The organism is Phascolarctobacterium sp. ET69, from assembly GCF_023336935.1.
In the GTDB taxonomy this organism is placed as follows: Bacteria; Bacillota; Negativicutes; order Acidaminococcales; family Acidaminococcaceae; genus Fusicatenibacter_A; species Fusicatenibacter_A intestinipullorum.
The window spans coordinates 1-57,157 of record NZ_JAMBLR010000001.1 but is presented as its reverse complement, the minus strand read 5'-3'; the positions used below and the strand labels follow the sequence as shown (position 1 = coordinate 57,157).

Genomic DNA, 57,157 nt, shown 5'->3' with positions numbered 1-57,157 from the left:
AATTTTGCCGCTCTGTTTGCTGCCTTTGTATGCTTCAGCTTTGTCGCTGCCAATGTAACCGTTTTTGGAAACTACTTCCTGGCCTTCTTTGGACATGATGAAGGAAATGAAGTCCTGAGCAACAGCGCTTACACCGTCTTTAGTTACAATGTTGAACGGACGGGCAACTTTGTAAGTGCCGGATTTAATGTTTGCTGCGCTTGCTTCTGCGCCGTCAATTTTCAGTGCTTTAACGGTATCGTTTAAAGAACCGAGGGAGATATAGCCGATAGCGTCTTTGTTGCCTGCAACGGTGGTCATCATAACAGCGGTGCTGTTGGTGATGGAAGCATCCTGAGTGGTCATATCAACTTTTTTGCCGTCGTCACCTTTCTTTTCAATGCCGAAAAGTTCGATGAATGCGCCGCGGGTGCCGCTGCCGTCTTCACGGGAAATTACAACAATTTTGCCGCCTGCTGCCGGAGCTGCTTCTTCTTTTTTCTCGCCGCCGCAGCCGGTGAATACAGCTGCACTCATAACTGCCAACATAACGCCTGCAATAAGTTTTTTGTTCATTTTCATAATTACATAAGCCTCCAGATTTTTAATTTGCTTTTGATTTGCTTTATTTAATTGCTATGGTTAAATAATACTGACCAAACATTAAATCTGTTAGAGGAGAAATGTTAAATCTATGTAAAACGGTTCTGTTTTTTTGCAATTTTTTATAAAAAACATTACATTTTTATTCCGTTATATAAAAACGGCCGGTTATATTTTAACCGGCAGCACAAATTTCTTAACATAAATAAATTTATATGCTAAACTGTAAACAAGTAAAGGAAACGGAGTGATAATTATGTCATCAGCAGATACTAAAGCCCATAAAACCGGCCCGGCGCGTCTTTTAACCGATGAAGACGTTTCAGCCCTGGAGGCTTTTGACGAAGGCTATGAAGCCTATTTTGGCAAAATGATTGATTATCTTGATAAATTTGTGGAACGCGGCGTAAAAGAAGGCCGTTTTACAGAGCAGCAGGCAGCGGAAGACCTGGAGCTTTCCCTGTGGTACGGCTTTGCCTACAATAATCTTGATATTTACCCTGCCTATTACCGCTCACTTGAGATAATGAAGCCCGCAGAAAAAAATGCCAAAGGCTGCGGCGCATGGTACTACCGCTATTCTATTGCGCTTACGTACTGCGGCAAACCTGCTGAAGCCATGGAATATGCCGAAAAAGCAGTAACGGAAGAACCGACATATCCGTGGGGCTGGTTACAGGCAGCAAAGCTGCGTTATCACTTCGGCTCTACGGAAGGCGCATTGCAGGCCATTGAAGAAGGCTTAAAGCTTGTGCCTGACGACTACGAATTTTTAACGCTGCGTAAGGAAATCGGCCTCGGTTATACTTTGGAACAGCTTGAATACCACTGGATTGGGCCGGAACAGGACAAAAAGCTTCAAGCCGGGCTTGATAAGGACGCCGATGAAAAACAACGCTCCATTGCCGGCATCATTAAAAACGAAGAACAATTCAACAAAATTAAAATGCTGTTTTCCCCGCAGGACTGGGAAGCCAACTCTCCCTTCTGCCATGGGCTGATAGAACTGAACAACATTAAATTCCGCGTTATGTTTCGCATGAACGAAGCGGCAATGTCCAAATTAAATTTTGACTGGCTTGCTGCCCAAAAGGATATTATAGCCATGCACTATTTACAGCGCCCCTGCGGCAGCGGCATTTGCCAGCTTGTGCTTGTTGTGTTCAACCTTGATTACAGCATTACCCTTGTTTACTACGACCCTGCCAAAGACAGGCATTATGAAATAAGCACTCCTAAAGAAGGAGCTCTCGATTCGCCGGTAATGCTGAATATGGAATTTCCGGACGAAGAAATAGACAACAACAGTTTGAATTAACAAAAGTTCAGGTTAATAAAAGTTTGGATTAATCATTAACAAAAAAATCCTGCCTGCATACTTTAACGGTATACAGACAGGATTTTTAATTTTATTTTTTCTTTTTGCCAAGGTAAGCGGCTTTGATTTCAGGATTTTCCAAAAGTTCGGCGCCGGTGCCGCTCATGGTAATTTTACCTGTTTCAAGCACGTAAGCACGGTGGGCAACTTTCAGCGCCATGTTGGCGTTCTGTTCAATCAAAAGTATCGTCATGCCTTTGGAATTGATGTACTGAATAATGTTGAAAATATCTTTAATAATCAGCGGCGCAAGGCCAAGCGAAGGTTCGTCCATCATCAAAAGTTCCGGACGCGACAACAGCGCCCTGCCAACCGCCAGCATCTGCTGCTCACCGCCGGAAAGCGTACCGGCCATCTGCCAGCTGCGTTCCTGCAAACGCGGAAACATTTCATAAACCCAGTCGATATCTTTTTGAATACCTTCTTTATCGCTTCTCATATAAGCGCCAATCTGCAAATTCTCCAGCACTGTAAGGTTAGGGAATATGCGGCGCCCTTCCGGCACCAGCGTTAAACCTTTTTTTACAATCTGCTGCGAATTAAGCCCGGTAATATTATCGCCGTTATAAACTATCTGCCCGCTTTTAGGCTTTACAAGGCCGACAATGCTGCGCAGCAGCGTGCTTTTGCCTGCACCGTTTGCACCGATAAGGGTAACAATCTGCCCCTTTGGCACTTCAAGCGAAATTCCCTTTAAGGCTTCAATGCCTCCGTAGGATACGACAAGATTTTCTACTTTAAGCATCTTCATCCACCCCCAGGTAAGCATCAATAACCCTCTGGTTATTTTGAATTTCTTCAGGCGTGCCTTCGGCAATGGTCATACCGAATTCCAGCACATAAATGCGGTCGGAAATTTCCATAACCAAATCCATATGATGTTCAATCATAAATACCGTTAAATTGTATTCTTTATGAATCTGGCGGATAAATTCCGTAAGTTCTTCTGTTTCTTTCGGGTTCATACCTGCCGCAGGTTCATCAAGCAGTAACAGGCGCGGCCTAGTTGCCAGTGCGCGCACAATTTCCAGGCGGCGCTGCTGGCCGTAAGGCAGGCTCGAAGCCTTTTCGTTGCGCAAATCCCACAAGCCTACTTCCTGCAAAAGCTTTTCGGTATTGCGGTGCATTTGTTTGGCTTCTTTCATGTACCACGGCAAATGCAGTGTTGCCGAAAGAAAATCCGATTTTAAATGCAGATGGTTTGCAATCAAAACATTTTCATAAACCGTTAAATCTTTAAAAAGCCTTATATTCTGGAAAGTACGGGCAATGCCAAGTTTGGCAATTTCACTCGGGCGCTGGCCGGTAATATCAATATCCTGCCCCTGCGCATCGGTGTAAATAACTTTGCCTTCGGTCGGCGTATAAACGCCGGTAATCATGTTAAAGGCAGTTGTTTTGCCGGCACCGTTAGGGCCAATCAAGGCAATAATTTCATGGTCATTAATTTCTATGTTCAGTTTATAAACAGCGGTTACGCCGCCAAACTGCATGGTAATATCATTGGTTTTTAAAATCATTGCGCAGCCCCTTTCCGCTTAATAAAGCCAAGAGGATTTTTTACAAAATTAATGGCTTTCTGCCAGGAAAATTCCCGCGTGCCCATAATGCCGTGGCGCCAGAACAGTACGCATACCATTAAGAGTACGGAGAAAATAACCATACGGAAGCCCGGGCGGAACAGCGGAATATCCATGCCGAACAGCATCAGCGGCTCATCGAAGAAACGCAGGTATTCCAGCCCTGCCGTTACGATAATGGCGCCAATTGCGCTGCCGGTAATGCTGCCCATGCCGCCAAGCACGATAATCAGCAAAAAGTTATAAGTAAGCGTAAAGAGGAAGTTTTTCGGGTCAACCGTGCCTAAAAGCGCACCGTACAAACCGCCGCCGATACCTGCAAAAAACGCGCTTACCATAAAGGCAAGGTTTTTATGCCAGAACAGGTTAATGCCCATTGCTTCGGCAGCAATTTCGTCCTCACGGATGGCTTTAAACGCCCTGCCGTAAGAAGAATTAACCAAAAGAGTAATAAATACAAAGCTGATAAGTGTTACAAGGAAGATATAGCGCACATCATTCAGCGGCGGAATATCCTTAATGCCAAGCGCGCCGTTGGTAATGCTCTGCGCGTTGGTAATCCAGATACGGATTATTTCAGAAAAGCCGAGCGTTGTTACGGCAAGGTAGTCGCCGCGCAAACGCAGCACCGGCGTACCAATCATAAACGCAAACAGCGCGGCAAGCACGCCGCCCAAAAGCAGCGCTGCCCACAGCGGCAGCTCTATATCCGCAATAAGCGGATTCATCGGCACGGCGTAAAAAACATTTTCCCTGTATTCAACAGGTACGGTAAAAATACCTACCGTGTAAGCGCCTATGGCCATAAAACCAGCCTGCCCCAACGAAAACTGCCCTACGAAGCCGTTGGTTAAGTTCATGGAAAGGCCGATAATGGCATAAACAAGGCACAAATTAACTATTCTGCGGATATAAGAGTCCATTTCCTCCTGTACGAAAAACGCAAGCCCGAAAAGGACAATTATGCCGGCTATGGTTAACAAAGCATCTCTTTTTTTCGTCATAATTACACCTTCTCCGTTGTTTTTTCGCCCAAAAGGCCAGTAGGTTTATAAAACAGAATAACAATAAGCACAATAAAAGCAAAAGCATCGCGGTAGCCGCTTAAATCCGGGAAGAAAGCAACGATTAAAATTTCGCCAAGGCCCAGAATAAAGCCGCCGAGCACCGCACCCTTAATATTGCCTATGCCGCCGATAACAGCCGCAATAAAGCATTTTAAGCCCGGCATAACGCCCATCATCGGCGTAATGCCCGGATAACGGATGCCGTACATAATGGCGCCGATTGCTGCCAGCGCCGAACCTATAATAAAGGTAACGGAAATAACATTATCAATATTAATGCCCATTACTCTGGCAATTTCGTAATCTTTGGAAACCGCACGCATGGCCATGCCGGTTTTGGTATGGTTTACAATGTGCAGCAGCACTACAAGGCTGAGAATAGTTACAACAGGAATTACAAGGCAGATTGCCTGAATTTCTATGCCGCCGACGCTGATGTTCTGCGACAGGAGCGGCACATCAGGGAAACGCATCGGGCGTCCGCTGAAAAGATAGTTGGCAAGGTTTTCCAGCAAAAACGATGCGCCGATAGCGGAAATTAAAATAGAATTTTTAGGCGCTTCACGGAGCGGGCGGTAAGCACTGCGCTCTATTAACACACCAAGCAGCGCCGTCATAATAATTGTTATGATAAAAGTAAAATACCACGGAATATGAAAAGCCGTAATTCCGAAAAAAGCAAAATAACATGCCATCATTACAATGTCGCCATGGGCAAAGTTAATCATCAGCAAAATGCCGTATACCATTGTATAGCCTATTGCTATCAATGCGTACAGGCTGCCGAGCGATATTCCGTTAACCATGTGCTGCACAAAGCTCAGCGCCGACATGTTGGCAATAGCGTCAAAAAACTCCATAAGGGCACCTCATAACCAAAAAACTGCTCCCTTCCCTCAAAGGAAGGGAGCACCTTTTACTTAAATTTTAAATCACTTAGCTTCTACGTAATCTTTAAAGGTAAATTTGCCGTCTTTAACGGTTTTAATAACAACGCCTTTAATCGGGTCGCCGTTTTCATCAAGCGTAGTCATGCCGGTTACACATTCAAGGTCTTTGGTTGCGGCAATCGCATCGCGGATTTTAACAGTATCGGTTGCAGTACCTGCTTTTTCAATGCCGCTTACGGCAATCAGGTAAGCATCATAAGCCATTGCGGTTAAAGCAGAAGGTTCGCCGTTGTATTCTTTAGTGTAAGCATCAAGGAATTTCTTAGCTTCTTCGGTGCTTGCTTTTTCGCGGTCAAACGCGGTGGAAAGTGCTACGCCTTCAACATCTTTGCCGCCTACATCAATAAATTCCTGAGTTTCCCAGGTATCGCCGCCCATGAACTGTGCGTCAATGCCAAGCTGGCGTGCCTGTTTAACCAAAAGCGCAGATTCTGTGAAGTTGCCGGGTGCAAATACTGCGTCCGGGTTCAAAGCTTTAATGTTGGTTAAAATAGCGGTAAAGTCTTTATCGCCGGTCTGGTAGTTGGCAACATCAACAATGCTGTTTTCGTCGCCGGTCAGTTTAACAAACTCTTCGCGGAAGAATTTTGCAAGGCCTACAGAGTAGTCATTGGAAACTTCCTGTACAATGGCAACTTTCTTAAAGCCGTTCTGGTGTGCATATTCTGCCATTACCTTGCCCTGGAACGGGTCGATAAAGCATGCACGGAAGTAATAATCGTTGTTTGCGGTTACCTGCGGATTGGTGCAGCTTGTGCCAACAGCAGGAACTTTGTTTTCTTTAACTATATTGCCGGCAGCCATAGAAAGGGAAGAACCGTAAGAACCAACCAGCACGCTTACTTTATCCTTTTCAATAAGGCGTGCCGCAACGGAAGCAGCTTCTGCTTTGTCGGATTTGTTGTCGGCTACAACCAGTTCAACTTTTTTGCCCAAAACTTCGGGATGCAGTTGATTTGCTAGTTTAATGCCACGCAGTTCCAGTTCGCCGCCGGCGGCATTATCGCCTGTCAGCGGTAAAAATACGCCAACCTTCACTACATTCTGGTCGGCAGCTTTTTCTTCGCCGCCGCAGCCGGTAAACAGGCCCATAGCCAAAGCCGAAACAGCCATAACGGATAATAATTTCTTGAATTTCACTTTGCATCTACCCCTTCTTTACTGCTTTTACAGTTTTGTAACTAACTTGTGTAAAATTATAACACCAAAGTGCACTTGTGACAAGATTGTAAAGTCGCCGTAAATTTTAACAGTATTTTGTTTTTATTTTGACATTTTTTGTAAATTTGTTGCGGCAGTGCCGTGGATATTTTCTAATTTCTTTTATTTTTGTTTTTATAAGATGTACTTTAAAGAAAAGTCCTTTTGGACACGTCCACTGTTAAAAGACATACAATGAAAGAATTTTCTAAAAAATTTTTATGTATACACGAATACAATTCAAATTAAGTATAATTTTTTACAGTTTCGGGTAAAAACATAACTATATATGTTATACTTTAAGAAAAGCAGCAGCAAAAATAGCACAAATATGCCCAAATTATCGAAAGAACGCACTGCCGGAAAACCGGAAAGAAACTCAATGCAAAGGATGCAGAAACCATGAAAGTAATTGATTTAACGCATACCATTACAGAAAATATGCCGGTATTTCCCGGTACTGAACAACCAAAACTAACTACAATTAATACTTATGATAAAAGTGGTTTTAGGGAAACGCTTTTGCAAATTACAACTCACACCGGCACGCATATAGACCCGCCTGCACATGTTTATGCCGGTAAAACAACACTTGATGATTTGCCGCCTGAATCGTTTATAGGCAAGGCCCTGGTTATAGACTGCCGCAGCATAAAACCCGGCAGCCACATTACCTTGCAACACATAACGGCTTACGGCGCTAAAGCAAAAGCCGCAGATTTTTTGCTGTTCAACCTTGGCTGGGATAAATATTGGGGTACTGAAAACTATTTTGGACAGTATCCCTGCCTGAATGATGAAGCCATTAACTTTATTTTGGAAGGCAACTACAAAGGCATTGGCTTTGATGTAATGGGCATTGACCCTATTAATGACGAAAACTTAACTCTGCATAAAAAATTGTTTAAAAACATACAGATTGTAAATATTGAAAACCTTAAAAATTTAGATTTATGCGGCAGCGATTTATTTTGGTTCAGCTGTTTTCCTCTGAAAATAGCAAACAGCGACGGTTCGCCTGTCCGCGCCGTCGCCTGGTTTGAGGAATAAAATTTTAATTATACATAATTTGCCTGATATTAATTGCATAAGTAAAGGTGGGCATGTACGCAAAAAGCGCAAACTGATAAATCAGTTTGCGCTTTTAATTTTTATTGCAGTGAATTAGCGTAATTTACCGCGCTGACGGCATTGGGCGCATAGCAATCCGCACCGATGCTGTCGGCATAATCCTGCGTGAGCACTGCACCGCCAACGATAATTTTAAAATCGCCCGCCGCGCGCAGCGCTTTAATGGTTTCTTCCATAGCACCTACGGTTGTCGTCATCAGCGCCGAAAGGCCAACCACGCTTACTTTATTCTGCACCGCAGTTTCTGCAATTTTTTCAGGCGGCACGTCCTTGCCAAGGTCAATAACCAGATAGCCGTAATTTTCAAACAGTACTTTTACAATATTTTTGCCAATGTCGTGAATATCGCCTTTAACGGTGGCCAGAATTACTTTTATGCCGTTGCTCTGGCTGCCGCCTTCTGCCGCCATTTTATCACGGATAACGTTAAAGGCCGCTTTAGCTGCTTCCGCACTCATTAAAAGCTGCGGCAAAAATATTCTGCGTTCTTCAAAGCCTTTGCCAACATAATCAAGCGCAGGTATCATTTCGGCATTAATAATATCAAGCGGCTGCTTTCCGGCAAGCTGTTCTTTAACTGCTTTTTCGCTCTGTTCACGCAGGCCTTTAACAATGGCTTCGTACAATGTATATTCCGCAGTCTGCACCGGCTGCTGCTTTGCCTGGGCTGCACCGGCAAACATGGCTACATATTCCTTGCAGCCTTCGTCTAAACCGCTGAGCGCGCCAAAAGCATAGTAAGCGTTCATCATGGCTTCGCTTTGCGGATTGATAATGGCACAGCTTAACCCTGCCTGCATTGCCAGTACAAAAAATGCGCTGTTTACGGCATCACGCGCCGGCAGGCCAAAGGAAATATTCGATACGCCCATAACGGTTTTTATGCCGCGCTTTTTCAGTTCACTCAGCACCTGCAAATCAATATTGGCATTATCGCTACCGGTGCTAATTGTAAGCGCCAGCGGGTCTACAATAATATTGCGCTTTTCAATGCCATATTCCGCCGCACGCGCAATAATTTTTTCGGCAATGGCAATACGCCCCTCCGCAGTCTGCGGTATGCCGCTGTCGTCCAGAGTAAGCGCGACAACTGCTGCGCCGTATTTTTTTACAAGCGGCAAAACTTTTTCAAGGCTTTCTTCTTTGCCGCATACGGAATTCAGCAGCGGTTTGCCGTTATAAAGGCGCAGGCTGCGCGCCATAGCTTCGTAGTTGGATGTATCAATCTGCAACGGCACGCTGGTTATTGCCTGCAAGCGCTGCACTGCTTCCGCACTTACCGTTGCTTCGTCAATACCGGGCACGCCCACGTTAACATCCAATATTCCGGCACCGCGGTCAATCTGTTCCAACCCCAGGCGGCAAATATAATCATAATCGCCGTTTAAAATGGCCTGTTTTAAACGCGGTTTGCCGGTTGGGTTAATGCGCTCGCCAATTATTACCGGCTTTTGCCCGATAACAACTGCGCTGCCGTAAGCGGCAACCGCCGTTAAATCGCAGCTGCGCTGCCGGGGAACTACATTACGGCATTTATTTACCAGCGCAGCGATATGCGCAGGCGTTGTGCCGCAGCAGCCGCCCATGATTGCAAGGCTGCCGTCCTGTGCCATTGCGTACATCAGCTGCGCAAATTCTTCCGCATCAACATCAAAAACTGTTTTGCCGTTTACTTCTTTGGGCAGCCCGGCATTAGGGTTCAACACAGCAGGCAGCGGCATTGCCGCAAGCAGCTGCGGCAAAAGTTTCTGCATCTGCGCAGGGCCAAGCCCGCAGTTAAAGCCGACAGCGTCAGCGCCAAGTCCCTCCAGCATAACAGCAGCTGCTGTAATATCGCCGCCTGTTAAAAGCTTGCCGCCTTCGTCAAGCGTCATTGTTGCAACTACCGGCAGGCTGCTGTTTTCTTTTGCTGCCAAAAGCGCGGCTTTCAGCTCGTAGGTATCGCTCATGGTTTCAATTAAAATTAAATCAGCCCCGGCTTTTACGCCTGCCTGTACAATTTCCGCATAAATGCTTACGGCTTCTTCAAAAGGCAAATCGCCATAAGGCGCAAGCAGTTTGCCTGTTGGCCCCATATCAAGCGCTACAAAGCTGCCCGGCTTTTTGGCGCAGGCTTTTTTTGCTATTGCCACTGCCTGCTCAATTACATCTGCAGTTTTAATTTCCGTACCCGCAAATTTAAGGCGGTTTGCGCCAAAAGTATTTGTTTTTATAATATCCGCACCGGCGTTTAAATAAGCGGTGTGGATTTTTTCAACTTCACCGGCATGGCTGAAGTTCCACAGCTCCGGCAGCTCGCCCGGTTTAAGCCCGGCAGCCTGAAGCATGGTACCCATAGCGCCGTCAAAAAATAAAGTTTTTTTGCCAAGTAAATCTTTAAAAAGCATATTGTTCCTCACAGTTTTTTATATATACAATTTGCATTGTTTTCGCAGTTTTTGCAGTTTGAAGCTTTATTTTCACATTCATTGGTAATGCCGATAATTGCCGTTACCGATTTTACCGGAGCCAGCATGCCGCCTGCCGTCACTGTCAGCCCAATGCGTTTTTGCGCATCAAGCATTCTTAAAAGACGAGGCTGGTCTGTCAGCGCCCAGTCGGCATAACCGGGTGAAAAACGCGGCTTAAAATGCAGCCCGCCGTATTCTGCGCTTATTTTTGCTTCCGTTTCGTCGCAGTAAGTTTCAATAAGCGCCGTACACACGGCCTGTCCGGCAGCGCCTTCGGCTATATTGGCCACAGCCATACGGCGCAGCATTATATCTGCTTTGGCACCAAGTGTTGCTGCCAAAAGCACGGCTCTGGTGCAGCCATTAATGTGCGCGGCAAGTTTGGCGCTTTTAAAATACTCTCCGCCAAGCAGTACGCCGCCTTCATCAACATTACAGTCCAATACACGGTACACGCTCCGCGCCTGCACCTCGTTGCGCAGTTTTAAATAGGCAGTATCGGCAAGAACAGCCGCTTCCCTGTCATCTTTGCGCGCGCCCATGTAGCGTACCGCTTCGTTCCTGTCATATCTCATTTAATTATCTCCGACAGATTTTTCATAATGCCGCCGATAACCTCCGGCTTGTTCATGGTATAAACGTGAATGTTCTTGAACCCGTTGGCTATGAGGTCAATAATCTGCCCCAGGGCATAAGCAATACCGGCCTGCATTAACGCCTGCGGGTCATCGGCAAAACGCTCGACGATAGCACGGTAATGCGGCGGCAGTTTGGTACCGCTCAGTTCGCAGATGCGGTTAATCTGTTTGGCGTTTGTTACAGGCATAATACCGGCAACTACCGGCACATCAATGCCGTTGCGCAAAAGCCTGTACATATAATTGTACATAATGTTGTTGTCAAAGCACATCTGCGCTACCAAAAACTCGCAGCCTGCATCAATTTTCTTTTTGGTATTTTCTATATCTTTATCAAGCGAACCGGCTTCCGGGTGCCCCTCCGGATAACATGCGCCGCCAATGCAGAAATCGCCGGACGCGGAAATTTTACGCATTAAATCACTGGCATGCATAAATTCGCGCGGTTTGTCGGTAACGGCGTCTCCACGCAGTGCCAGCACGTTTTGGATGCCGTTATCACGGAATTTGCCAAGCATACCTTCAATGCCGTCGCCGGTTGCATCAATGCAGGTTAAATGCGCCAGCGCGGGAATATTATGTTCTTCCACAGCTTTGGCGATGGCTACCGTCTGCCCGGCAGAAGTACCGCCTGCACCGTAAGTCACACTCATAAAATGCGGTTTTATTTCCGCAATTTTATCAACTATTTTTAAAGCGTTTTGCAGTTCCGAACCGGCCTTGGGCGGAAAAAGCTCGCATGAAATACACGGTTTATCATCTTTTAAAAGTTCTGTTATTTTCATACTCGTCCCCCTCATTTTTTCAGCGTAATATTTATTTTACTACATTTATATGTTTTTTTCTATATCGGTGCAAATTTATTTGTTAAAAGCGCAGCCGCCATAAAAGTAAAATTTTTAAATTGGCGCTCGACATAGGTTCACTAATTTCGCTCTTTATTCAGTCGCGAAATTTGCGTAGCTTCGCTGGCACAATTATTGCCTTCGCTAAAGCTCGGCACTAATTGGCGACTCAGCTAAAAAAAGCACCCCATACTTTTGTATGAGGTGCTTTTAATTTGCTGTTCGGTTCTGTTATCTGCGTTCGCGGATACGAGCTGCTTTACCGGTGAGGTTACGCAGATAGTAAAGTTTTGCACGGCGTACAATACCGCGGCGTGCTACTTCGATTTTTTCGATTCTGGGGCTGTGCAGAGGGAAAGTTCTTTCTACGCCAACGCCATAGGATACACGGCGTACAGTAAAGGTTTCGCGTACACCGCCGCCGCTGCGGGCAATTACAACGCCTTCAAACATCTGAACGCGTTCACGGCTGCCTTCAACTACCTTTACATAAACTTTTACAGTGTCGCCTGCACGAAAATCAGGGATGTCGGAACGAAGCTGTTCTTGTTCCAAAACTTCAATAATGTTCATAATATCCTCCTCAATCATAGACGTTCATGTGCGAACACTTCACAGCGGACCGTCCGTTTTACACAAATGCTATTATATCATAGCCTGCTTTAAGTTGCAAACATTTTTACAATTATTTTTCCCACCATGCTTCGCCTGCCAGCCTGTCCAAAATAATTGCAACAGCGCTGCGCACGCACAGGTGGTTATAGTTGCTCGGGCCGTAAACCGGCTCCAGAATGTAATCAAATGCCGCCATGGTTTCTTTTTCCATGCCAAAGCCCGTTCCAAAAAGTACCAGCACCGGCCGCTCCCCTTCATGAAGCATCTGCCGTGCGGCTTTATAGGTAATGGTATTGGGGTAAATACGGGCATCTGTGGTAATGGTTACAGGCTCTTTGCCGGTAAGCTTTTTAATTTCCGCAACGGCGGACGCAATATCCGGCAGGTACTGCACTCTGTCAAGCGCTTCGCTGCGGTCCGGATTATACACACGCCCAAAGCCGTGCTGCCAGTAACCGGTTATTTTTTTGATTATTTCTTCCTGCACCTTCAGCGGATGGATTAAAAAATATTTTTTTACATCATAAGTGCGTGCTGTGCGGGCAATGTCATGAATATCAAAATTTGTAACGGCAGTGGCGATAACCTTCATGTGCTTGTTATAAATCGGGTAATGAACAAGCCCTAAATATAAATCAGCCATTATTTTCACCAGCCAGTTCCGCTTTAATTTCCGCCATTAACTTGGCGTCGGCCTTGTCAAATTTTTCCGGCAGCAAATCGGGCCTGTGCAGATACGTTGCTTTAAGCGACTGTTTGCGCCGCCATTTGGCAATCAGCGCATGATTGCCGCCGCGCAGAACCTCAGGCACGGTCAGCCCTTCAAATTCAACAGGGCGCGTATACTGCGGATATTCCAAAAGCCCGGTTGAGAATGAATCTTCCTCGGCACTGGCCATTTTGCCAAGCACTCCGGGAATAAACCTTGCAACAGCGTCAAGCACCATTAAGGCCGGCAGCTCGCCGCCCGTCACCACATAATCGCCGACGGAAAGCTTCTCATCTACCCAGTTAAAAATGCGCTCGTCAAAGCCTTCGTAATGGCCGCACACAAAAATCAGGTCCTGCCCGGCATGGGCGTAATCTTCAACAATGCTCTGCTTCAGCGTTCTGCCGCCCGGGCACAGAGCAATTACGCGCGCGTCCGGCAGTTCTTCCTTCGCTTTGCGGATAGCGGCTACAAAAGGTTCCGGCTTGAGCACCATACCGGCGCCGCCGCCAAAGGGCGAATCGTCCACCGTGCGGTGCTTATCATGCGTAAAATCGCGCGGGTTTATGCAGCTGACGCTTAAAAGCCCGGCAGACATGCCGCGCCCTACAATGCTGTAACTGCAAACCTGCTCTATCAGTTCCGGGAAAAGGGTTACAAATAAAAATTTCATTTTTCATCAACCCATTCGGGAAGTTCTACTGTAATACGGCGCTCGTCGAGGTTAATTTCCTTAACGTGCTTTTTAAGCGCCGGTATCAAAAGCTCTTTGCCGTCCGTGCCAGTAACGACATAAACATCGTTGCTGCCAGTGCTGATAACGTCCTTCAGCACGCCGACAGCGTTTCCGCTTTCGTCAGCTACATCGCAGCCCAACAGGTCAGCCACATAAAATTCGCCTTCTTCAAGTTCCGGCAAATCCTCCGTGTTAATATACACCTTCTGGCCGCGCAGCATTTCGGCTTCGTTCATATTATTAACCTCACGGCACTTTATAAGCGCCATTCTTTTATGAAAACGGGCATTTGTCAAATGCAGCGTGCGCCCATCCTCCAAAAGCAGATAATCCAATTCAAGAAACTGTTCCGGATGCTCCGTTTGAGGCAATATACGAATATCGCCCCGCACACCGTGCGGAGCGACGATTGTTCCAATACAAACCTGTTTATCCATTAGTCGCGGAAGGCAATGATTTTGCCGTCTTCGGTAAGGATTTCCGCTCTTGCAAGAGCGTCAAGGTCAGTACCTATTCCTATTTCAACGGTACGTTCCAAAGTACCATGGCCTATTTCTGCGCCGATTTCCAATGCTTCAGCACGTTTCAGTCTTGCTTCGGCTTCAGCCTTGGCTGCCTGGCGTTTGCTTCTTTCAGCATCAATCTGGCTGCGCAGCGCCGGCAGCACGCTTAAATCACCGGCGGCCTGTGCAAGGGCCTTTTTAGCCTGGAATTCAAAATGCTCAAGTTCCAGATCCATCTTTTTTATAGTATCTTGGACATCGCCAATAATTTTCATTTTTAAATCTTCGGTTACTTTTGCTTTAACAGCAACAGGTACCCTGACAAACATTTTATCCATTATCAGCCCATCCTTTAGACGATCTCTACAATCACTTTTACATTCTCGCGGGTAGCTACTGCTTTCATAACAGTGCGGATTGCCTTGGCAATGCGTCCCTGTTTGCCAATAACCTTGCCCATATCTTCAGGAGCAACATGGAGGCGGAGAACCGTGGTTGTACCTGTGGTTTCCTCCTCCACTACTACTGCAGACGGATTGCTGACCAAAGACTTGGCCATAACTTCTACCAATTCTTTCATGTCAATCACGCCTCATTTCATTTTGCTTTAGATTCAGCATATTTTTTCATGATACCGCCTTTGCTGAAAAGGTTTTTAACAGTATCAGTCGGCTGTGCGCCTTTAGCCATCCAGGAGAGAGCTTTTTCCTCATCAATTTTAACGGTAGCCGGTTCAGTGGTGGAATCGTAGTAACCGATGCTTTCAATGATACGGCCGTCACGCGGAGAACGGGAATCTGCAACTACAACACGGTAGAAAGGAGCTTTTTTAGCGCCCATGCGTTTTAAACGGATTTTAACTGCCATTTTATTTTCACCTCCTCCAATTGGATTTTATAATTTATTAGTGCATAAAAGGAAGCTTGAAGCCGCCTTTTGAAGCAAACTTTGCCATACCGCGCATCTGTTTCATCATCTTTTTGCTTTCTTCAAACTTTTTCAGCAAACGGTTAACATCCTGCACGCGCATGCCGCTGCCTGCGGCTATGCGTTTGCGCCTGCTGCCGTTGATGATTTCGGGATTGCGCCTTTCCTTAATGGTCATGGACTGAATAATGGCTTCGATGTGGGCAAATTCCTTTTCGTTCACATCTGTTTCTTTCAGCTTTTGTGCTATGCCGCCCATACCGGGAATCATGCCGAGAATATTTTCCAGCGGGCCGAGCTTTTTAATCTGCTGCATCTGTTCAAGGAACTGCTCGAGCGTAAACTCGTTTTTGCGCAGTTTCTTTTCCATCTCCAGCGCTTTGGCCATATCGGTGGTGGACTGCACCTTTTCAATAAAGGTTAAAATATCGCCCATGCCAAGGATACGCGAAGCCATGCGGTCCGGATAGAAAGGTTCCAGGGCGTCAAGTTTTTCGCCCATACCTACAAACTTAACGGGGCGTCCGGTAACGGCTTTTACGGAGAGCACCGCGCCGCCTCTGGCGTCACCATCAAGTTTGGTAACAATCAAACCGTCAATGCCCAAATCGTTATTGAAACTTTCGGCAACGGTTACGGCATCCTGGCCGGTCATTGCGTCAACAACCAGGAGGATTTCGTGCGGCGAAACAGCCGCTTTAATGTTGCGCAGTTCGCCCATCAGTTCTTCATTGATATGCAGGCGGCCTGCGGTATCTATAATGACGGTATCGTAATTCATGCTGTGTGCTTTTGCCATTGCTTCTTTGGCAATTTCCACAGGCGATACCTTGTCACCAAGCGTAAATACCGGAATATTAAGCTGCGCGCCCAAAACTTCCAGCTGTTTTATAGCTGCCGGGCGGTAAACGTCGGCCGCAACCAGCATGGGATGCTTGCCTTTTTTGCGCAGCATATTGGCAAGTTTGCCGGCCGTGGTGGTTTTACCTGCGCCCTGCAAGCCTACCAGCATAATAACCGTCGGCGGTTTCGGAGAAACTGCAAGTTTGCTCTGCGTGCCGCCAAGCAGTTTGGTAAGTTCTTCATTAACAATTTTTATAATCTGCTGGCCGGGTGTTAAGCCTTCGTTAACAATTTCGCCAACAGCGCGTTCGCGGATGGTTGCTACAAAATCTTTTACAACCTTAAAGTTAACGTCCGCTTCCAGAAGCGCCATGCGCACCTCACGCAGCGGAGCCTTTAAATCGTCTTCAGTTATCTTGCCGCCGTTGCGGAACATTCTGATAGCTTTTTGCAAGCGTTCAGATAAATTTTCAAAAGCCATTTTTACCTGCCTCCGGCTTACGAATCTTTAAGCAGATTTTTCAGCCTTTTAAGTAACTCTGTATTATTCGTTTCCATATATCCGTCAAGCAGCCTGCATGCCTCCATGCGCAGCAGCTGCTGTTTTTCTTCGCGTTCCAGAAGCTTCATTTTGGTTTCGTAGCGTTCCAGAATCTGCTCTACGCGGTGTATCAAATCATGTACGGCCTGCCGCGATACATCAAGCTCTGCGGCAATTTCAGCCAGTGACAGGTCATCACAAAAATATAGTTCCATGCAGCTTTGCTGTTTGGCCGTCAAAAGCGGCCCGTAAACATCATACAGCCTGCCGAGGCGTATTCTCTGCTTAAAACTGTCATCCAGCATAACGATACCCGTACCTTCTTAATTAAGTCAACGTATGTATTATACATAAACAGGCACAGGCTGTCAAGTGTTTTTACTTGTCAGTATTAAATAATGCGTCAACAAATTTTTCTGGTTCAAACGGGCGGAAATCCATAATGCCTTCACCGACGCCAATCCATTTAACGGGCAGCCCCAGTTCTTCGCGGATGGCGATAACCACGCCGCCTTTTGCCGTGCCGTCAAGCTTTGTCAGCACAACGCCGGTAACATTGGCGGTTTCTGTAAATACTTTGGCCTGCGTAATGGCGTTCTGCCCGGTTGTGGCATCCAGCACCAAAAAGGTTTCGTGCGGTGCTTCCGGAATTTCGCGCTTGATAACACGATGAATTTTTTCCAGTTCGTTCATCAGGTTGGCCTTGTTATGCAAACGCCCTGCCGTGTCGATAAACAGAATATCTGCCTTGCGGGCGATTGCCGCTTTCATGGCATCAAAAACAACTGCAGCCGGGTCCGCGCCTTCTGCGTGCTTGATAACATCGCAGCCGGCGCGCTTGCCCCAGATTTCCAGCTGTTCGGAAGCAGCGGCGCGGAAGGTATCGGCAGCGGCAATCATAACCTTATAGTTAAGCAGGTGGAAATAATTTGCCAGTTTGCCGATGGTGGTGGTTTTGCCAACGCCGTTAACGCCTACAACAAGAATAACGGTAGGAGTGCCGCTGATGCGCGTGCGCTGGCCTTCTTCCGTAAGCATCTGCGTAAGATATTTCTTTAAAAACGGAACAACATCTTCCGTTCCCTTAATTTCTTTTTTGCGTGCTGCCTGGCGCACAGCTTCAATAAGTTTTTCTGTTGTTTTTGCGCCGACATCGGCACTTAAAAGAATCATTTCCAGTTCGTCAAGAAAATCATCGTCAATCTCTGCGGACATGCCAACCAGAACTTCAATGCGTTCCGTAAAATTCTTTCTGGTTTTTTGCAGCCCGTCTTTCAATCTCTCAAAAAAGCCCATCATTTTACTCCTTTTCCGTTAGCTTTACAGATAATAATTTTGAAACACCGGATTCTTCCATAGTTACGCCATGCAGTACATTGGCGGCTTCCATAGTGCCTTTGCGGTGTGTAATGACAATAAACTGAGTGTTTTCGGCATAAGCCGTTAAAAAGCGTGCAAAACGGTCTACATTGGCTTCGTCAAGCGCCGCGTCAATTTCGTCCAAAATACAAAACGGTGCCGGGCTGTAGCTTAACAGCGCAAAAAGCAGCGCAATTACCGTCAGCGCCCTTTCGCCGCCGCTTAACAGATACAGGCTTTGCAGCTTCTTGCCCGGAGGCTGCACTTCTATATCAATACCACTCGAAAGCACGTCACCCGGGTCGGTAAGTTTTAAATAAGCCGTACCGCCGCCAAACAGTTTTACATAACATTCCGAAAAATAAACGTTTATTTTGGCAAAAGCCTCTTTAAACCTTTTGCTCATGCCGGAATTAATTTCACTGATAACGCTTTCAAGATTTGCTTTGGCGCCTGCAAGGTCGTCATACTGTTTCTGCAAAAACTCAAAACGCTCTTTAACGGCGGCATACTGTTCAATAGCGGCCGCGTTAACAGGCCCAAGTTCTTCAATTCGCCTTTGCAGGCTCAATTCCTGCCTGCGCAGCGAGCTGTCGCCTGCTTCAAGCAGTGCTTCCTTATGTGCTTCTTCAAGCGTCAGGCCATAATCGCTTTCAAGCTGCTGCAATACGTGTTCGTATTCGGCATTTTGTTTTACGCTTTCCAGCGCAGCCTGGTTGCGTTTCTTTTCGGCTTCTTCCAGCGCTTTCTGCGCCTGCGCAAGTTCCAAAGCCGCTTTTTCCTGCCTTGCGGCAATTTCTATGCGTTTGGCAGTAAATTCTTCCCTGCCGCCGCTGATAACGTTTAATTCTGCCATCAGTGCTTCTGTCTGATGCGCCAGTTCCGACTTTTTATTTTCGCTTTCGGCAATGGAATTTTCCAAATTCTGCTGTTCGTTTTCATTGGCAAGAACTTCGCGCTGCAAGCGTTCCATTTCACCGTCAAGCTGGTGCATGCGCTCTGCCATCATGGTTGTTTTGGCAGTAGTCGCTTCGCTTTCCACGCGTGCATCCTGCAGCTGCCTGCGGATGCTTTCAAGCTCACTGCTTTCTGCCTGCATTTTTTTTTGCAAGGCATCAAGATGGCTTTTGCTCTCCGTATCTTCTTTTTCTATTTCTGCAAGCTGCGGGCGCAGTTCCTGCAATTTGCCGCGCGCTGCCAAATATTCTTCCGCCGCTGCTGCACGGTCATCCAAAAGCACTTCCAAATTTCTGCTCATGCGCTGCTTTTCAGCTTCTGCACGGCTTAAGCCGGAGGTTATTTCGGCACGCCGTACGGCATATTTTTGCAGTTCAGCCTTTAAAGCGTTCAGCTTGGTGCTGTACTCTTTAATAACTTCTTCCGCCGCTTCCGCCTGCTCCTGATAGCCGAGCAGTTCATGGCGGAGTTCTTCTTCCTGCCGGGCAAGCGTTTCTATTTCCTTAACGCGCGATAAAAAGCCTGCTTCCTTCTGCTGCCTGCTGCCGCCCGTAAGCGAACCGCCGGCATTTACAACGTCACCCTGCAAGGTAACCACACGTATACGGAAACCGCTTCTGCGTGCTGCCTCAAGCGCCGCATCCATATCCTGCGCTACCAGCACACGCCCCAGCAAAAACTTAAATACCTGCTCAACATCTTGCCCGCAGCTTATAAGTTCATCGGCAAAGCCAAGAACGCCCGGCATTTTTTTCAGCTGCTTGTCCTCCGCTTTGCGCGGATAAGTTTTTATGGTATCAAGCGGCAGAAAAGTTGCTCTGCCATATTTATGCTGTTTTAAATAGCCGATTGCCGCCTTTGCCGCTTCGGCATCGCGCATTACTATATTCTGCGAAGCCGCTCCCAAGGCGGTTTCAATCGCCGTAACGTACTGCGCGTCAACACTAATCAGTTCTGCGGCAACGCCAATTACTCTCCCGCGCCAGCTTTCTTCCGCACGCAGAACCGCTTTAACGCCGTAGCCGAAGCCCTCATACGCCTTCTGCATATTATTTAATACATTCTGGCGGCTTTCGAGTGCTGTAATTCTGCGCTGGCAGTCATTATATTTCTGGCGTACAGCGTTTAAGGCTGTATTTTCGTCTGCCAGCTTATGCGCCAGCTCCGCACTGCTGCGCTGAGAAAGCTGCACATTGTTTTCAAGGTCAGCCTGGTTTTCCAGCAATTTGCGGTAGGCTGCGTCCTGTTTTGCAAGTTCACCTTCTGTTTCTTCTATGTTCTTTTTTAAAGCCTCACGCCTGCGCATGCGCTGCTCCTGTTCAGTTTCCAGCGTGCGTATCCTGTTGCGCAAATCAACCATTCGGCGCATGGTGTCAAACGCTGCGTCTTTCAGGCTTTCGGCTTCCTGCCGGGCTTTTTGTACAAGCGCTTCTTTTTCTTTCTGCCCAAGCGTAAGTTTTTGCACCAGCAAACCTGCCGCCGTCTGCTTTTTCTCCAAAACATCATATTCATCAGTTAAGGAAACAAGCTGTTTTTCAAGGCTTGCAACCTGCTGTTCCAGTTTTTCGTTTTGCTGGCTTAAACGCACGCCTGCCTTACGGCTCTGCAAAATGCGTTCTTCCAAAACCGCGCCCTGCCCGCGCACTTTTTCCAGCGCAGTTTCTTTGGCTTTTATATCGTCCTGTAATTTATTGTAATTTTCGCTTAAAGCATCTGCTTCCTGCTGCAGCTGTGCGCATAACGCCTGCTGCCTGCCTGCCGCTGCCGCATTTTGGGCAACTTCCCGTTCCAAAGCAGCGTCTTTTTCTTCCTGTTGGGCGCGCGCCTGTTCAAGCACATCTATTTTGCGCACAAACTGCGTTAAACGGCAGGTGCGCAGTTCTCCTGCCAAAACATTATACTGTTCCGTTTTAGCTGCCGCTTCTTTTAAAGGTTCAAGCTGCGATTCCACTTCCGTTTTTATGTCATTAATACGCGTCAGGTTGGCTGCCGTATCGTCCAAACGCCGCGCCGCATCTTTTTTGCGCAGGCGGTATTTAACAATGCCTGCCGCTTCTTCAAATAAATTGCGCCTTTCTTCCGGGCGGCTGTTTAAAATTTCGTCTATTTTATTCTGCCCGATAATGGAAAGTGAACCGCGCCCAAGCCCTGTATCGGCAAACAGGTCAATTATATCCTTCAGGCGGCAGTTCTTTTTATTAATGGCATATTCGCTGTCGCCGTCGCGGAACACGCGGCGTGTAATGCTTACTTCGTCAAAATCAAGCCCCAGGCGGTGATCGCTGTTGTCAAAGTTCAGCGTAACTTCCGCTACGCCAAGCGCGCGTCTTTTACTGCTGCCGCTGAAAATAACGTCTTCCATTTTGCTGCCGCGCAGATATTTGGCGCTCTGTTCGCCCAGCACCCAGCGCACGGCATCGGAGATATTGCTTTTGCCGCTGCCGTTAGGGCCGACAATTGCCGTTATGCCGCTGCCAAAATCAAGTTCTATTCTGTCGGCAAACGATTTAAAGCCGTATGCCGAAAAAGATTTTAAATGCACGTAATCACCCGTTCCAAAAGTCTTAATACTTTATTTTATCATACTTTATAATATATTGTCTTGTTTATTTAAAAACTTTGACAGCTTAAGTTAATTAAGCTAAAATTAAAAAGTAACCACAGGCAATTAATTTAAACGGAGATGAAAAAATGGACAGTTTTAAACTTATTAACGATTTTTTAACTTTTAACGGCCGTTTGGAAAAGAAGCCGTTTATAAGAAGATACTTAATTGTTTTTGTGCTGACTTATGCACTGATGACAATCGGGCGCGCCATGAACATGCCGCTTCTTGTAGCCGCATCGTCCGTCTTTGTTATTCCGCAGATGTCGCTGGCGGTAAGGCGCTGCCACGATATCGGGCTCAGCTGGGCGAAAACAGTTTTGGTTCTCGTAGGGCTTATTATTCCGCTTGTTTCACTCGTTTCCCTCGTTTTTCTCTGCTGGGGCAAAAGCGACCCTTACCGCAACCAGTTCGGCTGATTTAAAACTTAAAACATTGCATTTAATGCACAAAACCGGGCCTGCCACAAAGCAGTACCCGGTTTATTTTTCAGCTTATTATTTTATTTGTTCTGGTCTGCCTGAGCCTGGTCTTTCGGCGGCTGAGGCGGAACAATAGCAATATTTAAAAGCAGCGGTTTTTCGTTATTTACGGCAAAATCGGCAATTACCATCATTACTTTGCCGCCATCAAAGCCTGCACCGTAAACCAAACGGTCAATGCCCGGTCTTTTAATAACGTTAACAAGCTGTTTTTCTTTAAAAGCACCTAAATCTTTAGTAATGCTTGCTTTATATTCATTGAATTTGGTTTCATCAAAATTAGCTTTCATGTCATCGCTTAAAATTGAAGAAACATTTTTGTAAGAAGACGCGTTCAAAAACTGATCTACCATTTTAGCTTCCGCATCAAGCACACTGCCGTCGCTGGCGAAGCAGGCAGAAGATACGCACATCACAAGCATCATCACAATCAATAAAATTTTTTTCATTGAAGAACCTCCCTTAAATTTGTCTTTCACTATTATAGCACAAAATACCGTAAAAAAAGCAGGTGAATTCATTTTTCACCTGCTTTTCACACATTTTTTATAAACCTTTTTCAATTCTTTCCATGGCTTCAATGGTATTTTCCCTGCTGCCAAAAGCCGTCAGGCGGAAATAACCTTCACCCATGGAACCAAAGCCTGCGCCAGGAGTGCCGACAACAGCCAGCTTCTCCAGCAGATAATCAAAGAATTCCCAGGAACCCATGCCGTTGGGGCACTGCATCCAGATATACGGGGAATGTGTGCCGCCGTAGAATTTAATGCCTTTTTTGGTAAGCGCTTCCGACATAATGCGTGCATTTTCTTTATAAAAAGCCAGCATTTCGCGGCACTGTTTCTGGCCTTCAGGGCTGAAAACAGCTTCTGCGCCGCGCTGAATAATATACGGAACGCCGTTAAACTTGGTAGTCTGGCGGCGCAGCCACATTTTGTTCAGTGACATTTCCCTGCCGTCTTTGGTTTTGCGTACCAAATCATGCGGCACAATAGTATAACCGCAGCGGGTGCCGGTAAAGCCGGCAGTTTTGGAAAGAGAGCACAGTTCAATTGCACATTTTTTAGCGCCTTCAACAGCAAAAATGCTGCGCGGAATTTCAGGGTCACTGATAAAGGATTCGTATGCAGCATCATAAAGAATAACCGCATCGTTTTTCAGCGCATAAGCCACCCATTTTTCCAGCTGTTCTTTGGTGTAAACAGCGCCGGTCGGGTTATTCGGCGAGCACAGATAAATAATATCAGCTTTTACACTGTCATCCGGCATCGGCAGAAAATCATTTTCGGGTTTGCCCTGCATGTAAATAATTTTGCGCCCGCACATTACGTTGGTATCAAGGTATACCGGGTAAACCGGGTCCGGAATTAAAATTACATTGTCATTGCTGAAAATATCGGTCATATTGCCGCAGTCGCTTTTAGCACCGTCGCTGACAAAAATTTCGTCACTGGCAACGGATACGCCAAAGCCTGCATAATATCTGGCAATAGCTTCGTGCAGAAAATCATAACCCTGTTCCGGCCCATAGCCGCGGAAGGTTTCCTTTACGCCCATTTCGGCAACTGCTTTTTGCATTGCTTCAATAACGGCAGGTGCCAGCGGCAAAGTTACATCGCCGATACCCATTTTTATAATTTTCTTTTCCGGGTGGGCTGCCGTAAATTCTGCCACCTTATGGGCAATTTGCGAAAACAGGTAACTTTCTTTTAAATTGCAGTAATTTTGGTTAACAAAAGCCATTCATACTCCCCCATTAATAATAAATATATAAAATTTTATTTGGAAACAATTTCGTCCGGAATATCAATTACTCCGTCAAAAACCAAAGTGGCAGGCCCTTTTAAAATAACGCTGTCATCTTTGCGGTAGGTTACTTTAAGTTCGCCGCCCTTGGCAATAACTTTTAATTCTTCATCACGTTTGCCGGCGTTATTAAGAGTTACGCAGGCTACCGCAACAGCGCAGGCGCCGGTGCCGCAGGCCCAGGTTTCGCCGCTGCCGCGTTCCCATACGCGGAATTTTACGGTATTTTTATCAATTACCTGTACAAATTCGGTATTTACGCCTTCCGGGAACAGTTTGTGATGTTCAAACAAAGGCCCTAATTTTTCAAGGTCAAGGCTGTCCACATCATCAACAAAAGTTACAAAATGCGGGTTGCCCATAGATACGGCAGTACCGTTATAAACAACGTCTTCCGCAATTACAAGCCCCTGGTCAACAAATACAAAATGGTCGCTAATCATCGGAATATCCGTGCATTTTAAAACAGGTTTGCCCATATCGACGGAAGCTTCTGCAACTTTGCCGTCTTTTAAGGTTACGTCAATAGTTTTAATGCCGGATAAGGTTTCTATCGTAAAAGTGGTTTTATCGGTTAATCCTTTATCATAAACATATTTTGCCACGCAGCGGATGCCGTTGCCGCACATTTTGCCCTCGGAAGCATCGGCATTAAACATACGCATTCTGAAATCAGCCTTATCGGAAGGCATAATTAAAATAAGGCCGTCGGAGCCGATACCGAAACGCCTGTGGCTTACATATTCGGAAACAGCACCGGGATTGGGCACTTCTTTTTCCATGCAGTTTACATAAACATAATCATTGCCGCAGCCGTGCATTTTGGAGAATTCCATTTTCATTTTCAATTCCTCCTGTTATAAACGGACTTATCAGTAATTAAAAACGGCGCTCAGAGCTGAACGCCGCTGTCCTCTATCAAGTATACTATGAGCATAAAATACAGTCAACTTAATAAATAGTTTTTTCTGTCTGCTCTGCAAATTTTTTAAAAGTTACAATGGTTTCGTCGCGCTGCTGCTGCTCCAAATCCAGCACCTGCACATCTTTGCAGCCGCCTTCAATAAACTTATAAATAAAATCATCGCGGAAGCCGATATCAGCAGCATCCTCCGCAGTGTTGCCATAATAAACCTTTTTTATGTTAGCCCAGATTGTAGCCGAAAGGCACATCGGGCAGGGATAACAGGAAGTATAAAGTTCGCAGCCGGTTAAATCGAAGGTTTTTAAATTATGGCAGGCATCGCGGATAGCCTGCATTTCCGCATGGCAGGTAGGGTCATTATTTTTTAATACTTCGTTATGGCCGGTTCCTACTATAACTCCGTCTTTAACAATAACAGCGCCAAACGGTCCGCCGTCTTTGCTGATAATGTTCTTTTCTGCTTCAGCAATAGCTTTTAACATAAATTCATGCATTTTTGCGTTCTCTCCTGTTTGTGCATTTTCATGCGCCCAGCAAAAATTGGTCATTCCAAGCATTAATAAAAGTACCGTCAAAAATTTTTTCATAACAAGCCTCCGCTCTTTAATTGCTGTGTTCAGCAAATTTAGCCTTCATAATTTTTTTATAGGCTTCAACGCCAGGCTGGTCAAAAGCATCTACATTGGCAAGTTCGCCTTCATAAGCCACGCTGAGCATTAAAAAGTAGAACAGCTCGCCTAAATGATAGGCATTCATTTCCGGCAGAACATAACGCGCATTAAAACGTCTGTCGCCGTTCAAGGCTTCCGCATTGGAATCAAGCGCCATTGCCAAAGCATCGGACATATTAAGCCCATTGTACTTTTTAAACGCAGGTTCTTCAAAAGGCATGCCAAGCACAATATCGCCCGGCATATTTTTTATCTGCAAAAACTGTACAACTTTATTGCGTATGCCATCCTGATGCAGCTGCGTCTGCGCGTGCATATCGGTTGTGCCTACGGCAGGTACCGGAGTGCGGCCGTAATAAACGGTTTCACCGTTTCTGTTGTGCTTTTTGCCGAGCGATTCGGCCAGGAGCTGCACATACCACTGCCCCAGCGACCCCAAACGCTCGCCGTAGCCCATAAACACTTCTATGTGGCAGCCGTACCTTTCAGAAGCAATATATTTTAATGCGGCGTTCATTAAAGCCGGATTGGCGTACACATCATCCATACGGCAGGCTTCTTCCATATCTCCCGCACCTTTAAGCAATTCTTCCACGTTCATGCCGATAGCGGCAGCCGTAACAAGCCCCGGATCCGTAAGCACGCTGAAACGCCCGCCAATGCCGTTTTTAATATCAAAGCACCGCCAGCCATGCTTCTGTGCCAGCGCAAACAGCGGCGAACCAGCTTCGGGATTACGGTCTGTAACGGCGGTAACTTCGGTATCGAACATAACGCTTTTATTGCACGCTTCATAAAAATAAATAAACGAAGCCAGCGTTTCGAGCGTTGAACCGGATTTGGAAATCGGCACCAGCATTACCTTAAAGCGTTTTTTCTTAGGCCAGGCATGTACCGACCAGTAACGCAGCTCGTTCATAATTTCTTCGCACTGGCCTGCGTCCAAATTGTTACCGGAAAAATAGATGCGCGGATATCCGTTGCGGCGTTTTTCACCCATGGAGTTCCAGCTCGGCCCGGCGCCAATATCAAACAATACCTTATTGCCCAAATACGAGCCGCCAACACCTAAAAATACAACCGCATCAACATTCGTGCGCAAATAATCGCCAAACTCTTTTAATTTCTGCAAAGATACCGGCGTATTGGGATTGCCGTTTTTTATTTCCGGCAAACGCGTAAAATATACGGGTTCAGGCGTGCCATCTTTCGAAAGATGCTTATAGGCCGTGCCGCTGGCGCGCATTTCGTTAACTGCGTCACGGGCTTTTTGCATGGCAGTTTCCATTTCCTGCAAATCTTCTGTTTTAATTCTGCCTTCACCCAACATGTTGGTATAATCAAAAACAAAACCGCTGTTTAAAACAAGCTTATTTGCAAATTCCACGTACTCACCATCCGTAAAGTTATTTTTGTGCTACACGTACTTCAAACATGCGCTGCCACGGCAGATTAAACTTATATTCGTCAACGGTTTTTTCCGTCATAAGCGGCGCTGCGGTATTTTTCATTTCTTTTGCAATCAACTTTTCTGCCGCTACAAGCTGCTCGCTGTTAAGCCCGCTGTTCGGCCAGTGATTGGGCCAGATTAATTCTGCCGATACTTTCATGCGTACATTGGCCTGATAAGCCCAGTCATCAAGATAACGTATATTAAGCAGATTATCTTTGCCAGCTTCCGTCATACGCGGTGCCAAAAGCCCCTGCGACAGAGCAAAGCCGATAGTATTTCCGGCAGTGTTCCAGCCGCCGTAGGCAGCTATCCTGTAAGCCTTGCCTTCATTAAAAAGTTCTTTTACCAGCGCATTATCCGCGCCGTTGCCATAGGCAATATCGGCAACCGCAACAGGCTTATTCTGCTGCATAAAATAATCCAGTTTTTTCATAAAGCGTTCCTGCTGTCTGGTTACGGTACCATTATTTGAAGGCGCCGAAGCCTCGAGCGTTACTCCGCTTGCCGGAGTGTTTACCAAAAGCACCATATCCGCACGGTGCAGGTATTTTGTAGGCCAGCCGCCAACGGCGTGAATATGTTCATTTACGCTAATATCCACGGGGTCATCTTCATACGAAGGAATGGTATTTTTGCCTTTGCCATCGCCATACGCTGCAAAAACCATAGGAATATCATAGCTTAAACGGTTTGCCGCCCTGTTTAAAAGCACCATGCCAAGCTGGTCGGCACCGGCAAAAAAGCGGATGCGTTCTTTCGGCAGCTCGCTTACAAGAATGCCCATTTTGCGTGCTTCCTTATGTGCCTGTGAAAACTGTGCCGTATCGTCGCGGCCAATCAGCATGTAATCAAAGTCGCCGCTTTCCACGCCATGCAGCAAAAGTTCCGTCATTTCAATATTTAAGGCACGGCGTTTCATATTATCGGCGCGCACCTCAGCCGGAATTTCTTTTCTCAATCGTTTTAAATCTTTGCGTTCACGCCTTGTTATTTCTTTTAAATCTTCCCTGTCTTCAAGCTCGCCAAGCTGAAAAATGCGGCTGCCCCATTCGGCATAATACGGCGGTTCCACAGGTGCCGCACTGGCACGCGGCGAACGCATAATAGTTGTAAAAACATAAACCAGCGGGTCGCCGCCAAGGTCCTTTAAGCTTACAAGGCGTTCGGCGCGTTCTTTCAAAACTTCGCGGTCAATATGGTGCGTGCGCGAATCCACAAGCCCGCCGTACAGCATGGCGTCGGAAGACACAATAACGGCATTTGCCAGCGGCGCACGTTCTGCCAGCCATTCATACAGCTTATCCGGATTGCCGCTGCGGTGATTGGAAGCAATATATTCTTCCGGCGGCGTTTCAACGTTCCAGCCTGCTGCCTGCATGCTGTTTACGGAATACTCCAGGCATACCGGGCGGTTATCGAGCGGCACAAATAAAATAGTGCCCCTGCCTGCCGCTCCGGCCGTATTTAAAAGCGTTAAAAATAATATGCAGCATATAAAAGAAAGTAATTTTCTTAACATTGGCAAAATCCTTTCGGGTTATATATAAAAAATCTCCTGCTGTAAAATTCTACAAGCAGGAGAAAAATCCTTTAAGTTTTTACTGTTTGCCTAAATTAAAGCGGCTTAAAAAGTCCTTGGTGCGCTGGTTTTTAGGCGCAGAGAAAATTTCTTCCGGACTGCTTTCTTCTGCGATAACACCCTGGTCAATGAAAATTACTCTCGAAGATACATCACGCGCAAAAGCCATTTCATGCGTTACAATTACCATCGTCAGGCCTTCGTCGGCAAGCTCTTTCATAACAGCCAAAACTTCGCCAACCATTTCAGGGTCAAGCGCCGAAGTAGGTTCGTCCATTAAAAGCACTTCCGGTTCAAGCGCCAAGGCACGGGCAATGGCAACACGCTGTTTCTGCCCGCCGGAAAGCTGATGCGGCTTGGCATTGATGTAACTTGCCATGCCGACATGTTCCAAATACTTCATTGCCGTACTGTGTGCCGTATCCTTATCTTTGCCGAGCACTTTAACCTGCCCGACCATACAGTTTTCAAGCACAGTCATATTATTGAACAGGTTGAACTGCTGAAATACCATACCTACTTTGGTACGGTACAAAGCAAGGTTTTTAAAGCTTTCCAGTACATTTTGCCCGCGGTAGGCAATAACGCCGCCCGTAGGCTGCTCCAAAAAGTTAACGCATCTGATAAGCGTGGATTTGCCGCTGCCGGAAGGGCCGATAATACAAACAACGTCACCTTTTTTTACATCAAAACTGATGCCTTTTAAAATTTCACGTTCACCAAACTGTTTTTTTAAATCCTGAACGGACAACAGCAATTCTTTTTCGTCTGCCATTTCTGTTACCGCCCTTTCTTGTTAGTTACCTGAAAATGGCCGCACGGGTCAGCCATGGGGTCATACTCTACCAGCTGATAGTCTTTCGGGCCGTCCATTTTGCTTTCCAGCCAGCGTAAAATTCTGGAAGCCGTAAAAGTCATAATAAAATAAATTACGCAGGTAATGAAGAAAATTTCAAAGTATCTGTAATAAACGCCTGCCGCCGATTTAGAAGCAAAATAAAGCTCTGTAACGGAAATAACGTTCAATACGGAAGTATCTTTGATATTGATAATAAGGTTGTTGCCAATCTGCGGCATAATATTGCGCAGAGCCTGCGGCAAAACTACATAGCGCATGGTCTGGAAATGGTCCATGCCAATGGCAACGGCAGCTTCTCGCTGGCCTTCATCAATTGATTCAATGCCGCCGCGCACAGTTTCTGCCATGTACGCACCGGTATTAATGGAAACAACAAGGAAACCGGCAAACATTGCCGACATATCAATATCAAACAGGCTCATCGCACCATAATATACAACCATTGCCTGTACTATCATTGGTGTACCGCGAAAGATTTCTACGTAAGAAGATAAAACGGCTTTCAAACCTTTAACAAGTGCCTGTTTAAAAGAACTGCCGTTGGGGTCTTCGGGAATTGTCTGGCAGATGCCTACTGCAAGACCGATTACACAGCCGATAAATGTACCGACCAGTGCCAAAAGAAGGGTTACGCCTGCGCCCTGCAAAAGAGTGGCGCCGTATTCATTCAGCAGAAAAACTACCCACGAAAAGAAAGAATCGGGCATTGTAGCCATAATTTAACCACCTAACATTAAGTCATTAATACAATCGAAATAAATACGGAAAGAAGGGGACGGATTAAACCGGCCCCTTAAAAAGCATAAGTTAAATATTATTTTGCCAGCGGCTGTTTCTGAATAGCTTCATCCATCATTTTATCGAAATCAGCAGGGGTCATTTTGCCAAGAACTGCGTCCATAGCGTCTTTCAGTTCTTTGTTGCCTTTTTTAATGGCAATGCCGATTTCAACATCTTCTTTGGAAGTTTTAAAGCCTTTGTCTTCCGGGAACTGGAGAACGGTCAGTTCGGGGTTTGCAAAAGCAGCAGCTTTGGCAGTCGGAATATCGGTTACGATAAGGTTGCATTTACCGGAGGTTAAAGCAACAATCATGCCCGGTACATTGTCGATGGCAGGCAGTTTGTTAACTTCCGGAACCTGGTCAATCTGATCATACCAGATGGTGTTCAGCTGGCTGGTAGCAGTTGCGCCGCGCAGTTCTTCAACGCTGGTTGCCTTTGCCTGCGGGGTGTCTTTTCTAACCAGTGCAACTACATTTGCATAATAATACGGTTTGGTAAAGTCTACGGACTGTTTGCGTTCGGAGGTAATTGACATACCTGCGATTGCAGCGTCAATTTTGCCGCTTACAACAGCCGGTGCAAGGCCGTCCCATTCAATTTTCTGGATTTCCAGTTCAGCGCCCATGGAGTCGGCAAGTTTTTTGGCCATCATTACGTCATAGCCATAAGCATATTCGTTGCTGCCCGCAATTTTTACGGCACCGCCGTCCGCACTGTTCTGAGACCAGTTATAAGGAGCGTAAGCACATTCCATGCCTACTTTTAAAACTTTTTTGTCTGATGCTTTATCGCCGCCGCAGCCTGCAGCAAAAATCATTGAAGCTGCCATTACGCCGGCAACAGCACAAAGAGCCAATTTTCTTAAATTCATATCAAACAGCACCTTCCTCTAAAAACATTATGAGATAATTTTACCTTTAGATTACAAATATGTCAATCAGATAAAATCAGTTTTACATTTTTATAATATTATTTTACGTAATTATTCATGCTGTTGTCTTTAAGAATAACGTCGTGTGCACCGCCTTCAACAATGGAAGTTGCAGATACCAGAGTAATTTTTGCTTTGGCCTGCAGTTCGGGGATATTAAGCGCGCCGCAGTTGCACATGGTGGAACGTACTTTGTTAAGGGTAAGGGTTACGTTGTCTTTCAGGCTGCCTGCATACGGGACATAGGAGTCAACGCCTTCTTCGAAGGAAAGTTTCTGTGCGCCGCCCAGGTCGTAGCGCTGCCAGTTGCGGGCACGGTTGCTGCCTTCGCCCCAGTACTCTTTCATGTAGTTGCCGTTGATGTTAACTTTGTTGGTCGGGCTTTCATCAAAGCGTGCAAAGTAACGGCCCAGCATCAGGAAGTCTGCGCCCATTGCCAGTGCAAGAGTCATGTGGTAATCGTAAACAATGCCGCCATCGGAGCAGATAGGCACATAAATGCCGGTTTCTTTATAATATTCGTCACGTGCTTTGGCAACTTCAATTACTGCGGTTGCCTGGCCGCGGCCGATACCTTTCTGTTCACGGGTAATGCAGATGGAGCCGCCGCCGATACCTACTTTAACAAAGTCTGCGCCGCATTCGGCAAGGAAACGGAAGCCTGCTGCGTCAACTACGTTGCCTGCGCCAACTTTTACGCTGTCGCCGTAATGTTCGCGAATCCATGCCAGAGTAATTTTCTGCCATTCGCTGTAACCTTCGGAAGAGTCGATGCAGAGTACGTCAACGCCTGCGTTAACCAGTGCCGGTACGCGTTCTGCATAGTCGCGGGTGTTAATGCCTGCGCCTACGATATGGCGTTTTTTGCTATCGAGAAGTTCCAGCGGATATTCTTTATGGGTTGCATAGTCTTTGCGGAATACCATGTACAAAAGACGGCCTTCGTCATCAATAATCGGCAGGGTATTCAGTTTGTTTTCCCAGATGATGTCGTTGGCTTCCTGCAAAGTGGTTTCTGCCGGAGCGGTAATCATTTCGCTGATAGGAGTCATGAATTCTTTAACTTTGGTATTCAAATCCATGCGGCTTACGCGGTAGTCACGGCTGGTAACAATGCCTTCCAGCTTGCCGTTAACGGTACCGTCGCTGGTAACGGCAACAGTGCTGTGGCCGGTTTTTTCCTTCAGGGCAATAATATCAGCCAGAGTGCTGTCCGGGCGGATGTTGGAATCGCTGCTTACAAAACCTGCACGGTGGGTTTTAACTCTTTCAACCATTGCAGCTTCGTCTTCAATGGACTGGGAACCGTAAATAAAGGAAATGCCGCCTTCTTTGGAAAGGGCAACTGCCATTTTATCATCAGATACAGACTGCATGATAGCGGAAACCAGCGGAATGTTCATGGTAATAGCAGGTTCTTCGCCTTTTTTGAATTTTACAAGCGGAGTTCTCAAATCTACATTTGCGGGAACGCATTCGCTGGAGGAATAACCGGGAACTAAGAGATATTCACTAAAAGTATGTGCGGGTTCATCGTAATAAAATGCCATTTTCATCCATCCTTTGCTTAAAATTTTATTTTTATGTATAAATTATTAACTGGTTAGGTGTATACAAAATGTCCCGGCGCATAAAGCGCAGGGACAAAATTTTATTTTTTCAATGCACGCCAGGCAATATCTTTGCGGTACTGCATATCTTTAAAGCTGATAACGGAAGCTGCTTTATAAGCACGTTCCTGCGCATCGGCAATATCCTTGCCCACTGCCGTAACGCCAAGCACACGCCCGCCTGCCGTTACCACGCTGCCGTCGCTGATTTTCGTTCCGGCATGGAACACGACTGTTTCCGGCATTTTGCCTGCTTCGTCAAGGCCGCTGATAGGATAGCCCTGCGCATAATGTTCCGGGTAACCTCCGGAAGCAAGCACTACGCATACGGCGGCTTTATCGTGCCAGCCTATGCTTACCTTGTCAAGTCCGCCGGTTGCGCAGGCCAGCATAATTTCAGCAAGGTCGCCGTCCAGAAGCGGCAGCACAACCTGCGTTTCCGGGTCGCCGAAACGGCAGTTAAATTCTACAACTTTAACCTCATCGCCGCAAACCATCAGGCCTGCATACAGGCAGCCTTTATAAGTTCTGCCTTCTGCCTTCATGGATGCAACAACAGGTTTTAAAATCTTTTCAACAGCGCGCAGGCGCAGAATATCGGTTAAAACCGGAGCCGGTGCATAAGTGCCCATGCCGCCGGTGTTGGGGCCTTTATCACCGTCAAAAGCGCGTTTGTGGTCCTGGGAAGCAATCATCGGCACAATGTGCTCGCCGTCGGTAAATGCCAGCAGCGACGCTTCTTCGCCCTGCATAAATTCTTCGATGACAACGCGTGCGCCCGCGCCGCCGAATTTATGCTGCTCGCCCATCATTTCGTCAATGGCTTCGTATGCTTCAGCTTCGGTCATGGCAACTACCACGCCTTTGCCGGCAGCAAGCCCGTCCGCCTTAATAACAATCGGCGCGCCTTTTTCCTTAACATAGGCTTTGGCGGTTTCCAAATCTTCGCAAACTTTAAAGAAAGCCGTCGGGATATTGTACTTGGCCATTAAATTTTTGGCAAATGCCTTGCTGCCTTCAAGTTCTGCCGCCGCTTTGGAAGGGCCGAACACAGCAAGCCCTCTTGCAGCAAAAACATCGGCAATACCGGCAACCAGAGTTGCCTCAGGACCTACAACAGTTAAATCAATGCCGTGTTCTTCGGCAAAATCTGCAACACTGTCAAGGTCATTTAAGTTAAGTTCAACACATTCGCATTTTTTTACAGCGGCAATGCCGGGGTTGCCGGGCGCTGCAAAAATCTTTTCAACCTGCCCGCTCTGCGCAAGTTTCCATGCCAGTGCATGTTCACGTCCGCCGCTGCCAATAAGTAATATCTGCATGATGCTTCTCCTTATTTGCCTTCGGCAAGCTGTTTTGTCAAATATGCGCTGATAGCCGCATCATATTCGGAAGTATGTGTAAATGCTTCTTTGGCCAGAGTTTTGCGGGTTTTCATATCGGCATCGCCATGCTGTTGCAGCATTGCAATAAGGCTGCTGTAACGTGCCGGGTTGGTAATAATAATAACATCGCGGAAGTTTTTGGCTGCCGCCCTTACCATTGCCGGGCCGCCGATATCAATGTTTTCAATGGCTTCGGCTTCGGTTACGCCGGGTTTGGCAATGGTTTCCCTGAACGGGTAGAGGTTTACAACAACAAGGTCAATCGGTTTAATGCCGTGTTCTTCCATGGCTTTTACATGTTCCGGGTTGCTGCGTACAGCAAGAATGCCGCCATGAATTTTCGGATTCAGGGTTTTTACCCTGCCGTCCATAATTTCCGGAAAACCGGTTACGTCACTAACATAAGTTACAGGAATGCCTGCGTCCTGCAAAGCTTTCATGGTACCGCCGGTAGAAATAATTTCCACGCCGATATCATGCAGAAACTGTGCCAGTTTAACAATGCCGGTTTTGTCGGATACGCTTAAAAGAGCTCTTTTTATTCTCATTTTCATTCACCCCACTACCGGAAGCACCTTTACGTGCCTTCCTTCTATTTGCAGCCTGCCCTCACTCCACAGCCTTACGGCTTCGGGCAATGCTTTGTGTTCCTGTTCCAAAATTCTGTCGGCCAGCGTGTCATGCGTGTCATCGTCAAGCACGGGCACTGCCTTTTGCAGAATAATCGGGCCGCTGTCGGTGCCTTCATCTACAAAATGTACGGTGCAGCCGGCAATTTTAACGCCGTAATTAAGCGCCTGGCCCTGCCCGTCAAGTCCGGGAAAACTCGGCAGAAGCGCCGGGTGGATATTAACGATTTTATGGTGCCAGTGCCCTACAAATTCCGGGCTTAAAATACGCATAAAGCCTGCCAGCACAACAAGCTCCGCACCGGCTGTTTCCAGCACGCCGGTAATTTTATTTTCAAATTCTTCTTTGGAAGCACATTCTTTGCGGTCAATGGCAACAGCCTTAATACCCGCTTTTTCTGCGCGTTCCAAAGCAAAGGCGTCCTTTTTGTCGCTGATAACAACTGTAATTTCAACATTAAGCGTACCTGCGGCAATCTCATCCATCAGGGCCTGCAAATTGCTGCCCCTGCCGCTAACAAGCACGCCGATTTTGCGCTTACTCACCGAAAACGCCGCCTTTCAGCACAGCCTTGCCGCTGCCTTCTATAATAGTACCGAGTTCGTAGAAGGTTTCACCGGCATTTTTCAGGTGTTCGCGTACAGCGTCAGCTTCTTCCGGAGCAACTACCAGCACCATGCCTACGCCCATGTTAAAGGTGCGGTACATTTCATGCCAGTCAACATTGCCCCATTCCTGTAATTTTTTAAATACAACAGGAACTTCCCATGCGCCTGCGTTAACGTCTGCATCGCAGTTTTCCGGCAAAATGCGCGGAATATTGTCATAAAAACCGCCGCCGGTAATATGTACCATGCCGTGCAGGTTGAATTTTTCAATCAGCGGCAGGCATACACGAGGATAAAGGCGGGTCGGTTTCAGAAGTTCTTCGCCCAAAGTAGTGCCGAATTCTTCAACCGGGGTATCCATGGTAAAGCCCATTACGTCAAAGCAGATTTTGCGCACCAGCGTAAAGCCGTTGGAATGTACACCGGCAGAAGGCAGTCCCAAAAGCACATCGCCCGGTTTAACTTTTTCTCCGGTAATCATTTTGCTTTTTTCTACCACGCCTACGCAGAAGCCTGCAATATCGTATTCGTCCTTGCCGTACAAATCGCTCATTTCGGCAGTTTCGCCGCCAATCAGCGCGCAGCCGGATTCTTTGCAGGCATTGGCAACGCCCTTAACAATCTGGGCAACCTTTTTGGCTTCCAGAGTTTCAATGGCGATATAATCGAGGAAGAACAGCGGTTCAGCGCCCTGCACGAGAATATCGTTTACGCACATGGCAACGGCGTCCTGGCCGATGGTATCATGTTTGTCAGCCATAAAAGCCAGTTTCAGTTTGGTACCTACACCGTCAGTGCCGCTAACCAGAACCGGTTCTTTGTATTTGCCGCTGTTTAAGGCAAACAAACCGCCGAAACCGCCAATATCGCCGATAACTTCGGGACGGTAAGTAGCCTGTACACTTGCTTTCATCAGTTCAACGGCTTCATTGCCGGCATCAATATTTACACCGGCGTCTGCATAAGTAAGTTGTTTCTTGGTTTCTTCGCTCATCATCGTCCTCCTGTATCAGCCTTCGTTTTCAAAAATATATTTAGAACCCTGCCTCAGGGTTTCTTCCGCATTATCCGGGTATTGGGCATTAAAGCAGGCATAGCACATTCCTTCGGGGTCCATGCAGTCCAAAGAACGCTTCAGGCCTTCCAGAGAAATGTAATGCAGCGAATCTGCACCAATATACTGGCGGATTTCTTCTTCCGTATGGGTAGAAGCAATCAGTTCCTTGCGCACACTGGTATCAATGCCGTAATAGCACGGGTCGGTTACCGGCGGGGAGCTGATGCACATATGCACCTCACGCGCACCGGCATCTTTTAACAGTTTTACTATTTTGCCGCTGGTTGTGCCGCGCACAATGCTGTCGTCAACTACAACCACGGATTTGCCCTTAATAACGCTTTCCACCGGGTTAAGTTTAAGCCTTACGGCGTTAAGGCGCTGTTTTTGGGTAGGCTGAATAAACGTTCTGCCTACATAGCGGTTTTTGGTTAAACCTTCCATAAACGGCACGCCGGATTCCAGGCTGTACCCTACTGCTGCTGCCGTGCCGGAATCCGGAACGGAAATTACAATATCAGCCTTGATATCTTTTGTTTCTTTGGCAAGTTCCCTGCCCATATTGATACGCGCCTGGTAAACAGACTGTTTGTCGATAACGCTGTCGGTACGCGCAAAATAAACATATTCAAATACGCAGTGCGCACGTTTTGCGGGCATGTTTTCTGCCCAACGGCTGCTTTTCGGCTCATCATGGTCGTTTTCAAATACCAGCATTTCGCCCGGTTCAACGTCGCGTACAAATTCGGCGCCTACAAGGTCAAACGCACAGGATTCGGAAGCCACAACCCAGCCGCCGTCCATTTTGCCAATTGCCAGCGGGCGGAAGCCGTACTGGTCACGCACGGCAATAAGTTTATTGTCGGTCATAACCAAAATGCCGAAAGCGCCTTTAATGGTGTTTGCTGCTTCGGCAACACGTTCTTCAATAGTTTTTTTACGGCTGCGGGCAATAAGGCTTACAACAACTTCCGTATCAACTGTTGTCTGGAAGACCGTGCCTTCCAGAGCCAGGCGTTTGCGCAGTTCTGCTGCGTTGGTAAGGTTGCCGTTATGCGCCAGCGCAAGGTTGCCGCCATCAAAATAAACACGCAGCGGCTGAATGTTGTATTCCATGCTGGAACCGGTGGTGGAATAACGCACATGCCCAATAGCAATATGCCCTTCCAGCCCGTCAACGCCGCCTTTAAAAACATCGGCCACAAGGCCCATGCCTTTTTTGCCTTCCATATGAGTGCCGTCGGTAGCTACAATGCCGCAGCTTTCCTGTCCGCGGTGCTGCAAAGCATACAAGCCCCAGTAAGTATTCAGCGCCACATCGTCATTATGGGAATAAATGCCGAATACGCCGCACTCCTCATGCATTTTATCATCCTGAAAATCAATGCCAGACATTCTCTGCTCCTTTTCTGCCGCCGCAATTACTGTTCGGATGCACGCAGTGCAGCCAGTTTTTCACCTTTGGCCTTTACTTCTGCTTTCATCTTTTCACGGTCTTCGGCCAGCTTTTCAACAAGTTCCGGATATTTGGTTGCCAGAATCTGTACGGCAAACAGCGCTGCGTTTTTGGCACCGTTAATTGCCATGGTTGCAACCGGAATACCGGAAGGCATCTGTACAAAGCTCAGTAACGAATCCATACCGTTTAAGGGAGTGGCATTAATTGGTATGCCAATTACCGGCAGCGTTGTAAATGCTGCAATAACACCGCCAAGATGCGCTGCAGCGCCTGCTGCGGCAATAATTACCTCAACGCCGCGTTCACGTGCGCCTGCCGCAAACTCATGAACCATTTCGGGGGTGCGGTGTGCAGAAGCAACTACAACTTCCACTTCAACGCCAAAACTTTTTAAAGTTTTTTCTGCCGGTTCAAGTACCGGCCAGTCAGAATTGCTGCCCATAATAATTGCAACTTTCATTATCCCACTGCCTTTCAATAAAAAATAAAGCCCGGCATAAAAGTTTCATTGTGCTGTTCAACCAACTACAATTTCTCCGGGCATCGTTACGTAAAGAATATTATTAATTTATTTTACCAATCTGTGCCCTTTGTGTCAATAAATTTACACATTTTTGCTGTTATTTGCTTTTTTCGGTTTCATAGGGCCAGGCACTCATGCTTCCTTCAAGGCTCTGCACGTTTTTATAGCCCTGGGCGCGCAGCATGGTTTCGGCTTCGTAGCCGCGCAGGTCAATCTGGCAGCTGCATACAAGCCGTGCGTCCTTATCGGGCAAAACCTTGCAGCATTCGCTGCGCACTTCATCCAAAGGCAGGTTTACAATATTGCAGCAGCCTGCTATATGGCAGTTTTTAAATTCGCCGGGCGTACGCACATCAACCAAAGTATAAGCTTCACTTTTGCGCAGTTCTTTAAATTCCTTCGGGTTAATGCTGCGCAGCCTGCCTTCAATTTTATTCAGCAGCACGTTGGCAGCCGTGGCAATGTTGTCAATCGGGCCGTTAAACGGCGGCGCATAGCCAATGTCAAACTCACTCAAATCTTCAAGCGCTGCGCCCATGCTGATAGCGGCAACAAGCGTGTCGATGCGCTTATCAACGCTTTGCCCTACCGCCTGCACGCCGATAACTTTATGAGTTTTCCTATCGGCAAACAGCTTAAGCACCAAACGCCCTGCCCCCGGCATATAAGTAAGCCTGTCGTTGCCGGGAACGATTACGGATTCAAAATCAATTCCTGCCGCTGCGGCAGTTTTTTCATTAAGGCCCGTGCTGCCTGCTTCCACGCCCGGCATACGGCACAGCCCCGTGCCCAAAACGCCCGGGTATTTTACCATATCGCCGCAAATGTTATCGGCAATAATGCGTCCGTGCTTGTTGGCAGTGCTGCCCATAGGCGCAAAAATTTTAGCCCCGCTTACGCGGTGAGTATTTTCCGCACAGTCGCCTCCGGCATAAATGCACGGGTCGCTCGTCTGCATATATTCGTTAACGGCAATCGCACCGCTCGGTCCAATGGCAAGCCCTGCTTCGCGCGCCAGTTCAACATTCGGGCGTACGCCAACGGCTACAATTACCATCTGCGCCGGAATTAGGCGCTTGTCCGTTTTAACGGCGGCAACACGCCCTTTGCCTTCAAACGCTACAGTTTTTTCTTCAAGATATAAATTTATACCGGCAGCGGCAACAGGTTTTGCGGCAAGCTCTGCCATTTCCAAATCAAGCATCTGCGGCAGAATGCGGTTCTGCATTTCCACAACGCTTACCTTAACGCCTATTTTGTTAAACTCCTCCGCCAGTTCCATGCCGATAAAACCCGCGCCTACTATAACAACATCCGTAACATTATGGGCGGCAATTTCTTCTTTAACTTTTAAAACTTCCCACGGAAACCAGAAGTTATGGATGCCTTCCAAATCAGCTCCCGGCACCGGCAGACGCACCGGCGTTGCACCCGTGCCAAGCACCAGCACATCGTAAGGCATTTCTGTAACTTCGCTGTTTCTCCTGTTCAGCACAGTAACCGTTTTCGCCGCGCGGTTAATCTTCTGCGCCTCGTGCCCGGTTAAAACATCAATGCCCTTAACCTTTTTAAAGTAATCTACATCGCGCGCAATGCCCTGCGGCGTATGCGTAAATTCATTAAAATTTTTAACTTCGTCACCAATATAATAAGGAAAACCGCACGCACCGTAACTTACAAGTTCTCCGCGTTCAATAACCGTAATTTCCGCATCTTTATCCCTGCGGCGCAGGCGCGAAGCAGTTTTCATTCCTGCCGCCACGCCGCCGATAATTAAAACTTTTTTGCCCATATACTTCCGCTCCTTCCGTTTGCAAATCCTATACTTATATTATATCATCATATCCTTATAAAAAATGTCCTGTTTTAATGAATACATCACTAAAACAGGACTTTTTGCTGTTATTTATTTTTTATAGTTACTTATTCCTGCTCAACTTCGATATTGCCGTCTTTCAGCACAACTTTTACTTTTGTGCCGCTGCCAATTTCACCGGCAACAATCTTCTTGCCGAGAATGTTTTCAACGGTATGTACAATAAGGCGTTTCAGCGGGCGTGCACCAAAGGCAGGGTCAAAGCCTGCGCTGGCAAGGTATGCCACGGCTTCGTCGCTGGCGGTAAGCGTCATATCAAGCTGTTTTTGCAGCCTGTCGCTGAGCTCTTTAAGGATGAGTTTAACAATATCCTTAATCTGTTCTTCCTGCAAAGCCTTAAATACTACAATATCGTCAACACGGTTCAAAAATTCCGGGCGGAAGAAACGCATCAGCATGCTCTGTACTTCTTCGCGCGTTACTTCGCCTTTTTTCTGCATAATTTCGGCAGAACCGAGGTTGCTGGTCATAATAATCAGCGTGTTTTTAAAATCAACAATGCGTCCCTGCCCGTCAGTCAGGCGGCCGTCGTCAAGCACCTGCAAAAGTACGTTAAATACATCGGCATGGGCTTTTTCAATTTCGTCCAGCAAAATTACGCTGTACGGACGGCGGCGCACTGCTTCTGTAAGCTGGCCGCCTTCATCATAGCCAACATAGCCCGGAGGCGCACCGATTAAGCGCGAAACGGTATGCTTCTCCATGTACTCGCTCATATCAATACGAATCATGTTGCGTTCATCATCAAACAAAATTTCTGCCAGTGCTTTGGCAAGTTCGGTTTTGCCTACGCCGGTAGGCCCAAGGAAGATGAACGAGCCAATCGGGCGGTTGGGGTCTTTAATGCCTGCGCGCGCGCGGATAACCGCTTCGCTTACGGCTTTAACCGCTTCGTCCTGCCCTACTACACGCTGGTGCAGTCGTTCTTCCAGATGAATGAGTTTTTCGCGTTCGCCGCCGTTTAAGCGTGCAACAGGGATACCCGTCCAGGTGCTTACAACTTTGGCAATGTCTTCTTCGTCAACTTCTTCTTTTAAAAGTACGCCGTCTTTGTCTTCGGCATCACCTTTGGCAAGGCGCGCCAGTTCTTTTTGCAGCTCCGGCAGGCGGCCGTATTTAAGTTCTGCCAGTTTGTTCAAATCGTAGTTGCGTTCTGCCGTTTCCATATCGTGTTTAACGGCGTCAATTTCCTTTTTAACTTCGCGCACACGGCTGATGGCAGCTTTTTGTGCTTCCCAGCGTTTAACAAGCTCGTCGTTGGATTTTTTAAGCTCTGCCAGTTCTTCTTCTATTTTGGCAAGGCGGTCTTTGCTCTGCTCGTCGTCTTCTTTCTTCAAAGCCTGTGCTTCAATTTCCAGCTGCAAAATGCGGCGCTTGCTTTCGTCAAGCTCGGCAGGCAGGCTGTCGATTTCGGTACGCAGGCGCGCTGCGGCTTCGTCCACAAGGTCTATTGCCTTATCCGGCAAAAAGCGGTCGTTAATATAACGGTTGCTTAATACAGCCGCTGCAACAAGAGCGGCGTCTTTAATGCGCACGCCGTGATGCACTTCGTAGCGTTCTTTCAAGCCGCGCAGAATGGAGATGGTATCTTCAACATCCGGTTCTTTAACCATAACGGGCTGGAAGCGGCGTTCCAGAGCGCTGTCTTTTTCGATATATTTGCGGTATTCGTTCAGCGTGGTTGCACCAATGCAGCGCAGCTCGCCGCGGGCAAGCATCGGTTTTAAAATATTGCCTGCATCCATGGCGCCTTCGGCGGCACCGGCACCAACAACGGTGTGCAGCTCATCAATAAACATAATAATCTGCCCGCCGGATTCGGATACCAGTTTCAAAACTTTTTTCAGGCGTTCTTCAAACTCGCCGCGGTATTTGGCACCAGCAACAAGAGCTGCCAGGTCAAGCGCATACAGAGTTTTATTTTTAAGGCTTTCCGGAACATCGCCTGCCACAATGCGGCGGGCAAGCCCTTCTACAATAGCGGTTTTGCCAACGCCCGGCTCACCAATCAAAACAGGGTTGTTCTTTTTGCGGCGCGAAAGAATTTCAACCACACGGCGGATTTCTTCATCTCTGCCGATAACGGGGTCAAGCTTTCCTTCTTTGGCTTTGGCGGTTAAATCCTGCCCGTATTTTTCAAGCGTCTGTTTCTTTTCGTCGCCTTCGGCACTGTTGGTGTAAGCCATGTACAGCCCTTCGGCCTTGTTTTTGGTAATGCCGTATTTTTTCAAAAGCGCGGTAACATCGCTGTCGCCGTCACTGGCAAGGGCACCAACCAAATGGCAGATGTTAACTTCGCCCTGCCCTGCGTTCTGCGCTGCAATAGCCAGCACGCGGGCTGCGCCGGTACTCATCATAAGCCCTCTGTCCTGCCCTTTTACGGAAGGTATTTTCTGCACAAGGCGTTTGGCTTCCGCAGTAAATGTACCAGCATCAGCGCCGGCATTTTTAAGCAGGAACGGGAAAAACCCTTCACTTCCGGCCAGCGCAACTAACAGATGGGCGCAGGTCAGTTCCTGGTTATAATTTATAACAGCCTGCTGCTGAGCAGCTTCCAATATGCTTTTTACTTCTTCACTGTAGCGTTCATTCATAGCGCTAACCTCCTTCAAACTGTATAAACAGTAAAATATTTTACATAAATTTTTATGTGAAATACGCAGGGAAACCGCTTCCGGCGGCGAATATGCAAGTAAATGCTTTTTTCACGGAGGATATTTTATGAATACATCCATGATTGTATACCGTCTTTTTGACGTTGCCGACGAAATTGACCTTGATTTGGTGCAGGCCCTTTGGACCAGCCGCAACAAAATCGCTTCCAGGCTCCGCCTGGACCGTATATCTACCAAGTCTATTACTTTTAAGGACCCGCCGGTTCTTGTTGAGCTTGGCTCCCATGATATGAAGCTGGGCAACGGTACTTATCTTACCGAAGTTAAAGCCCGCATTTTTGATTTAGGCGTTATCAGCCTTATTCTGCGTATTCATTTTGAAGATGATGTAACATTTGATGAATACATGGATATGTCTATCGTCAGCGAAAACATGCCGGAAGATGAAATCCGTTCTTACCTTGACGCCGTTTTGGAAACCATCCGCCCGGCGTGCAGCAATGAGCGTGTTTCGGACTTTGACGAAGATTTTGTAGTTTATTATTTTCAGGATAAAGTACCCGAAAACTGGGATATTGTGCCGCTGCTTTTGAAAGACCGCACGCCCGTAAGCCCGGAAACCCGCGCCGAAACACTGGCCAACAGGTTTACTTACGCCGATGACGTATGCTACCTTGCGTGGGATTCCGCCGTTGTGTATGACCCCAGCGGCAGCCTTGACGTTCCCGACCTTCTGGAATTTGCCAACGCCCAGTTTCTGGAACTGCGCTACTACGACAATGCGCTTAACGAAGCCATTGACCGCACTTACGACGAGCTGGAAGCCGCCGAAAAAGGCAGCACCGGCAGCCGCCAGACAAGCTACCGCAAAATACGCGGCAGGCTGATGGAACTAATGGCTGATGTAAGCACGCTGACAAGCAATATCAACAATGCTTTGCAGGTTACGGAAGATATTTTCTACGCGCGCATTTACACGCGCTATCTCGACCTTCTGCGTGCTTCGGTTTGGAAGGACAACATTGAAAACAAAATGCTTGTCATTCAGCGCAGCTACAATCTTCTTAACGAAGAAGTATCCATGTACCGTTTTGAATATATCGGCATGAGTGCCGTTACGCTTTTGGCAATTATTTTACTTTTAATAATTTACCTTGCTGTGCGTTAACAGCATATTTATTAACAGGGGCATTTTTCTGCTCCTGTTTTATATTATAGCAACAAAAGTCAAAAAGTCAAATATTTTTTGTATGTTTTTTTGATAAATTTTTTCGTTATTTTAACTTGACAAATTGACGCTGCGGAAGCAAAATATACACATTACTTTATTTTTTGAGAGGGGAAAGAAAATTATGACACCATCATCAATTTTGAAAGGAACTGCTGTACTGCTTTTTTTGCAAGGCGTCAGCACGGTTGTGCTTAATTTATGCGGCATTAAATTTCCGCCTGCGCTGCTGGCAATGATTCTGCTGCTGGTACTTTTGCTCAGCGGCGTTATAAGGGTGCGTACCATTGAAGATGTCTGCGATATTTTAATAGAAAAAATGGGCATGCTCTTTTTACCGGCAGGCGTAAGCATTTTGCTGTATCTGGACGTTATCCTTGCAGAAAGCACCGCCATTGTGGCTACCGTTATCATAAGCAGTTTTATGATACTGATTGTAACGGCTGTGTTTTTAAACTTTATGCTTAAAAGTAAAGGCGGTGCCGGAAAATGACTTTTTTACCAGAAGCTTTCATCCAATCGCCGCTGTTTGGCATTGCTCTTACCATAGTTGTTTATGTAATATGCGAAATTATTGTAGATAAGTTTGAACTGAGCATTATTCCACCGTTTGTGTTGGCGTGCCCGATGATAATTGCCTTTATTTATTTTCAGGAGCCGTATATTACTTACGAGGACTACGAAACAGGCGCAGGCTTTATCAACTTTCTGCTCGGCCCTGCCACCGTGGCGCTGGCCCTGCCGCTATACAACAACAGGCGCATTATAAAAGAAAACCTGCCGGTAATTATAAGCGGCATTCTTGTTGCTACTGTTACAGGCATTGTCAGCATCTTCATTTGCGGCAAAATGTTTGGCGCAAGCAGCCAGGTGCTGCTTTCAATGATTCCCAAATCCGTAACAACGCCTATTGCCATGGATATTTCTTCCGCTATCGGCGGTATTCCGGCGCTTACGGCCGCCTGTGTAATTTTTACTGGCATGCTTGGAGCAACCTTTAACCACAAAATTTTAGAGGCTTTAAAAATCAAAAACAATATTGCCATCGGCCTTTCCATAGGCGCTTCCAGTCACGGGCTCGGCACCAGCGTCTGCGCTGGCAAAAATGCCCTGCAGCTGGCAATCGGCGGCGCTTCCATAGGGCTTACCGGCATAGCAACTTCCATTTTGGCTCCTATTCTGCTGCCGTTTATGGAAAGCTTATTTTAAAATTTAACACTAAATATACGCAAAAAACGGTATTGCCTTTTACGGCAATACCGTTTTTTTATTTTGCGGGCTTTGTTAAATTTATGCCGCACAGCTTCATGCCGCGCTCATATTTGCTGCGGTTTTCCGGTGTTACAGGCACCAGGTTTGCAATCTGCCCTGCATAGGCAAGCAGGTCTTCTTTGGTGCCGCTTTTAATTTCCAGTTCCGTTTCGTTAACAGCACATTCATTTCCGGTTATGCCGGAAATAATTTTGCCGCGGTCAACCGCCAGCTCCACCGTTGTAGCCGCGCTTATTTTAAGCAGGCACAGCCTGCGTTCAACATCAACGGTAAACAGTTTTACAAGCGACTCACCGGCAATAAGTTTTTCCAAATCCGTATCAAAGCCTTCTTCTTTAAACCCCTGCAAAACAGGCTTGCCGTCAGGCAAATCAACATTATATTCGTTGCGGCTGGAAAATCCGCCGTGAGCTTCTTTTTCCGTTTTAATGGTGGCTTCGTATTTAGTGCCGTTTTTGCGCACGCGGTAAGCAATGCCGCTGTGCATCAGTTTAAAAGACGGCGTATCATAATACGAAGTTTCAAGGTGGTGTACGGCTTCGCTGCCGCCGATAATTTTATCCGCTACAAGCGGAGAAGCAAGCAGTTTTTGCAAAGCCTCCGCCCCAATATTAAGTTTTATTTCAATTTCTGCCGGCATCTTTACACTCCTTTTAGGCGATTGAGCCTCTCAGTTCGGTAAAAATAACTTTACCTTCATCAAGACTGTAAACAATAGGTTCAAGTTCACGCAAATCCTCCGTGCGCCAGCCTTTATGCTGCTCCTCCAAAAGTTTAAGCGCTTCTTCAAGGCTTTCTGCCGCCACAATGGCAATGGCATCAAGGTAAAATTCCGTGTTAACGCAGGGTTCCTGTATCATGCTGTGGCTATGGTAGGTTTTGTTATGGCGCCATACATAAAGTTTCATAAACGCACCTTCTTTCCGTGTTCTTTTAAATTAATTATAAACTTTTATCGCCGCCGCGGCAACTTTTAAAGCGCCTGCTTTAAAAATTTGCCTTTAAACAGCAAAAACCGCCGGAATAAACCCGGCGGCACTTTGCCATGAATATTAAAATTAATCTCTTAATTTAGCTTTGTAGGCTTCGCCAACTTTTTCCACAACATTTTTAATAACGGCATCAATTGCTTCATCCGTTAAAGTACGGTCATCAGCCTGGAAGGTTAAGTTGAACGCCATGGATTTATAACCTGCTTCCACCTGTTTGCCGGTGTAAACGTCAAATACTTTTACCTGTTTCAGCAAGCTGCCCGCGTTAGCGCGGATAACTGCCTCCAGTTCTTCCATGGCAACATCCAGCGGTACAACAACCGCAATATCGCGCGAGGTTGCAGGATATTTGGGCAGATGTACAAACTGCGGTACATGGGATGCACTTGCAACAAGCGGTTCAACTTCCAGTTCCAGCACACATACGCTGCCGTTAAGGCCATAGTTTCCGGCAACGGTTGGGTGCAGTTCGCCGAACCAGCCAATTACTCTGCCTTCGTATTCAACGGCACAGCTCTTGCCGGGGTGCAGGTAAGGCTGAGCCACCGGCACATATTTTACACCTGCAATCTGCAAATTTTCCAAAAGGCCTTCCACTGCGCCCTTCATATCGTAAAAATCAACTTCGTCTTTGGTTTCAGTCCAGTTAAGGCTGCTGCGTCTTCCGGCAAGTACGGCACACAAAACTGCTTTTTCTTCCGGCAGTTCTTTAAGCGGCAGAGCTTTGGGCAAAAATACCTTGCCGATTTCAAAAATCTTAACTGATTCTGCCTGGCGCGCCTGATTATAAACGGCCGTGTTAAGCATACCCGGCAGCATGCTGGTGCGCATTACCTTAAATTCATCGCTCAGCGGGTTCATCAGTTCAATGGCGCCGCGGCGGCTGTCTGCTTCGTCCAGCAGGATTTTATCAAAAGAATTGGGGTTAATGAAGCTGTAAGTCATAACTTCGTTCAAACCGGCAGCAACAAGATAATCCTCAATTTCTTCGCATACATCGTCAATTACAGCCTGACGGCCCTGTACCAGCGGCAAGTCCGGATTATGCGATTCAATCTTGTCATAAGAATGCATTCTGGCAATTTCTTCACTGATATCGGCGTCGCAGCTGATGTCATAACGCCAGGAAGGAGCGGTAACGGTTAATACGCCGCCGTCATATTCCACGCCGAACTGTAATTTTTTAAGAATATCTACCATTTCTTCAGCGGCAATTTCCACGCCGATACGGCTGTTAATAGCCTGCGGCGTTACGCGGATAACGGCAGGTTTAACTTCTTCCGGATAATCTTCTACAATGCCGCAAACCGTTTCGCAGGCCCCCATCTGTTCCAACAGGTGTACGGCGCGGTTTAAAGCATTATGGTTCAGCACCGTATCAACGCCGCGTTCAAAACGGCCGGAGGCTTCACTGCGCAGCCCCAGCGCTTTGGAAGTACGGCGGATGGAAGGCCCGTTAAAGGTTGCGGCTTCCAGCATTACGTTAACGGTTTCGCCGGTAACTTCGGTTTCCAAACCGCCCATAACGCCGCCAAGGCCAACAGCATGGTCAGGGTCGGCAATGGTAATCATATCCGGGGTTAAAATGCGTTCCTGCCCGTCCAAAGTTACCAGTTTTTCACCGTCTGCGGCGCGGCGCACAATAAGTTTATGCCCGCCTACCTTGTCATAATCATAAGCATGCATCGGCTGGCCAAGTTCCAGCATTACATAGTTGGTTACGTCAACAACGTTGCTTATCGGGCGCATACCGCAGGCACGCAGGTGTTTCTGCATCCATTCCGGGCTGGGCCCGATTTTAATGTTTTTCAGCACGCGCACTGCAAAACGGCTGCACAAATCTTTGGCGTCAACTTCAATGGCAGCCATATCAGCAGCACTGCCGCCGGCAGCTTCTTTAACGCTCATATCCGGCATACGCAGTTCTTTGCCAAGCACTGCAGCAGCTTCGCGCGCCAGGCCGATAATATTGGTGCAGTCGCCGCGGTTTGCGGTAAGGTCAATATCAAGCACAACGTCGTCAAGGCCGAGCACTTTTTTAATATCCACGCCAACCGGAGTATCCGGCGGCAGAATGAAAATGCCTTCGCGCTGTTCCGGCAGCAAAAGTTTGGCGTCAATGCCAAGTTCAGCCGCGCTGCACAGCATGCCAAAGGAATCAAGGCCGCGCATTTTTGCTTTTTTAAGCGTCATGCCGTTCGGCAGATGAGAGCCGATAACTGCTACCGGCACCATATCATATTGGTGAACGTTCTGCGCACCGGTTAAAATTTGCAGAATTTCCGGCCCGCCGACATCCATCTTGCAAATCCACAAATGGTCAGAGTTCGGATGGCGCTCGATATGCGTTACCTTGCCGGTAACAACACCTTCCAGCCCTTCACCGAGATGGTTTACGCTTTCAACTTCCAGCCCTACGCGGGTAAGTTTTTCAGCCAGCTCCTCAGGAGTGACATCAATATCTACATATTGTTTAAGCCAATCAACAGATGCTAACATGGTACCCCTCCTTATTTAAACTGGCGGATGAACCGCAAATCATTTTCAAAGAACAAACGTAAATCGTCAATGCCGTATTTAAGCATGGCAATACGTTCCACGCCCATGCCAAAAGCATAGCCGCTGGTTTTTTCGGGGTCGTAGCCGCTCATGCGCAGTACGTTGGGGTGTACCATGCCGCTGCCTAAAATTTCCAGCCAGCCGCTGTTTTTGCACACACGGCAGCCTTTGCCGCCGCAGATAACGCAGGAAATATCAACTTCCGCGCTCGGTTCGGTAAACGGGAAATAACTCGGGCGCAGGCGGATGCTTACGCTGCTGCCGAACATTTCCTTACAGAATGTTTCCAGTGTGCCTTTTAAATCAGCAAGGCTGATATCCTTGCCCAGCACCAAACCTTCAACCTGATGGAACATAGGCGAATGGGTTGCGTCATAGTCGTTGCGGTATACGGTACCTGGCGAAATCATGCGAATTGGGGAATCCGGCACGCTTGCCTGCATTTTGCGCGCCTGCATAGGCGAAGTCTGGGTGCGCAGCAAAATGTCTTCGGTAATATAAAAAGTATCCTGCATATCCCTTGCCGGATGGTCTTTCGGCAGGTTCAACGCTTCAAAGTTATAGTAATCACTTTCAATCTGCGGCCCTTCCAGAACTTCAAAGCCCATGCGCATAAAAATCTTTTTAATTTCGCGCATCGTCAGCGTAATGGGGTGCAGATGCCCGCACTGCGGTTTGCGGCCGGGCAGCGTAATGTCAACCTTCTCGCTGGCAAGACGCTGTTTTAAGGCTTCAGCTTCCAAAACTTCGGCTTTAGCGGCAATGGCTTCTTCCAAAATCTTTTTTACTTCGTTTACAATCTGGCCGATTTTCGGTCTTTCTTCTGCCGGCAGGCTGCCCATGCCGCGCAGGATGTCAGTCATATGGCCTTTTTTGCCAAGATACTTAACGCGCAAATCTTTCAGCGCGTCCACGCTTGCAGCTGTTTCCAGCTCTTTAAGCGCCTGCTCTTTAAGTGCTTGCAGTTCTTCTCTCATACTTAACCTCCCAAAATTCAGCATTCAGGGGCAGGCGGTAAAAATAAAAAAGCCTCCGCCCCTTCAAAGGGGCGAAAGCTGCATAACTTCCGCGGTACCACCCTGTTTTGTACCTCATAACGCCTTAACGCGGCAAACGCCGTTCCTACTTATTTTCAAAACGGATGCTCCAAAGTGAACTTCGGCACAACCTGTATCACGGGGCTTTCAGCCATGGCCCTGCTCTCTGCGTCGCAGTTTATGCCTACTCTCTTTTTCATAGCACAAATTTTATAAATTGACGTGTATTATTATAACACAGCCTTTATTTTGTTGCAAGACGGCGGCGCATGGCTTCAAACATAACTATGCCCCCTGCTACTGCCGCATTAAGCGATTCTGCCCTGCCCTGCATCGGTATAAACACCCTTTTGGCAGCGGCAGCCTTTAAGCTTTCCGAAGCGCCGTAAGCCTCGCTGCCCACAACTATGGCCGTGCGCGCGCCAAACTCCGCCTCATACATGTTTTGTGCGCCGTCAAGGCAGGTAACCATAATTTCATAATTGTTTTTATGTGCCCAGCCGGTAAACTCAGCTTCCGGCATATCGCACAAAACAGGCATGCGCAAAAGCGAGCCCATGGTGGAACGCACTGTTTTTGGCGCATAAGCATCGGCGCAGCCCGCCAGCAAAACAACGGCTGCAATGCCTGCCGCTTCCGCCGTGCGGATTAACGTGCCGACATTGCCGGGGTCAGCCACACGGTCAAGCACAAGCACAGTACCGTCTGCCACTATAAAACCCTGCGGCTTGCAGCACACCGCCAAAACACCCTGCGGCGCTTCCGTGTCGCTCATTTTTTTCATAACCTGTTCCGTCACGCTGTAAAGCTCAATGTTTTTTGCGGCAGCATCAGCCAAAAGCTGCGCCAATCTGGTATTTGCAGTATCAGGCACGGCAAAAATCTTCTGCACAGCGGCATAACGCACCGCTTCTTCAACGGCGCGCAGGCCTTCAACAACAAAACTGCCGCTGCGTTCACGGTACTTTTTCTGTTTTAAATTGCACACATCCTTAACAACGGCGTTGCCAAGGCTTGTAATCTCTTTCATTAAACAATTTCCTCTAAGGCTTTAATGTTCTGATGCTCGCCGATAACAATCATCTCGTCGCCTTCTTCCAAAACCTGCGTCGGTTTCGGGTTAATATAAGTTACGCCTTCATGCTTGATGGCAACAACGTTAACATTGTAACGTTTGCGCAAATCGGATTCGATAAGGTTTTTGCCAACCAGCGAATGAGGAATATTCGTACTCATAAGGCTGATGTTGTTGCTCATTTCAATGTAGTCAACAATGCTGCTGGAAATAAGGTTATGGGCAACGCGCTTGCCCATGTCGCGTTCAGGGTAAATAATTTTATCGGCGCCGATTTTTTCAAGCATTTTGCCGTGTACTGCACTGGTTGCTTTAACGGCAACAAACGGCACGCCCATTTCCTTAAGGTTCAGCGTTGTTAAAAGGTTGTCTTCAAGGGGGCCGATGCCTACAATAACAACCTCGTAGTTATTAATGCCAAGGCTGCGCAGGGTGTTTTCGTCAGAAGCATCCGCACTTACAACATGCGTCAGCTCGTGCGACAAATCCTGCACAATTTCTTCATCACTGTCAACGCCCAAAACCTGGTAGCCAAGCTCGTGCAGCGTAAGCGCCACGCTGGTGCCGAAGCGCCCCAGGCCAAGCACCGCAAACTGTTTTTGTTTATTGTTTTTTGCCATTATTTACACCCCATTAACCTATGTTGATATGTTCCGACGGATACCTTATTTTGTTGGTACCGGAACTTAAGAAACTCAAAATAAAAGTTAAAATACCGATACGGCCGATATACATGGTTAAAATTAAAATCCATTTGCCAAACGGCTGCCAGTCGGGCGTAATGCCAATGCCCAAACCTACCGTACCGAACCCGGAAACAACCTCAAACAAAATATCTACAAACGGATAATGCCCGTTATTTATTACCAAAAGCATCATGGTGGCAAAAAGCACCCAGATAAGGCACAGTACAGTAATTACAAACGATTTGTCAACAATCTTTTCATCAATGCGCCTGCCAAACATTACCACATCACGCTGGCCCTTCAGCATATACCATAACGACGCCATAAGCACAATAAACGTGGTTGTTTTAATGCCGCCGCCGGTAGAACCGCTGCCCGCACCGATAAACATCCAGATAATCAGCACAAACAAGCTGCTGTCATGCAGATGCATTAAATCAATGGTATTAAAACCGGCAGTACGCGAGGACACCGCCTGGAAAAACGCTGCCATCCAGCTGTCGAACATGCTCATATTGCCCAAAGTATACGGATTGTTTGATTCAAAGCCCCATAAAAGCAAAGTACCCACAACGTTTAAGCCAACGCTTGTTAAAAGCACTATTTTTGTATGCAGCGAAAAACGCTCCCAGTTCCAGCCGCGCTTTAAATCTTCCAGCACCATAAAACCAAGGCCGCCGAGAGTAATCAAAAGCGCAATGCTTAAATTAATAACGATATCGCCGTGATAATCAATAAGGCTCTTATAATCGCCCATCAGGTCAAAACCGGCATTACAAAAGGCCGATACGGAATGCCAGTAGCCGTAAACAACGCCAATCCAGCCCATATCCTTAACAAAAGCAAAATGCGCCGCCAGAATTGTGCCAAAAAAGAACTCAATTACAAGCGTATACTTAATAATGTTCAGCGCAATGCGTACAACGCCGGATATTTCCGTCTGGTTCATAGATTCCTGCAAAAACAGACGCTCACGCAGGCTAACCTTGCGCCCGGCAATAACCATTACCAGCGTCGTCATTGTCATAATGCCAAGGCCGCCGATTTGTATCAGCGCAATCAGCACCATTTTGCCGAACCACGAAAGCTGGTTGCCAACGTCGATAACCGTCAGCCCCGTAACGCACGAAGCCGACGTTGCCGTAAACAGCGCATCAAGAAAAGCAAGGCCCTGCCTGTCCTGCGTGGAAATTGGCAGCATAAACAAAAACGCGCCGGCCAAAATAAGCAGCATAAAGCTTAATGCCACCATCTGGCTGCCGTTAAAAGCCTGCCCAATCCAACGCAAAAACTTATTTTCACGCCCCAAGGTATACTCACCTCATTTAAAAACTTTTTGCTAAAATTTTTATTATTAAAGCCATTACGGCTGTTACCACGTATTATACCAAATTATGAAATTTTTGCAAATTTTTACACAAATAAAAAAAGACCAACGCGGTAAAACGTTGGTCTTTTAATGCTTAATTTACAGAGCAGCTTTAGCGGTTTCAACCAGTTTTGCAAATGCAGCTGCATCGAAAATTGCCATATCTGCCAAAACCTTACGGTCAAGCTGAATGCCTGCTTTTGTAAGGCCGCAGATAAAGCGGCTGTAGCTCATGCCGTTAGCACGGGTTGCAGCATTGATACGGGCAATCCACAAACGGCGGAACTCGCGTTTTTTAGCACGGCGGTCGCGGCGTGCATAGCTCAATGCTTTCATTACAGTTTCGTTAGCTTTTTTGAACTGTAAATGTTTAGCTCCGCGGTAACCTTTAGCCAGTTTTAAAATATGTTTATGACGGCGGTGTGCAGTTACACCAACTTTAATTCTTGCCATTAGTAATATCCTCCCTTAACTCCACTAATTATGCATACGGCAGCATTTTAACTACGCGTTCATGGTCAGTTTTATGCACTAAAGTAGCTTTGCGCAGATTTCTCTTGCGGGCAGGAGCTTTTTTCTCAAGAATATGGCTCTTATAACCTTTGGCACGTTTAAATTCACCGGAAGCGGTTTTTTTGAAACGTTTTGCAGCAGCTCTGCGGGTTTTCATTTTCAACTTCATTTAAAAAATCCTCCTTATTTACTCGGTTTCGGCGCAACTATCATAATCATGTTTTTGCCTTCAAGTTTGGGCTGTCTTTCAACAACTGCCATCTCTTTAAGCTGGGCAGCCATTTTGTTTAAAAGAACTTCACCCAGTTCCGGATGCGAAAGCTCACGTCCGCGGAACATAATGGTAACTTTTACTTTGTCGCCATCTTCTAAGAAACGCACGGCATTTTTAAACTTAACGTTGAAGTCATGTTCTTCAATGCCGGGGCGCAGCTTAACTTCTTTAATGTCAAATGTTTTCTGTTTCTTACGAGACTCTTTTTCGCGTTTCTGCTGCTCGTAACGATACTTGCCGTAATCCATAATCCGGCACACAGGCGGTTTGGCAGTAGGTGCAATTTCCACCAGGTCGAGATGTTTTTCATAAGCAAGCTGCTGGGCTTCGCGGCCGGACATAATTCCGAGCTGTTCGCCATCGCTGCCGATAACGCGCACTTCACGTGCCCGAATTTCTTCATTGATACGCAAGTTTTCCTTAGCTATGACAAGTCACCTCCAAAATATTTCAGTCAAAAAGAAAAGCGGGCAGAACAAATCCACCCGCGTTAATACATATCCAACCCTGTCGAGCGTAGCTGCAAGGTGAGAAGCGAGCGGCTTCTACTTTGTTACCAGAATATAATAACACAACCGTGCAGCCTTGTCAACAAATTATTTAATTATTTTCTTGCGCCGAGCTGGCCGTCAATAATGAACAGGCCGCCAACATTATCGCCAACCATTTGCAGTTTTTCAACAATTTCGGAAGCACTGGCTTCTTCTTCAACCTGTTCGTCAATGAACCATTTCAAATGGCTCTGGGCAGCATAGTCTTTTTCTGCCAAAGCTACTTCATACATATCGTGAATGCGGGAAGTAACATATTTTTCATGTTCCAGAACTTTTTTGAACAGTTCCAGCGGAGTGCCGTAATCGGCAGCCGGTGCTTCAATAGCAAGCAGTTCCGGTTTTTCGCCGCAATCCTGCATAAAGCCCATTAATTTAAAAGCATGCTCACGTTCTTCTTCATACTGTGCTTTCAGCCAGTGTGCCATACCTTTAAAATTTTTAGCTTCCATATCAAGGCTCATTGCCAGATACATATATGCAGAATATAATTCAGCCTGAACCTGCTCGTTAAATGCTTTGTAAACTTTTTTCTTCATATTAAAATCCTCCTTTTTCGGAAACGCTTTCTTGATGATTTAAGTATAACACAGTCCTCGCATTTAATCAATAATAATTATTTATTTTTTTGTAAAATATTTGTTCATATCGCAAAAATAATAAAAATTTCCGTCTTCTGGCATCAATAAAAAAAGCACCTTAAAAGCCATTTTAAACTTTAAGGTGCCGGTAAAAATTATTTTTCTTTCATTTGCTTAACAATCAGCGATACGGAAGGCTGCGTTATACTGAACAGGTTTGCCAGAAAGACCTGCGTTAAATGTTCTTCATTATATAAACGCCATATCTCCCTGTTGCGTTCTTCCCTGCCGCAGAACGGCTTTAGCTCTACCTCTCTTGCTTCTATGCAGAACCCCCTGTCGGCAAGCACTACTACTTTGCGCCTGCCTTCGCTGTCTGTTATTTTAAGTTCCAGAGTTCTGCCTCCATTTTCGTCACGCTGGTTGATGTTATAGTATTCTATTTCATCTTCCCCTACCGCTTTTTTCAGCATCGTCTGGTTAAACGGTATTTCTTTTATTTCCACCATATCACCTCGTATATATTGATATGTTTTTTGGCATGCACCAAGGCCTTTGCCTGCTGTAAATGCTTTGTTTGCCGCATTATTTTAATTGTGTTTTACTTTATGCTGTTTGCCTGCCTTTTACTGCCCGGCGGTTTTGCGCTGTAATATTTTAAGCGCCATTGTGTAGGCGTTGCGCAGAGTTTTATTGCCCCTTGCATCCTGCGGTATGGTATTTGCCCCAAGGTCTGCACAAATTTTACCTTCAGCATCCACCACATAGCTTGCGCCGATAGTATACTCGCTGCCGAAGGTATTAAACAAATACAGGCTAATGCCGCTTACCGCGTTCTGCATATCTTCCCCCTGCCTTAATGCCGCAAGGAAAGCTTCATCTGTATATTTTTCTTCAGCAAAAAAGGCAAGGTAATATTTGCCGTCTTTTTTTACGGTGCTTACGCTTTCGCTGTCTATATACAGCGTGCCTACATCTGTTTTGCCTGCTTCAAGCAGAGTCTGCGCCAAGGTTGGCAGCGGCAGCATGCACAATGCCGCTGCTGTAAGGCAGGTTGTCATTAGTCCTTTTAGTTTGCCCATAAAATTTTATCCTTTAAATCACAATTATATAAATAAAGGTGGGTTGCCCCACCTTTATTTATTACAGAACCTGTTTTTAGTTATTGCTCAAATTAAGCCTGTGCTTCCTGTTCAGCCAGCATTTTGGCATGGCGTTCCATTTGTGCCTGCACTTTAGCTTCCTTAGCAGCTTTCTTCATTTCTTCTGCTTTAGCAAGTTTTTGTTCTTCCGCACGTCTTGCGTCAGCTTCTGCCTGTGCTTTTTTAATTTCGGCTACTTTTTCGGGAGATTTACGGCCAAATTTCCATGTTGCGCCAATACCGCCCATGTATTCATCACCGCTGGTGGATACGGACAAGCTCAGCATGAAGTCGCGGTTCGGGTAATGGAACAGGCCGAGTGCCATACCGGTTTCATCACGGTACTGGCCTACGCCTACTGCTACTTCGGTCGGTGCAGCAGGGTCATACCCCATGGTACGCAGGTTTGCGATAGCTGCGGACATTGCGCCTACTTTATCAATGCGGTCTTCCAAACCGTCAACACGGTTTTCAATACCATCTACGCGGCTGTTAACGTCGCTGATAGCAGCGTCAAGTTTGCGGTCTGCATCTACCATATTTTCAGCATCGCTAATATAATTAGTACCTCTGTAAGCGTTCTGAAGGTCTTCAGTACTATCAGCACCAATTACTTCGCGTTGAATATCAATGCTTTGCTGGAGTTTTTCATCTGCTTCTGTTCTATCACGAATTTCACTGCTGATTTCTCCGCGTACTGCATCAAGCTGCTGGCTGTGATCATCAAGCTGTTCCTGATGATCTGCAAGGATTTCGTTCTGTTCTCCGTTTACTCTGTGTTCTTCGCTGATTTCTCCGCGTACTGCATCAAGCTGCTGGCTGTGATCATCAAGTTGTTCCTGATGATCTGCATCTGCGGCAACTCTATCAGCATGTTCTTGGCTTATTTCACCCCTAATTGCTGCATCCTCATTAACCCTGTTCATTTCTTCCTGACCGATTTTGTCAGCAAGTTCTTGGTCTGCGGCAACTCTATCAGCATGTTCTTGGCCAATTTCGCCTCTGATTGC

General features: G+C 46.8%; 58 protein-coding genes and 2 other annotated features (1 of these 60 cut by a window edge). Of the genes, 6 read left to right on the top strand and 52 right to left on the bottom strand.

From position 1 onward, the window contains the following. Window positions 1-561: the 5' portion of a substrate-binding domain-containing protein gene (locus M3079_RS00290; protein WP_249076550.1), read on the bottom strand. Its footprint begins 324 nt before the window's first position; only the first 561 of its 885 coding nucleotides appear in the window; the start codon lies at window positions 559-561; the stop codon falls past the left edge of the window. Window positions 562-838: 277 nt separating this feature from the next. On the opposite strand from M3079_RS00290, the gene M3079_RS00285 reads away from it, so the two are divergent. Continuing rightward, a complete protein-coding gene (locus tag M3079_RS00285) occupies window positions 839-1,900 on the top strand; it encodes a tetratricopeptide repeat protein (protein ID WP_249076549.1) in 1,062 nt (353 codons plus the stop codon). A 91-nt stretch (window positions 1,901-1,991) separates the two neighbouring features. Here M3079_RS00285 and M3079_RS00280 read toward each other — a convergent pair whose 3' ends face one another. The 5 genes from M3079_RS00280 to M3079_RS00260 all read right to left on the bottom strand — a co-directional run bounded on the left by M3079_RS00280 (window position 1,992) and on the right by M3079_RS00260 (window position 6,649). Continuing rightward, the gene (locus M3079_RS00280; RefSeq protein ID WP_044896993.1) at window positions 1,992-2,705 is read right to left on the bottom strand and encodes an ABC transporter ATP-binding protein; all 714 of its coding nucleotides are present in this window, start codon (window positions 2,703-2,705) and stop codon (window positions 1,992-1,994) included. Continuing rightward, window positions 2,698-3,480 (bottom strand): ABC transporter ATP-binding protein, encoded by a 783-nt coding sequence (locus M3079_RS00275; RefSeq protein ID WP_249076548.1) that lies wholly within the window; start codon window positions 3,478-3,480, stop codon window positions 2,698-2,700. Before M3079_RS00275 ends, M3079_RS00280 begins: the two co-directional genes overlap by 8 nt. Continuing rightward, complete coding sequence (locus tag M3079_RS00270; protein WP_249076547.1) at window positions 3,477-4,544, bottom strand: branched-chain amino acid ABC transporter permease; 1,068 nt, start codon at window positions 4,542-4,544, stop codon at window positions 3,477-3,479. Before M3079_RS00270 ends, M3079_RS00275 begins: the two co-directional genes overlap by 4 nt. Before the next feature lie 2 nt (window positions 4,545-4,546). Beyond that, window positions 4,547-5,440, bottom strand: coding sequence for a branched-chain amino acid ABC transporter permease (locus M3079_RS00265; RefSeq protein ID WP_349293318.1), 894 nt, complete (start codon window positions 5,438-5,440; stop codon window positions 4,547-4,549). A 99-nt stretch (window positions 5,441-5,539) separates the two neighbouring features. Beyond that, complete coding sequence (locus tag M3079_RS00260; RefSeq protein ID WP_044897002.1) at window positions 5,540-6,649, bottom strand: ABC transporter substrate-binding protein; 1,110 nt, start codon at window positions 6,647-6,649, stop codon at window positions 5,540-5,542. A 510-nt stretch (window positions 6,650-7,159) separates the two neighbouring features. On the opposite strand from M3079_RS00260, the gene M3079_RS00255 reads away from it, so the two are divergent. Continuing rightward, on the top strand, window positions 7,160-7,807 hold the full coding sequence (locus M3079_RS00255; RefSeq protein WP_249076543.1) for a cyclase family protein: 648 nt from the start codon (window positions 7,160-7,162) through the stop codon (window positions 7,805-7,807). A 101-nt stretch (window positions 7,808-7,908) separates the two neighbouring features. On the opposite strand, the gene M3079_RS00250 is transcribed toward M3079_RS00255, so the two are convergent. The 14 genes from M3079_RS00250 to smc all read right to left on the bottom strand — a co-directional run bounded on the left by M3079_RS00250 (window position 7,909) and on the right by smc (window position 21,553). Further along, on the bottom strand, window positions 7,909-10,275 hold the full coding sequence (locus tag M3079_RS00250; RefSeq protein WP_249076542.1) for a homocysteine S-methyltransferase family protein: 2,367 nt from the start codon (window positions 10,273-10,275) through the stop codon (window positions 7,909-7,911). An 8-nt stretch (window positions 10,276-10,283) separates the two neighbouring features. Continuing rightward, the gene (locus M3079_RS00245; protein WP_249076541.1) at window positions 10,284-10,913 is read right to left on the bottom strand and encodes a Vitamin B12 dependent methionine synthase activation subunit; all 630 of its coding nucleotides are present in this window, start codon (window positions 10,911-10,913) and stop codon (window positions 10,284-10,286) included. After that, window positions 10,910-11,761 (bottom strand): methylenetetrahydrofolate reductase, encoded by an 852-nt coding sequence (locus tag M3079_RS00240; protein ID WP_249076540.1) that lies wholly within the window; start codon window positions 11,759-11,761, stop codon window positions 10,910-10,912. Before M3079_RS00240 ends, M3079_RS00245 begins: the two co-directional genes overlap by 4 nt. Before the next feature lie 291 nt (window positions 11,762-12,052). Then, a complete protein-coding gene (gene rplS, locus M3079_RS00235) occupies window positions 12,053-12,394 on the bottom strand; it encodes a 50S ribosomal protein L19 (RefSeq protein ID WP_021716727.1) in 342 nt (113 codons plus the stop codon). 112 nt (window positions 12,395-12,506) lie between these two features. After that, window positions 12,507-13,079, bottom strand: a complete 573-nt coding sequence (locus M3079_RS00230) for an RNA methyltransferase (RefSeq protein WP_249076539.1) — start codon at window positions 13,077-13,079, stop codon at window positions 12,507-12,509. Then, on the bottom strand, window positions 13,072-13,818 hold the full coding sequence (trmD, locus tag M3079_RS00225; protein WP_249076538.1) for a tRNA (guanosine(37)-N1)-methyltransferase TrmD: 747 nt from the start codon (window positions 13,816-13,818) through the stop codon (window positions 13,072-13,074). The genes M3079_RS00230 and trmD overlap by 8 nt, the downstream gene beginning before the upstream one ends. Then, window positions 13,815-14,318, bottom strand: coding sequence for a ribosome maturation factor RimM (gene rimM / locus M3079_RS00220; protein WP_249076536.1), 504 nt, complete (start codon window positions 14,316-14,318; stop codon window positions 13,815-13,817). Before rimM ends, trmD begins: the two co-directional genes overlap by 4 nt. Then, a complete protein-coding gene (locus tag M3079_RS00215; protein ID WP_021716723.1) occupies window positions 14,318-14,722 on the bottom strand; it encodes a YlqD family protein in 405 nt (134 codons plus the stop codon). The genes rimM and M3079_RS00215 overlap by 1 nt, the downstream gene beginning before the upstream one ends. Before the next feature lie 14 nt (window positions 14,723-14,736). Continuing rightward, window positions 14,737-14,964: a KH domain-containing protein gene (locus tag M3079_RS00210; protein WP_021716722.1), complete on the bottom strand. Its 228-nt coding sequence runs from the start codon at window positions 14,962-14,964 to the stop codon at window positions 14,737-14,739. A 17-nt stretch (window positions 14,965-14,981) separates the two neighbouring features. Continuing rightward, window positions 14,982-15,251, bottom strand: a complete 270-nt coding sequence (gene rpsP / locus M3079_RS00205; RefSeq protein ID WP_021716721.1) for a 30S ribosomal protein S16 — start codon at window positions 15,249-15,251, stop codon at window positions 14,982-14,984. Window positions 15,252-15,288: 37 nt separating this feature from the next. Beyond that, window positions 15,289-16,635, bottom strand: coding sequence for a signal recognition particle protein (ffh, locus tag M3079_RS00200; RefSeq protein WP_249076535.1), 1,347 nt, complete (start codon window positions 16,633-16,635; stop codon window positions 15,289-15,291). Window positions 16,636-16,652: 17 nt separating this feature from the next. After that, window positions 16,653-17,000, bottom strand: coding sequence for a YlxM family DNA-binding protein (ylxM, locus tag M3079_RS00195; protein WP_021716719.1), 348 nt, complete (start codon window positions 16,998-17,000; stop codon window positions 16,653-16,655). A 73-nt stretch (window positions 17,001-17,073) separates the two neighbouring features. After that, window positions 17,074-17,991, bottom strand: a complete 918-nt coding sequence (gene ftsY, locus M3079_RS00190) for a signal recognition particle-docking protein FtsY (protein ID WP_021716718.1) — start codon at window positions 17,989-17,991, stop codon at window positions 17,074-17,076. A gap of 4 nt (window positions 17,992-17,995) precedes the next feature. After that, complete coding sequence (gene smc, locus M3079_RS00185) at window positions 17,996-21,553, bottom strand: chromosome segregation protein SMC (protein ID WP_249076533.1); 3,558 nt, start codon at window positions 21,551-21,553, stop codon at window positions 17,996-17,998. A gap of 149 nt (window positions 21,554-21,702) precedes the next feature. On the opposite strand from smc, the gene M3079_RS00180 reads away from it, so the two are divergent. Continuing rightward, on the top strand, window positions 21,703-22,035 hold the full coding sequence (locus M3079_RS00180; RefSeq protein ID WP_249076532.1) for a DUF805 domain-containing protein: 333 nt from the start codon (window positions 21,703-21,705) through the stop codon (window positions 22,033-22,035). Window positions 22,036-22,118: 83 nt separating this feature from the next. Here the strand turns inward: M3079_RS00180 and M3079_RS00175 are convergent, their stop codons facing one another. From M3079_RS00175 to clpB, 18 genes are all read right to left on the bottom strand, one after another. After that, on the bottom strand, window positions 22,119-22,547 hold the full coding sequence (locus M3079_RS00175; RefSeq protein WP_249076530.1) for a DUF3887 domain-containing protein: 429 nt from the start codon (window positions 22,545-22,547) through the stop codon (window positions 22,119-22,121). Window positions 22,548-22,644: 97 nt separating this feature from the next. Beyond that, window positions 22,645-23,841 (bottom strand): LL-diaminopimelate aminotransferase, encoded by a 1,197-nt coding sequence (locus tag M3079_RS00170; RefSeq protein ID WP_249076529.1) that lies wholly within the window; start codon window positions 23,839-23,841, stop codon window positions 22,645-22,647. 35 nt (window positions 23,842-23,876) lie between these two features. Next, window positions 23,877-24,740, bottom strand: a complete 864-nt coding sequence (gene dapF / locus M3079_RS00165) for a diaminopimelate epimerase (protein ID WP_044897001.1) — start codon at window positions 24,738-24,740, stop codon at window positions 23,877-23,879. Window positions 24,741-24,855: 115 nt separating this feature from the next. Continuing rightward, window positions 24,856-25,311 (bottom strand): nucleoside deaminase, encoded by a 456-nt coding sequence (locus M3079_RS00160; RefSeq protein ID WP_349293317.1) that lies wholly within the window; start codon window positions 25,309-25,311, stop codon window positions 24,856-24,858. A gap of 121 nt (window positions 25,312-25,432) precedes the next feature. Continuing rightward, complete coding sequence (locus tag M3079_RS00155) at window positions 25,433-26,830, bottom strand: glucose-6-phosphate isomerase (protein WP_283162401.1); 1,398 nt, start codon at window positions 26,828-26,830, stop codon at window positions 25,433-25,435. A gap of 76 nt (window positions 26,831-26,906) precedes the next feature. After that, complete coding sequence (locus M3079_RS00150; protein ID WP_249076526.1) at window positions 26,907-28,472, bottom strand: DUF4127 family protein; 1,566 nt, start codon at window positions 28,470-28,472, stop codon at window positions 26,907-26,909. A gap of 79 nt (window positions 28,473-28,551) precedes the next feature. Further along, window positions 28,552-29,307, bottom strand: coding sequence for an amino acid ABC transporter ATP-binding protein (locus tag M3079_RS00145; protein ID WP_249076525.1), 756 nt, complete (start codon window positions 29,305-29,307; stop codon window positions 28,552-28,554). Window positions 29,308-29,312: 5 nt separating this feature from the next. Then, window positions 29,313-30,098, bottom strand: coding sequence for an amino acid ABC transporter permease (locus M3079_RS00140; RefSeq protein WP_349293316.1), 786 nt, complete (start codon window positions 30,096-30,098; stop codon window positions 29,313-29,315). A 107-nt stretch (window positions 30,099-30,205) separates the two neighbouring features. Beyond that, on the bottom strand, window positions 30,206-31,045 hold the full coding sequence (locus tag M3079_RS00135) for a transporter substrate-binding domain-containing protein (RefSeq protein WP_021716707.1): 840 nt from the start codon (window positions 31,043-31,045) through the stop codon (window positions 30,206-30,208). Between the two features lie 98 nt (window positions 31,046-31,143). Beyond that, entirely contained in the window at window positions 31,144-32,655 is a 1,512-nt protein-coding gene (locus tag M3079_RS00130) for an IMP dehydrogenase (RefSeq protein ID WP_021716706.1), read from the bottom strand. 101 nt (window positions 32,656-32,756) lie between these two features. Further along, complete coding sequence (gene purD, locus M3079_RS00125; RefSeq protein WP_249076524.1) at window positions 32,757-34,037, bottom strand: phosphoribosylamine--glycine ligase; 1,281 nt, start codon at window positions 34,035-34,037, stop codon at window positions 32,757-32,759. 11 nt (window positions 34,038-34,048) lie between these two features. Further along, the gene (locus M3079_RS00120; protein WP_249076523.1) at window positions 34,049-34,648 is read right to left on the bottom strand and encodes an IMP cyclohydrolase; all 600 of its coding nucleotides are present in this window, start codon (window positions 34,646-34,648) and stop codon (window positions 34,049-34,051) included. Between the two features lie 6 nt (window positions 34,649-34,654). Further along, on the bottom strand, window positions 34,655-35,275 hold the full coding sequence (gene purN, locus M3079_RS00115) for a phosphoribosylglycinamide formyltransferase (protein ID WP_249076522.1): 621 nt from the start codon (window positions 35,273-35,275) through the stop codon (window positions 34,655-34,657). Beyond that, a complete protein-coding gene (gene purM / locus M3079_RS00110) occupies window positions 35,268-36,332 on the bottom strand; it encodes a phosphoribosylformylglycinamidine cyclo-ligase (protein ID WP_021716702.1) in 1,065 nt (354 codons plus the stop codon). The genes purN and purM overlap by 8 nt, the downstream gene beginning before the upstream one ends. Window positions 36,333-36,347: 15 nt before the next feature. Continuing rightward, window positions 36,348-37,790, bottom strand: a complete 1,443-nt coding sequence (purF, locus tag M3079_RS00105) for an amidophosphoribosyltransferase (protein ID WP_249076520.1) — start codon at window positions 37,788-37,790, stop codon at window positions 36,348-36,350. A gap of 26 nt (window positions 37,791-37,816) precedes the next feature. Continuing rightward, a complete protein-coding gene (gene purE, locus M3079_RS00100) occupies window positions 37,817-38,314 on the bottom strand; it encodes a 5-(carboxyamino)imidazole ribonucleotide mutase (RefSeq protein ID WP_021716699.1) in 498 nt (165 codons plus the stop codon). Window positions 38,315-38,474: 160 nt separating this feature from the next. Further along, on the bottom strand, window positions 38,475-40,169 hold the full coding sequence (locus tag M3079_RS00095; protein WP_249076518.1) for an FAD-dependent oxidoreductase: 1,695 nt from the start codon (window positions 40,167-40,169) through the stop codon (window positions 38,475-38,477). Between the two features lie 131 nt (window positions 40,170-40,300). Further along, on the bottom strand, window positions 40,301-42,847 hold the full coding sequence (gene clpB, locus M3079_RS00090; RefSeq protein ID WP_021716696.1) for an ATP-dependent chaperone ClpB: 2,547 nt from the start codon (window positions 42,845-42,847) through the stop codon (window positions 40,301-40,303). A gap of 127 nt (window positions 42,848-42,974) precedes the next feature. Between clpB and M3079_RS00085 the strand changes: the two genes are divergently transcribed. The 3 genes from M3079_RS00085 to M3079_RS00075 all read left to right on the top strand — a co-directional run bounded on the left by M3079_RS00085 (window position 42,975) and on the right by M3079_RS00075 (window position 45,305). Next, complete coding sequence (locus M3079_RS00085; RefSeq protein ID WP_249076517.1) at window positions 42,975-44,036, top strand: hypothetical protein; 1,062 nt, start codon at window positions 42,975-42,977, stop codon at window positions 44,034-44,036. A 184-nt stretch (window positions 44,037-44,220) separates the two neighbouring features. Continuing rightward, on the top strand, window positions 44,221-44,589 hold the full coding sequence (locus tag M3079_RS00080; RefSeq protein ID WP_249076516.1) for a CidA/LrgA family protein: 369 nt from the start codon (window positions 44,221-44,223) through the stop codon (window positions 44,587-44,589). Next, window positions 44,586-45,305 (top strand): LrgB family protein, encoded by a 720-nt coding sequence (locus tag M3079_RS00075; RefSeq protein ID WP_249076515.1) that lies wholly within the window; start codon window positions 44,586-44,588, stop codon window positions 45,303-45,305. The genes M3079_RS00080 and M3079_RS00075 overlap by 4 nt, the downstream gene beginning before the upstream one ends. Window positions 45,306-45,363: 58 nt before the next feature. Here the strand turns inward: M3079_RS00075 and M3079_RS00070 are convergent, their stop codons facing one another. From M3079_RS00070 to M3079_RS00005, 14 genes are all read right to left on the bottom strand, one after another. Continuing rightward, window positions 45,364-46,008, bottom strand: coding sequence for a CYTH domain-containing protein (locus tag M3079_RS00070; RefSeq protein WP_249076514.1), 645 nt, complete (start codon window positions 46,006-46,008; stop codon window positions 45,364-45,366). Between the two features lie 13 nt (window positions 46,009-46,021). Then, window positions 46,022-46,276, bottom strand: coding sequence for a hypothetical protein (locus M3079_RS00065; RefSeq protein WP_249076513.1), 255 nt, complete (start codon window positions 46,274-46,276; stop codon window positions 46,022-46,024). 150 nt (window positions 46,277-46,426) lie between these two features. Next, window positions 46,427-48,859: a phenylalanine--tRNA ligase subunit beta gene (gene pheT, locus M3079_RS00060; RefSeq protein ID WP_249076512.1), complete on the bottom strand. Its 2,433-nt coding sequence runs from the start codon at window positions 48,857-48,859 to the stop codon at window positions 46,427-46,429. 11 nt (window positions 48,860-48,870) lie between these two features. Continuing rightward, the gene (gene pheS, locus M3079_RS00055) at window positions 48,871-49,896 is read right to left on the bottom strand and encodes a phenylalanine--tRNA ligase subunit alpha (protein WP_021716689.1); all 1,026 of its coding nucleotides are present in this window, start codon (window positions 49,894-49,896) and stop codon (window positions 48,871-48,873) included. A 64-nt stretch (window positions 49,897-49,960) separates the two neighbouring features. Beyond that, window positions 49,961-50,165: a binding site (T-box leader), on the bottom strand. A gap of 35 nt (window positions 50,166-50,200) precedes the next feature. Then, a complete protein-coding gene (locus tag M3079_RS00050) occupies window positions 50,201-50,986 on the bottom strand; it encodes an RNA methyltransferase (RefSeq protein ID WP_249076511.1) in 786 nt (261 codons plus the stop codon). Then, window positions 50,986-51,651, bottom strand: a complete 666-nt coding sequence (locus tag M3079_RS00045) for a TrkA family potassium uptake protein (RefSeq protein WP_021716687.1) — start codon at window positions 51,649-51,651, stop codon at window positions 50,986-50,988. The genes M3079_RS00050 and M3079_RS00045 overlap by 1 nt, the downstream gene beginning before the upstream one ends. A gap of 13 nt (window positions 51,652-51,664) precedes the next feature. Then, window positions 51,665-53,026, bottom strand: coding sequence for a TrkH family potassium uptake protein (locus M3079_RS00040; protein WP_249076509.1), 1,362 nt, complete (start codon window positions 53,024-53,026; stop codon window positions 51,665-51,667). A 159-nt stretch (window positions 53,027-53,185) separates the two neighbouring features. Further along, window positions 53,186-53,539 carry a 50S ribosomal protein L20 gene (gene rplT / locus M3079_RS00035; protein ID WP_021716685.1) on the bottom strand — a complete coding sequence of 118 codons (354 nt, stop codon included), beginning with the start codon at window positions 53,537-53,539 and terminating at the stop codon, window positions 53,186-53,188. A gap of 28 nt (window positions 53,540-53,567) precedes the next feature. Then, the gene (gene rpmI, locus M3079_RS00030; RefSeq protein ID WP_021716684.1) at window positions 53,568-53,768 is read right to left on the bottom strand and encodes a 50S ribosomal protein L35; all 201 of its coding nucleotides are present in this window, start codon (window positions 53,766-53,768) and stop codon (window positions 53,568-53,570) included. Window positions 53,769-53,782: 14 nt separating this feature from the next. After that, window positions 53,783-54,286: a translation initiation factor IF-3 gene (gene infC / locus M3079_RS00025; RefSeq protein WP_021716683.1), complete on the bottom strand. Its 504-nt coding sequence runs from the start codon at window positions 54,284-54,286 to the stop codon at window positions 53,783-53,785. 39 nt (window positions 54,287-54,325) lie between these two features. Then, window positions 54,326-54,430 (bottom strand) — a sequence feature (ribosomal protein L20 leader region). 47 nt (window positions 54,431-54,477) lie between these two features. Continuing rightward, a complete protein-coding gene (locus tag M3079_RS00020; protein WP_021716682.1) occupies window positions 54,478-54,963 on the bottom strand; it encodes a ferritin in 486 nt (161 codons plus the stop codon). 197 nt (window positions 54,964-55,160) lie between these two features. Next, window positions 55,161-55,514, bottom strand: coding sequence for a hypothetical protein (locus tag M3079_RS00015; RefSeq protein ID WP_249076507.1), 354 nt, complete (start codon window positions 55,512-55,514; stop codon window positions 55,161-55,163). A gap of 117 nt (window positions 55,515-55,631) precedes the next feature. Beyond that, entirely contained in the window at window positions 55,632-56,087 is a 456-nt protein-coding gene (locus tag M3079_RS00010; protein WP_249076505.1) for a hypothetical protein, read from the bottom strand. Between the two features lie 92 nt (window positions 56,088-56,179). Next, window positions 56,180-57,157 (bottom strand): YadA-like family protein (locus M3079_RS00005; protein WP_249076504.1); only part of this gene is annotated, 978 nt, incomplete at its 5' end.

Bases quoted from the DNA above. Each gene is read 5' to 3' on its own strand.
- purD (WP_249076524.1), bottom strand. From the start codon at position 34,037: ATGCAGATATTACTTATTGGCAGCGGCGGACGTGAACATGCACTGGCA.
- M3079_RS00175 (WP_249076530.1), bottom strand. From the start codon at position 22,547: ATGAAAAAAATTTTATTGATTGTGATGATGCTTGTGATGTGCGTATCT.
- rimM (WP_249076536.1), bottom strand. From the start codon at position 14,318: ATGGATAAACAGGTTTGTATTGGAACAATCGTCGCTCCGCACGGTGTG.
- dapF (WP_044897001.1), bottom strand. From the start codon at position 24,740: ATGGAATTCTCCAAAATGCACGGCTGCGGCAATGATTATGTTTATGTA.
- rplS (WP_021716727.1), bottom strand. From the start codon at position 12,394: ATGAACATTATTGAAGTTTTGGAACAAGAACAGCTTCGTTCCGACATC.
- M3079_RS00275 (WP_249076548.1), bottom strand. From the start codon at position 3,480: ATGATTTTAAAAACCAATGATATTACCATGCAGTTTGGCGGCGTAACC.
- M3079_RS00250 (WP_249076542.1), bottom strand. From the start codon at position 10,275: ATGCTTTTTAAAGATTTACTTGGCAAAAAAACTTTATTTTTTGACGGC.
- M3079_RS00130 (WP_021716706.1), bottom strand. From the start codon at position 32,655: ATGGCATTTTATTACGATGAACCCGCACATACTTTTAGTGAATATCTC.
- M3079_RS00045 (WP_021716687.1), bottom strand. From the start codon at position 51,651: ATGGCAAAAAACAATAAACAAAAACAGTTTGCGGTGCTTGGCCTGGGG.
- pheS (WP_021716689.1), bottom strand. From the start codon at position 49,896: ATGAGAGAAGAACTGCAAGCACTTAAAGAGCAGGCGCTTAAAGAGCTG.
- rpsP (WP_021716721.1), bottom strand. From the start codon at position 15,251: ATGGCAGTTAAAATCCGTTTAAAACGCATGGGCGCTAAAAAAGCTCCT.
- M3079_RS00015 (WP_249076507.1), bottom strand. From the start codon at position 55,514: ATGGTGGAAATAAAAGAAATACCGTTTAACCAGACGATGCTGAAAAAA.
- purE (WP_021716699.1), bottom strand. From the start codon at position 38,314: ATGAAAGTTGCAATTATTATGGGCAGCAATTCTGACTGGCCGGTACTT.
- M3079_RS00120 (WP_249076523.1), bottom strand. From the start codon at position 34,648: ATGAGAATAAAAAGAGCTCTTTTAAGCGTATCCGACAAAACCGGCATT.
- M3079_RS00245 (WP_249076541.1), bottom strand. From the start codon at position 10,913: ATGAGATATGACAGGAACGAAGCGGTACGCTACATGGGCGCGCGCAAA.
- M3079_RS00265 (WP_349293318.1), bottom strand. From the start codon at position 5,440: ATGTCGGCGCTGAGCTTTGTGCAGCACATGGTTAACGGAATATCGCTC.
- M3079_RS00260 (WP_044897002.1), bottom strand. From the start codon at position 6,649: ATGGGCCTGTTTACCGGCTGCGGCGGCGAAGAAAAAGCTGCCGACCAG.
- ylxM (WP_021716719.1), bottom strand. From the start codon at position 17,000: ATGCTGGATGACAGTTTTAAGCAGAGAATACGCCTCGGCAGGCTGTAT.
- M3079_RS00215 (WP_021716723.1), bottom strand. From the start codon at position 14,722: ATGGATAAAATGTTTGTCAGGGTACCTGTTGCTGTTAAAGCAAAAGTA.
- M3079_RS00080 (WP_249076516.1), top strand. From the start codon at position 44,221: ATGACACCATCATCAATTTTGAAAGGAACTGCTGTACTGCTTTTTTTG.
- pheT (WP_249076512.1), bottom strand. From the start codon at position 48,859: ATGTTAGCATCTGTTGATTGGCTTAAACAATATGTAGATATTGATGTC.
- M3079_RS00075 (WP_249076515.1), top strand. From the start codon at position 44,586: ATGACTTTTTTACCAGAAGCTTTCATCCAATCGCCGCTGTTTGGCATT.
- M3079_RS00230 (WP_249076539.1), bottom strand. From the start codon at position 13,079: ATGGCTGATTTATATTTAGGGCTTGTTCATTACCCGATTTATAACAAG.
- M3079_RS00285 (WP_249076549.1), top strand. From the start codon at position 839: ATGTCATCAGCAGATACTAAAGCCCATAAAACCGGCCCGGCGCGTCTT.
- M3079_RS00155 (WP_283162401.1), bottom strand. From the start codon at position 26,830: ATGTTGGGTGAAGGCAGAATTAAAACAGAAGATTTGCAGGAAATGGAA.
- M3079_RS00020 (WP_021716682.1), bottom strand. From the start codon at position 54,963: ATGAAGAAAAAAGTTTACAAAGCATTTAACGAGCAGGTTCAGGCTGAA.
- clpB (WP_021716696.1), bottom strand. From the start codon at position 42,847: ATGAATGAACGCTACAGTGAAGAAGTAAAAAGCATATTGGAAGCTGCT.
- M3079_RS00280 (WP_044896993.1), bottom strand. From the start codon at position 2,705: ATGCTTAAAGTAGAAAATCTTGTCGTATCCTACGGAGGCATTGAAGCC.
- purF (WP_249076520.1), bottom strand. From the start codon at position 37,790: ATGTCTGGCATTGATTTTCAGGATGATAAAATGCATGAGGAGTGCGGC.
- M3079_RS00210 (WP_021716722.1), bottom strand. From the start codon at position 14,964: ATGAAAGAATTGGTAGAAGTTATGGCCAAGTCTTTGGTCAGCAATCCG.
- M3079_RS00170 (WP_249076529.1), bottom strand. From the start codon at position 23,841: ATGGCTTTTGTTAACCAAAATTACTGCAATTTAAAAGAAAGTTACCTG.
- M3079_RS00010 (WP_249076505.1), bottom strand. From the start codon at position 56,087: ATGGGCAAACTAAAAGGACTAATGACAACCTGCCTTACAGCAGCGGCA.
- ffh (WP_249076535.1), bottom strand. From the start codon at position 16,635: ATGGCTTTTGAAAATTTATCTGAACGCTTGCAAAAAGCTATCAGAATG.
- M3079_RS00135 (WP_021716707.1), bottom strand. From the start codon at position 31,045: ATGAATTTAAGAAAATTGGCTCTTTGTGCTGTTGCCGGCGTAATGGCA.
- M3079_RS00255 (WP_249076543.1), top strand. From the start codon at position 7,160: ATGAAAGTAATTGATTTAACGCATACCATTACAGAAAATATGCCGGTA.
- M3079_RS00070 (WP_249076514.1), bottom strand. From the start codon at position 46,008: ATGCCGGCAGAAATTGAAATAAAACTTAATATTGGGGCGGAGGCTTTG.
- M3079_RS00240 (WP_249076540.1), bottom strand. From the start codon at position 11,761: ATGAAAATAACAGAACTTTTAAAAGATGATAAACCGTGTATTTCATGC.
- trmD (WP_249076538.1), bottom strand. From the start codon at position 13,818: ATGAAATTTTTATTTGTAACCCTTTTCCCGGAACTGATAGAGCAGGTT.
- M3079_RS00150 (WP_249076526.1), bottom strand. From the start codon at position 28,472: ATGTTAAGAAAATTACTTTCTTTTATATGCTGCATATTATTTTTAACG.
- M3079_RS00160 (WP_349293317.1), bottom strand. From the start codon at position 25,311: ATGTTAAAAGCTATTGCTGAAGCAGAAAAGAACATTATCAGCAAAGAC.
- M3079_RS00085 (WP_249076517.1), top strand. From the start codon at position 42,975: ATGAATACATCCATGATTGTATACCGTCTTTTTGACGTTGCCGACGAA.
- M3079_RS00095 (WP_249076518.1), bottom strand. From the start codon at position 40,169: ATGGGCAAAAAAGTTTTAATTATCGGCGGCGTGGCGGCAGGAATGAAA.
- purM (WP_021716702.1), bottom strand. From the start codon at position 36,332: ATGAGCGAAGAAACCAAGAAACAACTTACTTATGCAGACGCCGGTGTA.
- M3079_RS00270 (WP_249076547.1), bottom strand. From the start codon at position 4,544: ATGACGAAAAAAAGAGATGCTTTGTTAACCATAGCCGGCATAATTGTC.
- M3079_RS00065 (WP_249076513.1), bottom strand. From the start codon at position 46,276: ATGAAACTTTATGTATGGCGCCATAACAAAACCTACCATAGCCACAGC.
- rplT (WP_021716685.1), bottom strand. From the start codon at position 53,539: ATGGCAAGAATTAAAGTTGGTGTAACTGCACACCGCCGTCATAAACAT.
- M3079_RS00050 (WP_249076511.1), bottom strand. From the start codon at position 50,986: ATGAAAGAGATTACAAGCCTTGGCAACGCCGTTGTTAAGGATGTGTGC.
- M3079_RS00180 (WP_249076532.1), top strand. From the start codon at position 21,703: ATGGACAGTTTTAAACTTATTAACGATTTTTTAACTTTTAACGGCCGT.
- rpmI (WP_021716684.1), bottom strand. From the start codon at position 53,768: ATGAAGTTGAAAATGAAAACCCGCAGAGCTGCTGCAAAACGTTTCAAA.
- ftsY (WP_021716718.1), bottom strand. From the start codon at position 17,991: ATGGGCTTTTTTGAGAGATTGAAAGACGGGCTGCAAAAAACCAGAAAG.
- M3079_RS00140 (WP_349293316.1), bottom strand. From the start codon at position 30,098: ATGCCCGATTCTTTCTTTTCGTGGGTAGTTTTTCTGCTGAATGAATAC.
- M3079_RS00145 (WP_249076525.1), bottom strand. From the start codon at position 29,307: ATGGCAGACGAAAAAGAATTGCTGTTGTCCGTTCAGGATTTAAAAAAA.